Origin of the sequence: Streptomyces flaveolus, from assembly GCF_044765825.1 — a bacterium.
Taxonomy (GTDB): domain Bacteria; phylum Actinomycetota; class Actinomycetes; order Streptomycetales; family Streptomycetaceae; genus Streptomyces; species Streptomyces flaveolus.
Genome location: NZ_JBIWKU010000002.1, coordinates 1 through 57,035, shown reverse-complemented (window position 1 = coordinate 57,035; position 57,035 = coordinate 1). Strand labels below are relative to the sequence as shown.

At 70.9% G+C, this 57,035-nt stretch carries 49 protein-coding genes and 1 pseudogene; 39 read left to right on the top strand and 11 right to left on the bottom strand.

Translation table 11 applies throughout. The features are described from left to right. The first annotated feature begins 48 nt into the window (after positions 1-48). From ACIRG6_RS05300 to ACIRG6_RS05290, 3 genes are all read left to right on the top strand, one after another. Complete coding sequence (locus ACIRG6_RS05300; RefSeq protein WP_403320835.1) at positions 49-615, top strand: TetR/AcrR family transcriptional regulator; 567 nt, start codon at positions 49-51, stop codon at positions 613-615. Positions 616-906: 291 nt separating this feature from the next. Further along, positions 907-1,992, top strand: coding sequence for an alkene reductase (locus ACIRG6_RS05295; protein ID WP_403320833.1), 1,086 nt, complete (start codon positions 907-909; stop codon positions 1,990-1,992). A 185-nt stretch (positions 1,993-2,177) separates the two neighbouring features. Next, positions 2,178-2,684 carry a MarR family winged helix-turn-helix transcriptional regulator gene (locus tag ACIRG6_RS05290; protein WP_403321794.1) on the top strand — a complete coding sequence of 169 codons (507 nt, stop codon included), beginning with the start codon at positions 2,178-2,180 and terminating at the stop codon, positions 2,682-2,684. Between the two features lie 287 nt (positions 2,685-2,971). On the opposite strand, the pseudogene ACIRG6_RS05285 reads toward ACIRG6_RS05290, so the two are convergent. From ACIRG6_RS05285 to ACIRG6_RS05275, 3 genes and pseudogenes are all read right to left on the bottom strand, one after another. Beyond that, positions 2,972-3,201: pseudogene (locus tag ACIRG6_RS05285) on the bottom strand (site-specific integrase); the annotation flags it as partial. Between the two features lie 56 nt (positions 3,202-3,257). Continuing rightward, the gene (locus tag ACIRG6_RS05280; RefSeq protein WP_403320831.1) at positions 3,258-4,001 is read right to left on the bottom strand and encodes an NADPH-dependent F420 reductase; all 744 of its coding nucleotides are present in this window, start codon (positions 3,999-4,001) and stop codon (positions 3,258-3,260) included. Between the two features lie 109 nt (positions 4,002-4,110). Continuing rightward, positions 4,111-4,704, bottom strand: coding sequence for a TetR/AcrR family transcriptional regulator (locus ACIRG6_RS05275; protein WP_403320829.1), 594 nt, complete (start codon positions 4,702-4,704; stop codon positions 4,111-4,113). 263 nt (positions 4,705-4,967) lie between these two features. On the opposite strand from ACIRG6_RS05275, the gene ACIRG6_RS05270 reads away from it, so the two are divergent. The 3 genes from ACIRG6_RS05270 (at position 4,968) to ACIRG6_RS05260 (ending at position 8,336) form a co-directional block, all read left to right on the top strand. After that, a complete protein-coding gene (locus tag ACIRG6_RS05270) occupies positions 4,968-5,573 on the top strand; it encodes an amidohydrolase family protein (protein WP_403320828.1) in 606 nt (201 codons plus the stop codon). A gap of 362 nt (positions 5,574-5,935) precedes the next feature. Continuing rightward, entirely contained in the window at positions 5,936-6,958 is a 1,023-nt protein-coding gene (locus ACIRG6_RS05265) for an isopenicillin N synthase family dioxygenase (RefSeq protein ID WP_403320826.1), read from the top strand. 13 nt (positions 6,959-6,971) lie between these two features. Then, positions 6,972-8,336 carry a nucleobase:cation symporter-2 family protein gene (locus ACIRG6_RS05260; RefSeq protein WP_403320824.1) on the top strand — a complete coding sequence of 455 codons (1,365 nt, stop codon included), beginning with the start codon at positions 6,972-6,974 and terminating at the stop codon, positions 8,334-8,336. Positions 8,337-8,597: 261 nt separating this feature from the next. On the opposite strand, the gene ACIRG6_RS05255 is transcribed toward ACIRG6_RS05260, so the two are convergent. Continuing rightward, on the bottom strand, positions 8,598-9,191 hold the full coding sequence (locus ACIRG6_RS05255; RefSeq protein WP_403320822.1) for a helix-turn-helix domain-containing protein: 594 nt from the start codon (positions 9,189-9,191) through the stop codon (positions 8,598-8,600). 105 nt (positions 9,192-9,296) lie between these two features. On the opposite strand from ACIRG6_RS05255, the gene ACIRG6_RS05250 reads away from it, so the two are divergent. From ACIRG6_RS05250 to ACIRG6_RS05185, 14 genes are all read left to right on the top strand, one after another. Continuing rightward, complete coding sequence (locus ACIRG6_RS05250) at positions 9,297-9,800, top strand: flavin reductase family protein (RefSeq protein ID WP_403320821.1); 504 nt, start codon at positions 9,297-9,299, stop codon at positions 9,798-9,800. Continuing rightward, a complete protein-coding gene (locus ACIRG6_RS05245; protein ID WP_403320818.1) occupies positions 9,797-10,684 on the top strand; it encodes an MBL fold metallo-hydrolase in 888 nt (295 codons plus the stop codon). The genes ACIRG6_RS05250 and ACIRG6_RS05245 overlap by 4 nt, the downstream gene beginning before the upstream one ends. Then, the gene (locus ACIRG6_RS05240; protein WP_403320815.1) at positions 10,681-11,883 is read left to right on the top strand and encodes an amidohydrolase family protein; all 1,203 of its coding nucleotides are present in this window, start codon (positions 10,681-10,683) and stop codon (positions 11,881-11,883) included. The genes ACIRG6_RS05245 and ACIRG6_RS05240 overlap by 4 nt, the downstream gene beginning before the upstream one ends. Positions 11,884-11,984: 101 nt before the next feature. Further along, positions 11,985-12,731 carry an ABC transporter ATP-binding protein gene (locus tag ACIRG6_RS05235; RefSeq protein ID WP_403320813.1) on the top strand — a complete coding sequence of 249 codons (747 nt, stop codon included), beginning with the start codon at positions 11,985-11,987 and terminating at the stop codon, positions 12,729-12,731. Next, positions 12,728-13,738, top strand: a complete 1,011-nt coding sequence (locus ACIRG6_RS05230) for an ABC transporter permease (RefSeq protein ID WP_403320810.1) — start codon at positions 12,728-12,730, stop codon at positions 13,736-13,738. The genes ACIRG6_RS05235 and ACIRG6_RS05230 overlap by 4 nt, the downstream gene beginning before the upstream one ends. 54 nt (positions 13,739-13,792) lie before the next feature. Next, a complete protein-coding gene (locus tag ACIRG6_RS05225) occupies positions 13,793-14,959 on the top strand; it encodes a substrate-binding domain-containing protein (protein WP_403320808.1) in 1,167 nt (388 codons plus the stop codon). Next, complete coding sequence (locus ACIRG6_RS05220; RefSeq protein ID WP_403320807.1) at positions 14,959-16,356, top strand: FAD-binding oxidoreductase; 1,398 nt, start codon at positions 14,959-14,961, stop codon at positions 16,354-16,356. Before ACIRG6_RS05225 ends, ACIRG6_RS05220 begins: the two co-directional genes overlap by 1 nt. 2 nt (positions 16,357-16,358) lie before the next feature. After that, positions 16,359-17,132 (top strand): creatininase family protein, encoded by a 774-nt coding sequence (locus ACIRG6_RS05215; protein WP_403320805.1) that lies wholly within the window; start codon positions 16,359-16,361, stop codon positions 17,130-17,132. Positions 17,133-17,172: 40 nt separating this feature from the next. Continuing rightward, positions 17,173-17,601, top strand: coding sequence for a cupin domain-containing protein (locus ACIRG6_RS05210; protein ID WP_356498838.1), 429 nt, complete (start codon positions 17,173-17,175; stop codon positions 17,599-17,601). Then, entirely contained in the window at positions 17,598-19,214 is a 1,617-nt protein-coding gene (locus ACIRG6_RS05205; protein WP_403320802.1) for an amidase, read from the top strand. The genes ACIRG6_RS05210 and ACIRG6_RS05205 overlap by 4 nt, the downstream gene beginning before the upstream one ends. Next, entirely contained in the window at positions 19,207-19,959 is a 753-nt protein-coding gene (locus ACIRG6_RS05200) for a cysteine hydrolase family protein (protein WP_403320800.1), read from the top strand. The genes ACIRG6_RS05205 and ACIRG6_RS05200 overlap by 8 nt, the downstream gene beginning before the upstream one ends. Then, positions 19,956-21,017, top strand: a complete 1,062-nt coding sequence (locus ACIRG6_RS05195; protein WP_403320798.1) for an acetamidase/formamidase family protein — start codon at positions 19,956-19,958, stop codon at positions 21,015-21,017. The genes ACIRG6_RS05200 and ACIRG6_RS05195 overlap by 4 nt, the downstream gene beginning before the upstream one ends. Positions 21,018-21,242: 225 nt before the next feature. Beyond that, complete coding sequence (locus tag ACIRG6_RS05190) at positions 21,243-22,082, top strand: SDR family oxidoreductase (protein WP_403320796.1); 840 nt, start codon at positions 21,243-21,245, stop codon at positions 22,080-22,082. Between the two features lie 396 nt (positions 22,083-22,478). Beyond that, on the top strand, positions 22,479-22,910 hold the full coding sequence (locus ACIRG6_RS05185) for an ASCH domain-containing protein (protein WP_403320793.1): 432 nt from the start codon (positions 22,479-22,481) through the stop codon (positions 22,908-22,910). A gap of 336 nt (positions 22,911-23,246) precedes the next feature. Here ACIRG6_RS05185 and ACIRG6_RS05180 read toward each other — a convergent pair whose 3' ends face one another. Both ACIRG6_RS05180 and ACIRG6_RS05175 read right to left on the bottom strand, forming a co-directional pair. Further along, positions 23,247-24,269 (bottom strand): VOC family protein, encoded by a 1,023-nt coding sequence (locus ACIRG6_RS05180; RefSeq protein WP_365021993.1) that lies wholly within the window; start codon positions 24,267-24,269, stop codon positions 23,247-23,249. Then, positions 24,269-25,162: a ketopantoate reductase family protein gene (locus tag ACIRG6_RS05175; RefSeq protein ID WP_365021995.1), complete on the bottom strand. Its 894-nt coding sequence runs from the start codon at positions 25,160-25,162 to the stop codon at positions 24,269-24,271. The genes ACIRG6_RS05180 and ACIRG6_RS05175 overlap by 1 nt, the downstream gene beginning before the upstream one ends. A gap of 258 nt (positions 25,163-25,420) precedes the next feature. On the opposite strand from ACIRG6_RS05175, the gene ACIRG6_RS05170 reads away from it, so the two are divergent. The 5 genes from ACIRG6_RS05170 (at position 25,421) to ACIRG6_RS05150 (ending at position 29,851) form a co-directional block, all read left to right on the top strand. Continuing rightward, positions 25,421-26,323 carry a LysR family transcriptional regulator gene (locus ACIRG6_RS05170; RefSeq protein ID WP_364825466.1) on the top strand — a complete coding sequence of 301 codons (903 nt, stop codon included), beginning with the start codon at positions 25,421-25,423 and terminating at the stop codon, positions 26,321-26,323. A 623-nt stretch (positions 26,324-26,946) separates the two neighbouring features. Further along, positions 26,947-28,533 (top strand): acyl-CoA mutase large subunit family protein, encoded by a 1,587-nt coding sequence (locus ACIRG6_RS05165; protein ID WP_364825463.1) that lies wholly within the window; start codon positions 26,947-26,949, stop codon positions 28,531-28,533. Between the two features lie 40 nt (positions 28,534-28,573). Beyond that, a complete protein-coding gene (locus tag ACIRG6_RS05160; protein ID WP_364683943.1) occupies positions 28,574-28,996 on the top strand; it encodes a cobalamin B12-binding domain-containing protein in 423 nt (140 codons plus the stop codon). Between the two features lie 88 nt (positions 28,997-29,084). Continuing rightward, complete coding sequence (locus ACIRG6_RS05155) at positions 29,085-29,300, top strand: DUF6009 family protein (protein ID WP_403321792.1); 216 nt, start codon at positions 29,085-29,087, stop codon at positions 29,298-29,300. Next, positions 29,270-29,851 carry a dihydrofolate reductase family protein gene (locus ACIRG6_RS05150; protein ID WP_364683945.1) on the top strand — a complete coding sequence of 194 codons (582 nt, stop codon included), beginning with the start codon at positions 29,270-29,272 and terminating at the stop codon, positions 29,849-29,851. Before ACIRG6_RS05155 ends, ACIRG6_RS05150 begins: the two co-directional genes overlap by 31 nt. 71 nt (positions 29,852-29,922) lie before the next feature. On the opposite strand, the gene ACIRG6_RS05145 is transcribed toward ACIRG6_RS05150, so the two are convergent. Further along, positions 29,923-31,848 carry an acyl-CoA dehydrogenase family protein gene (locus ACIRG6_RS05145; RefSeq protein WP_364683947.1) on the bottom strand — a complete coding sequence of 642 codons (1,926 nt, stop codon included), beginning with the start codon at positions 31,846-31,848 and terminating at the stop codon, positions 29,923-29,925. Between the two features lie 289 nt (positions 31,849-32,137). On the opposite strand from ACIRG6_RS05145, the gene ACIRG6_RS05140 reads away from it, so the two are divergent. From ACIRG6_RS05140 to ACIRG6_RS05075, 14 genes are all read left to right on the top strand, one after another. Further along, entirely contained in the window at positions 32,138-32,839 is a 702-nt protein-coding gene (locus ACIRG6_RS05140) for a ScbR family autoregulator-binding transcription factor (protein WP_364683949.1), read from the top strand. 91 nt (positions 32,840-32,930) lie between these two features. Further along, positions 32,931-34,181 (top strand): cytochrome P450 family protein, encoded by a 1,251-nt coding sequence (locus ACIRG6_RS05135; RefSeq protein WP_403320790.1) that lies wholly within the window; start codon positions 32,931-32,933, stop codon positions 34,179-34,181. A 139-nt stretch (positions 34,182-34,320) separates the two neighbouring features. Beyond that, a complete protein-coding gene (locus ACIRG6_RS05130; RefSeq protein ID WP_364683953.1) occupies positions 34,321-35,094 on the top strand; it encodes a thioesterase II family protein in 774 nt (257 codons plus the stop codon). A gap of 162 nt (positions 35,095-35,256) precedes the next feature. After that, entirely contained in the window at positions 35,257-37,032 is a 1,776-nt protein-coding gene (locus ACIRG6_RS05125; RefSeq protein ID WP_403320788.1) for an acyl-CoA dehydrogenase, read from the top strand. Then, positions 37,029-37,976 carry a 4'-phosphopantetheinyl transferase family protein gene (locus tag ACIRG6_RS05120; RefSeq protein WP_365022002.1) on the top strand — a complete coding sequence of 316 codons (948 nt, stop codon included), beginning with the start codon at positions 37,029-37,031 and terminating at the stop codon, positions 37,974-37,976. The genes ACIRG6_RS05125 and ACIRG6_RS05120 overlap by 4 nt, the downstream gene beginning before the upstream one ends. Further along, complete coding sequence (metK, locus tag ACIRG6_RS05115) at positions 37,915-39,144, top strand: methionine adenosyltransferase (RefSeq protein ID WP_403320786.1); 1,230 nt, start codon at positions 37,915-37,917, stop codon at positions 39,142-39,144. Before ACIRG6_RS05120 ends, metK begins: the two co-directional genes overlap by 62 nt. Beyond that, positions 39,141-40,019: a thioesterase II family protein gene (locus tag ACIRG6_RS05110; protein WP_403320783.1), complete on the top strand. Its 879-nt coding sequence runs from the start codon at positions 39,141-39,143 to the stop codon at positions 40,017-40,019. Before metK ends, ACIRG6_RS05110 begins: the two co-directional genes overlap by 4 nt. Beyond that, a complete protein-coding gene (locus tag ACIRG6_RS05105; protein WP_403320782.1) occupies positions 40,016-42,502 on the top strand; it encodes an FkbM family methyltransferase in 2,487 nt (828 codons plus the stop codon). Before ACIRG6_RS05110 ends, ACIRG6_RS05105 begins: the two co-directional genes overlap by 4 nt. A gap of 16 nt (positions 42,503-42,518) precedes the next feature. Further along, complete coding sequence (locus ACIRG6_RS05100; RefSeq protein WP_364683965.1) at positions 42,519-43,370, top strand: 3-hydroxyacyl-CoA dehydrogenase family protein; 852 nt, start codon at positions 42,519-42,521, stop codon at positions 43,368-43,370. A gap of 56 nt (positions 43,371-43,426) precedes the next feature. Beyond that, on the top strand, positions 43,427-43,681 hold the full coding sequence (locus ACIRG6_RS05095) for an acyl carrier protein (RefSeq protein ID WP_364683967.1): 255 nt from the start codon (positions 43,427-43,429) through the stop codon (positions 43,679-43,681). Between the two features lie 22 nt (positions 43,682-43,703). Beyond that, entirely contained in the window at positions 43,704-44,888 is a 1,185-nt protein-coding gene (locus ACIRG6_RS05090; RefSeq protein ID WP_364825444.1) for an acyl-CoA dehydrogenase family protein, read from the top strand. Next, complete coding sequence (locus ACIRG6_RS05085) at positions 44,885-45,913, top strand: HAD-IIIC family phosphatase (protein ID WP_403320779.1); 1,029 nt, start codon at positions 44,885-44,887, stop codon at positions 45,911-45,913. Before ACIRG6_RS05090 ends, ACIRG6_RS05085 begins: the two co-directional genes overlap by 4 nt. Positions 45,914-46,024: 111 nt before the next feature. After that, positions 46,025-46,651 carry a hypothetical protein gene (locus ACIRG6_RS05080; protein ID WP_403320778.1) on the top strand — a complete coding sequence of 209 codons (627 nt, stop codon included), beginning with the start codon at positions 46,025-46,027 and terminating at the stop codon, positions 46,649-46,651. Positions 46,652-46,709: 58 nt separating this feature from the next. Beyond that, positions 46,710-46,916 (top strand): hypothetical protein, encoded by a 207-nt coding sequence (locus ACIRG6_RS05075; RefSeq protein WP_364683975.1) that lies wholly within the window; start codon positions 46,710-46,712, stop codon positions 46,914-46,916. Positions 46,917-47,008: 92 nt separating this feature from the next. Here the strand turns inward: ACIRG6_RS05075 and ACIRG6_RS05070 are convergent, their stop codons facing one another. From ACIRG6_RS05070 to ACIRG6_RS05055, 4 genes are all read right to left on the bottom strand, one after another. Further along, entirely contained in the window at positions 47,009-48,229 is a 1,221-nt protein-coding gene (locus ACIRG6_RS05070) for a cytochrome P450 (protein WP_403320775.1), read from the bottom strand. Positions 48,230-48,357: 128 nt separating this feature from the next. After that, entirely contained in the window at positions 48,358-48,555 is a 198-nt protein-coding gene (locus ACIRG6_RS05065) for a ferredoxin (protein WP_364683979.1), read from the bottom strand. A gap of 45 nt (positions 48,556-48,600) precedes the next feature. Then, entirely contained in the window at positions 48,601-49,977 is a 1,377-nt protein-coding gene (locus ACIRG6_RS05060; RefSeq protein ID WP_364683981.1) for an NAD(P)/FAD-dependent oxidoreductase, read from the bottom strand. Positions 49,978-50,009: 32 nt separating this feature from the next. Then, on the bottom strand, positions 50,010-57,035 hold a 7,026-nt coding region (locus ACIRG6_RS05055; RefSeq protein ID WP_403320773.1), incomplete at its 5' end, for an SDR family NAD(P)-dependent oxidoreductase.

Here is a 57,035-nt window from a genome sequence, read left to right as displayed (position 1 = left end):
ACTTCACCGTAGCACGAAGCGGATGAGCTATCCATTTATGCTGTTCGCATGACCAGTGCATCGATGCGCAAGGACGCTGCCCGCAACCGGCAGCTCATCGTCGACGTGGCCCGCCGGCTCGTCGACGAGGGCACCCCGCTTCAGCTCAACGACGTCGCCCGTCTCGCGGGCCTGGGGGTGGCTACCGTCTACCGGCGCTTCCCGACACCGGAAGCCCTGATGGAGACCGTTGCAGCCCCCGGCCTGGAAGCACTGATCACCCGTGCGGAACAGGCGCTGACCGAGGAAGATCCCTGGGCGGCCCTGACCGGCTTCCTCGACGTCACCCTGGAGGCGCAGCTGACCGACCCCTCGCTCACCATCGTCCGCGCGGCGCCGGAGAGCGTTCTGCCCCGCACCGAGGAGCTGACCGCCACGCTGGACTCACTGGCCGGCCGGCTGCTCGACCGTGCGCGCACGGCAGGCCTCGTCCAGGGCGTCGTCACCTGGGACGACCTGCTGCCGCTCATGTGTGGCATCGCCTTCGCCGCCAACGTCCACAGCGAAGACCGGCCGGCACGCCTGGACTCCGGCCGCCGCTACTTGGGCGTAATGCTGCAGGGGATACGCGGCTGAGCCCCTCTCCGGGGCCGGGGAGGATCCGTGCCGACCTCGAGCCGGATGCGGAGTCGAAGCCACTTGATCCCGCAAACAGTTGTTCAGGCAAGTAATGGCCTTGACTCACCTTCTAGACAACTCCTGCGCCCACGGGCAACAGTACATCTGCGATGTTGCGCGGCACTTGCCACCCGCGTGATGCGGCTCACATGTACTTCCGGGAAGATCGGTTCGGGATTTAATTGTTCGGGCAAGTAATGGGGTCGCGGGAAGCCGCGCCCCCGTCTGCTCCCCCGAAGAGAGATGACGATGTCGAAGGCATTCGAGCCCTATGAGCTGGGCGGCAAGCGCCTGGCCAACCGCCTGGTGATGGCACCGATGACCCGAAGCCGCGCCTACGGCCCCGGCCAGAGCCCCATGCCGTTGATGGCCGACTACTACGCGCAGCGCGCCTCCGCCGGGCTGATCGTCACCGAAGGCGTCCAGCCCTCCAGGGCCGGTCAGGGCTACCCCGACACCCCCGGCATCCACACCGCACAGCAGGTCGCTGCCTGGCGAAAGGTGACCGACGCCGTACACGCCCAGGGCGGCGTGATCTATCTGCAGATCATGCACACCGGACGGGTCGGACACCCGGCACTCATGGGCCTGCAGCCCGTCGGCCCCTCCGCCGTCCCGGCCGCCGGGCAGGTATACACCCACGAAGGCCCCCAGGACTTCGTCACCCCGCACGAACTCACCGACGCAGAAGTCCGCGCCACCATCGCGGACCACGCCGCCGCCGCGCGCAACGCCGTCGAGGCGGGTTTCGACGGCGTCGAGCTGCACGGCGCCAACGGCTACCTCATCCACCAGTTCCTCGCCCCGAACAGCAACCAGCGCACCGACGAATGGGGCGGCAGCCCCGAGAAGCGCATCCGCTTCGCCGTGGAGACCGCCAAGGCCGTCGCCGAGGCAGTCGGCGCGGACAAGGTCGGCTTCCGCATGTCTCCGGGCAACCGCTACAACGACATCGACGAGTCCGACACCGCAGACGCCGAGACCACCTACACCGCCCTGGTCGAAGCCCTCGCCCCGCTGAACCTCGCCTACCTGCACCAGCTGGAAGCCCCCGGCGCGCGCGACCTGACACGCCGGCTGCGCAAGGCCTGGCCCACGACCTTCATCCTCAACCCCTTCACCGGCCAGGAGCCCACCGGACCAGCCGAGTTGGAGCTCATCGAGGACGGCACCGCCGACCTGGTCGCCTACGGAGCCCTCTTCCTCGCCAACCCGGATCTGCCCGCCCGACTGGCCCAGGGCGGCCCGTTCAACGCGCCCGATCCGGCCACCTTCTATGGGGGAGACGAGAAGGGGTTCACCGACTACCCCACGCTGGAGGAAGCCCGCGCCTGACGCTTCGGCGACAGACCCAAGGCCCACCGGACATGCCGCGCCTGAGCAGCACATACCCTGCCCTCAGGGATGCGGACCTGAGGGCTGTCTGCGGCGGTCGGCGCAGCGCCGGCTGCCGCAGACATGCGCTGCAAGCACGGCCGCACGTTGAGAAGGCAGAGGGAAGCACCGTGGAATCCGAGGCAATGCCCCAGGCCCCCGCGACCGGGGAACTCCCCGAGGCCGCACGCCGCGGACCGATCAGCCATGCGATCTTCCGGGTGGCCCGCCTGCACCGCATGCTCGCCGGCCAGCTGCTGCGCGAGGTCGGCCTGCACCCCGCCCAGGAACTCGTCATGATGCAGCTGTGGGACCGCGGCCGGATGCGACAGACCGACCTGGCCCAGCACGTCGGCGCCGACGCTGCCACCATGACCCGCACCATCCAGCGCCTGGAGAAGGCCGGATTCGTGCGCCGCGTGCGCTCCACCAGCGACAAGCGTTCCGTCCTGGTCGAACCCACTGCCGCCAGCCAAGCTCTGCGCCAACAGGTCGAAGACCTCTGGGCCCGCCTGGAGGACTGCGTGGCCGGCGATCTCGCCGGTGCTGAACTCAGCGAGACCCTCGCCGTCCTCGAACGCCTCGAAGCCAACCTCGCCACCCACATCAACGACGCCGAACCGCCCTCGCCTGCCTCTGCACCCGACGCCTGACCGGGCGATCGATGGCGGGGCCCAGCGGGAGCCCCTGGAAAGTCGGCGGTGTGGCGTCACAGGATGTGACGCCGGCTGCACGGTGCCGAGGGCCGAGACCTTCATCTTCATCTATCGACCGTTGGACAGACGCACGGACGCCTGCACCGAACACAGCCCTCAGCCCACTACGACGAGAACCGGTCCGAGCCTCCTCACGGGCCCATTCATGAGCAAGGCAAGCCAGCGACGGTCACCCCATGTCTCATGAGACGCGTCAAAGTCTGGAGAAGGACGGCTACCGCGCCCAGCTCGCCGCCCTTGGCCTTGACGGGGCAGCGGCGGGCGGCGAGGTCCAGGTCCTCGATGTCACCCCGAGGATCTCCTCCGCTCGGGCGCGGGTCTCGTAGAGCATCCGCCACAGCGTCTTCTCCCGCAGATGGACCTCGCGGCGGGCGATGAGCCGGTCCACGGCCATCTTCGAGCGGGCCGGGGTCTCGGAGTCCGGCACCGCCAGCCGCTTGGTCCAGGCGGGAACCTGCGCCTGCGGTCCCGTGTCCCCGCGCGAGCGCTCCCCAAGAAGGGGGGGAGGCGTCAGCGGTGCGCGGCGCGGTTCATTTCGACGACGTCGTCCAGGGTGGGGTTGTCGGGGAGGGCGGCGAAGCGCTCGAGCATGCTGTCGCGCACAGCGGCGTCCTTGACGCGGTCGGCCGCGGCCAGCGCGGCGGGCAGCTCGTCGAGGGTCAGCTCGGTGCAGTAGGCGGGCCCCATCGGCTGCTGGCGCCACGAGTCGGCCAGCGCGCCGGCGTCGTAGGGGTCGAAGCCGGTGTCGTCGATCAGGCTCATGGCCACCTTCTTCGCCTCCGCAGAGTCCCCGGCCACCGGGATGGCGATGCGGCCGGGGGTACCCGCCGGAAGGCCTCGGGTGCGCTGGGTCTCGGCCAGGGCGGCGTTCCACGCCTTGACCACGGGCCGGCCGAGAAGCCCGGAGGCGTAGACGCTCTCCACCTGACCGCCGCCGTCCGCCTCGACCTCCTCGATCCGCCCGTTGAGGTGCGGGTAGTAGTTCGAGGTGTCGATCACCACGGTCGTGTCGGGGACGGTGGCGAACAGCTCGGCCAGCTGCCCCTGCACCCCGAACGGGATCGCCAGGATGATCGCGTCCCGGTCCTCGACCGACGCGTCCAGGACCACCGCGCGGGCGCCGGCCTCGCGCACCTCGGCCGTGACGGCCTCGGGCCCGCGGGCATCCGCGACCTGGACGTTGTGACCGGCCAGGCTCAGCTTGCGGGCCAGGTTTCCACCGATCGCTCCGGATCCGATAACAGTTATTTTCATGATTTGTCCCTTCAAAGGTTGTGCCACCCCGTGGGCGGCTCGATGTGTGACGGCATGGTGGGATCGCCGGACCCCCGCCGCGGACCGGCTGTGCGTGAGGCGACGGCCGCTAGGCGCGGTCGCCGGGCTCGCGGTACCCGTGGGCGATGAGTGAGCGCAGCCGCTCGACCGCTTCCTCGGCGGTGCCGGTGCCCTTGATCCAAGCGACCGAGCACGCGCCGAGGAACAGGTCGTGGCCGGTCACCGACGGGCGCAGATATCCCGCGCGCTGCGCGGTGCGCGCATGCGTCTCGGTCGTGGCGATGAGTTCGCCGCAGGGCACGGTGAGCGGATTGTCCGGGTCCTGTGCCCGGGCCGCGGCCATGAGGGGTTCGGGCAGGCCGCTGTAGGCGCTGAGGTAGTCCTCCATCGCCCGCAGCCACTGTGCCAGCGCCTCACCGACGTCACTGATGCCCGCGATGGCCTCGCGGCGAGCCTCCAGTTCCGCGGTGCGGGACTGGAGGACGGCTGCCAGCAGGGCCTCGCGGGTGGGGAAGTGCCGGTACAGCGTCCCCGGCCCGACGCCCGCATCCTTGGCGACCGCCTCCAGTGACGTGCCGACCCCGTCGCGCAGGAAGTGGCGCTGGGCGGCCTCCAGGAGGGCCGTGCGGTTGCGCTGGACGTCGGCGCGCGGCTTGCGCCCCTGCTGCCCCTTGGCGTTCATTGACCCTCCTGTACGTGTCGGGTCCGGCGACCCGATCGAAAGCGGAGGCTAGCTCCGTATTGCTCTCACGGTAAACCGGAGGCACCCTCCGGTCAAAATGGGCGCCGACGGCCCGCTGGCGAGTGCCCTCGGGGCGCCCGCCGCCTCAGCTCCTTGATCGGTGGCGGCGATGGGTATGAGGCCTTCGGTGGTTTTGAAGCTGAGCTGGGGAAGTTGGCAAAAGACGCGAGGATCGTCGTCTGGCCCAGTGATGTAGGAATCCCATGTGCTGTCGGCCCAGACTTCTGATGCCGAGCGGATCTCCTCGCCCAGGTTCCACCAGTCCGAAGTGGGGTGGGACAGGGTCAGGTGTCCGTGCCGTGCCGTGCGGCGCTCGCCCGGCACGGAGTCGGCGTCTCCTGCAACCCGCTCAGCAATATGCGGCTGGGCAGCGGCATCGCCCCCGTGATCTCCATGCGGGGGCGGGACTTCGGGTAGGGCTCGGGGTGGAGGGGGCCGCCGGCAACGACACCCAGGACATTCTGGAAGCCATGCGGATCGGGGCGTATCTGCAGCGCGCCGCGCACCGGCAGGCCGATCTGCTCGGTTTCGCGGAAATGCCGGCCATCGCTGCCGGCGGCGCCAACGAGGTGTTCGGTCTCGATTCCCGCGCGGACGGTGTGGTGGCCGGTGCCAGGGCCGACCTCGTGCTGCACCGCTTCGAGCGGGACTACGCGTGCCTTCCGGCGCGCGATCCGGGCGCAACGCTGCTGACCTGCGCGAGCAGCCGGACCGTGGACACGGTCCTGGTGGCGGGAGAGGCGGTGGTGTGGGACGGGCGCAGTGCGCGTCTTCCCGAGGCGTTCCTGGTCGACCTGTTGTCGCGATAGAGGCCACCCTCTGGTGATCGCCCTTCGAATACGGTGGGCGGCGCGAGCGCACAGCATCGGGAGAACGGTCCCGATTTCGGCCGTACCGCCACCCCATCGACGTCGTCGTTCGTCGTGGACGTGCTGTCGCAGTAACAGACCTGGTTCCCGGACGAAACATGATGCCGCCAGGCTGGCTTCATCGCGCATGGCCCCTGTCGACGGGGCGTATGCCAGCCCACGGCGCCGGGCCCACGGACGGGTCCGAGGCCGACCGTGCCCGCGGACCTCTGTGTGTCCGCGGTGGGGGTGCAGGGGCGGTGACTGCACCTCGTAGGACTTCGGAGGACACCACTCCGACGTACTCAGGAGTACTTGCCGCGATGACTGACATCACGACGCGTGCCGTGCCGCACACGACGCCTCGATCGGCGTACGGCCTCGCCGAACTCGACAAGGAAACGCGCATGGGCGGGGCCGGAACCGAGACCACGGCGCGGGAGATCCGCCGCATCGACCTCTCCGATTTCGAGGCCCGCAAGGCCGAGATCACCGAGGAGTTGTGGGCGGCGGCCACGGACATCGGGTTCTTCCAGCTGGTCAACCACGGCATCGAACAGGCCTTGGTGGACGAGGCGTTCACGAACGCCGAGGGATTTTTCGCGCTGCCCGAGGCCCACAAGGCCCGGCATGGGCTGAAGAAGGGCCTCAACTCCGGGTGGGAGTCCATGACCCAGGTCAGGCCGTCCTGCGGGACACCGGACCAGAAGGAGTCGTTCCAGGTCACCCGCCCTCACATGGAGGGGCTCTGGCCCGACGACGTCCTGCCCGAATTCCGGCAGCGTGCCCTCGACTTCGAGACGCGCTGCCGCGAGCTGGCGATGCGGGTCCTGTCCTGCTTCGCCGACAAGCTGGGCTTCGCCGGCGACTTCTTCACCCGCGCCCACGACCCTCAGAGCATGCACTACCAGTCCACCCTGCGGATGCTGCACTACTTCGCGATCCCCGAGGACGCCGAGCCCGCCCCGAACGTGTGGCGGGCCGGTGCGCACACCGACTTCGACTGCCTGACGCTGCTCTTCCAGCGGGACGGGCAGGGCGGGCTGCAGGTGTGTCCGGGAAAGGAGGCCGAGGCTCAGGAGTGGACTCCCGTGGTGCCCTCGGACGACGCCATCACCTGCAACATCGGCGACATGCTGATGCGGTGGAGCGACGACCGGCTTCCGTCCAACTTCCACCGGGTCAAGTCCCCGGGCCCCGGCGAGGACCGGGGCGCCCGCTACAGCATCGCCTTCTTCGCCCAGGCCGACCGTGACGTGGTGATCGAGGGGCCGGACGGCCGGTATCCGCCGATCACGGCGGAGCAGTACATCCAGCAGCGCATCGCCGCCAACTTCGCACGATAGAGGTGCTGTGGTGATGATGTCCGCGAAGAAGCGGGCGCCGTTCGGGCGGCTCGCGGTGCTGGGTCTCCAGCACGTTCTGGTGATGTACACGGGCTGTGTCACGGTGCCGCTCGTCTTCGGTGCGACCGCCGGGCTCGATGCCTCGACCATCGCTCTGCTCATCAACGCGGACCTGCTGGTCGCGGGCGTCGTCACGATGATCCAGGGCGCGGGCGTCGGGCGGGTGCTCGGCGTCCGCATGCCCGTGATGGCCGGCGCGGCCTTCACTGCCGTGACGCCGATGATCCTGATCGCCGGTGAGTACGGGATCCAGGCCGTATACGGTTCGATGCTCGCCGCCGGGATCTTCGGCCTGCTCGTCGCCCGGCCGTTCGCCAAGGCAGCGCGCTTCTTGCCGCCGCTGGTGAGCGGTGTGGTGATCACCGTGGTCGGCCTGGCGCTGATCGGTGTCGGCGTCAACCTTGTCGTCGGCAGCGACCCCAAGGCGGCGGACTACGCGGCGCCGTCGCGCCTCGCCCTCGCCGCCCTCGTCGTCACCGTGATCCTGCTGGTGGCGAGGTTCGGCCGGGGCTTTCTGGCCCAGACCGGCGTCCTGCTCGGGCTGCTGGCCGGTACCGCGGTCGCGGTACCGCTGGGTCTGGTGGACCTGTCCGCCGCCCGTGGCGCTGACTGGATCGGGGTGAGCGCTCCGTTCCACTTCGGCGCGCCCGAGTTCCGGCCCGTCGCGGTCATCTCCATGTGTGTCGTGATGCTGGTCCTGTTCGCCGAGTCGACCGCCGACCTGATCGCGGTCGCCGAACTCACCGGCAAGGAGCTGACGACCGGGGACATGGCCCGCGGGCTGGCCGCCGACGGACTGTCCGGGGTGCTCGGCGGAGTGATGAACGCCTTCATCGACACCGTCTTCGCCCAGAACGTGGGCCTGGTGTCGATGACCCGGGTGCGCAGCCGCCATGTGGCCACCGTCGCGGGCGCCATCCTGGTCGCCCTGGGCCTGGTTCCCAAGCTGGGGGCGGTGGTGGCCGGGCTGCCCGGACCGGTCGTGGGCGCGGCGGGACTGGTCATGTTCGCCACGGTCGCTGCCGTCGGCATCAGCACACTGCGGAAGGTCGAGTTCGAGGGAACGCACAACCTGCTGATTGTCGCCGTGTCGATCGGCGTGGGCATGGCGCCCGACGTGGCACCGGGCCTCTACTCCCGTTTCCCGGACGGTGTGCGCATCGTGCTGGGCTCACCGGTGACGAGCGCGGCCCTGCTCGCGGTCGGGCTGAACCTGGCCTTCAACCGGACCCGCCCGGCACGCAGGGCGGACGACGAGGCAGAGGCAGAGAAGCAGGCTCGGCCGACGTCCACCACCCCGGCGGAATACGTACCATAGCGCGGGTGCCAGGGCGACCGCGCACGTCATCAGCGCGGGCCCGAGTCGGCGGGGTGCTGGTCGTCGGTGCCGGGTGCGTTCTGGACCGCGAGGATACGGACGCGGTCGCGGTCACCGAACAGATGAGGCTGTCGCCCGGGCCCAGGCGTTCGAGACGCGGGCCGGACGGAGTCTGCAGCTCGACTTCTCGCTCGCCGTCCACCACCTGGCCGAACCCGTCACCGGGGTGCCCTCTACCCCTGTCTCCCTTTGTTCGGCGTTCTAACGAGGGGCGTTCTGTACGGTGAGGACGTGGACCCCGGAAATGTCCTGATTGCCCGTCAGGACTCGCCAGCGGTGAGGGGTTCCGCCCGGGTAGAGCAGGCTGTCACCGGAGTGGAGGCGGTGCAGTTCGCGGCCGCCGCGGCCCAGTAGGTCGACCTCGATCGCGCCGTTCACCACGTAGAGGAACTCATCGCCCGGGTGGTCGTAGTACTCCTCGAAGCCGGTGGGTCCTCCCGTGTATTCGACCGGATGGACGGCGAATTGGGGTGCCCCGAGCATCCGGGCCGAGCCGCCGCTGTTGGCGACGGGAGTGCCGGTCCCTTCCCGTACGACATGGATGTCGGCGGAGGAGGTTGCCGAGTACGCCAGCAGGGCCTGTTGGGTGGTGCCGAGCGCCTGGGCGATCCGGTGCAGCGAGGGCATGCTCGGGCGGGTCAGCCCGCGCTCCAGCTGGCTGAGGAAGGGGTGCGAAAGGTCTGCGCTGCCCGCGAGTTGGACAAGGGTGAGGCCGCGCTTCTTGCGTAGCCGGCGGATGGCGTCACCGAGCTGCTGGTCCGGATCGGCGGGGGTTTCGGTGGGTCGGTCTGCCATGGCGGAAATCCTAAGCGGTCACTTCGGAGTGGGATTTACTCCCGCGAAACACATGTCTCCTACGCTCAATGTTGATGTGACGAACATTCTAGGCGAGGAGCCCGAATGACCGCGACCACCGCCGACCGGCCCGCCACGGCCGGATACCTCGATGCCATGGCAGCCCTCGCAGGTGGCGTCTGCGTGGTGACCGCTGCCGCAGCCGATGGCAAACTTGCCGGATTCACCAGCACCGCCGTGATGAGCCTCAGCCGTACGCCGCAGCTGGTAGCGATCGGCGTCCAGCGCAGCAGCCGCACCCTGCCGCTGCTCCAGGACGGCGGCAGGCTCGCCCTCAACATCCTTTCCGCGGACGGCGAATCCGTCTCGCGGCGGTTCGCCGATCCGGCCGCCGACCGGTTCGCCGGCCTGGAGTGGACGAGGGGAGAGGGAGGTGTGCCGCTGCTGCTCGCGCAGAGCACGTACGCCGCTGTGTGCCGCGTACGGGGAGAGGTGGCGGCCGGGGACCACCTGCTGCTGATAGCCGACATCGAGGAGATCGTCCCCGGCCAGGGCGGGGCCGGCGCTCTCGTCCACCACGCCCGCCGCTACCACGGCATCGGCGCGTGAGCGGGCGCGACTGGTTCTCCGTACAGGAGACCGGACCTGGGACCTTCCTCATAGCCGAGCCCGGGCACGTCAACAGCTATCTCGTCGTGGGCGACGACCTCGCCCTGCTGTACGACACCGGAATGGGCATCGGGGACATCGGGCGCGAGGTGCGCGCGCTGACCTCACTGCCGCTGCTCGTCGTCAACTCCCACCACCACTACGACCACCGGGGCGGCAACGCCTCGCTTGTGGGCGAGGCCAAGGACTTCGCCGTCCACGAAGCGGGAGCGGACCTGCACGGCGAGCCCGCACCGCGCGAGTGGCTCGAGACGTACGAGCACATCGCCCAGGACATGCGACAGCGCTACATCGAGCTGAGCGCACTCTCCGCCGAGGGCTTCTTCCTCACCGACTCGCGGACCGAGGTGCGGCCCGTCCCCGAGCTGACTCAGTGGCGTATCGACGGGGTGCGACCGACCCGGCTGCTCCGGGAAGGGGAGCAGGTCGATCTGGGCGGGCGCAGGCTGCATGTCCTGCACACCCCCGGTCACTCGCCCGACGGCATCTGTCTCTGGGAACCGGAGACCGGTCTGCTCCTCGCCGGCGACACCCTGATCAGCGGCACCTTCTTCGCCCATGTCCCGGGCGCGGATGTGCCTGCCTTCGCCGCGTCGACCCGGCGCCTCGCCGAACTCCCGGTCGAAAAAGCCCTGTTGGGGCACAACCTCCGCCACTGTGAGGGCCATTACTTCGTGGGGCGGGTCGCCGAAGCTTTCGACCAGGTGGTACGCGGACGGACCCGCCCGGTCCCCCGCCAGGACATGTTCGGCGCGCCCGCGATGTGGCATGCCTTCGACGGCTTCGCGGTACTCACGGCACCGGGAAACGGGGACATGCGATGACGGCGACGGCACTGCTGCTGCGCGGGGCGCGGCTGCCCGAAGGGCAGGTCCGGGACGTACTGATCGAGGGCGGGCGGGTGTCGGCCGTTGCGCAGGCCGGTCGACTGGCCTCCGCATGTGCGGAGATGGACCTCTCCGGCTACATGCTGTTGCCCGCCCTCGCCGAACCCCACGCCCACCTCGACAAGGCCCTCACCTGGGATTTGGCCGGTGCGCCGCCCTGCGACCTGCCAGGGGCGGTCGCCGCCTGGCGCGGCTACGCCGAGCAGGTGACGGAGGAGGACGTTCTGGTCAGGGCCCGCCGTGCCCTGGACGAGCTGGTCGCCAATGGTGCGACCGCCGTCCGCACCCACGCCGACGTCCTGCCCGGCCGCGATCCGCTCCGGGGGCTGCGGGCGCTGTTGCGGCTGCGCGAGGAGCTGAGCGAGCGGGTTGCACTGCAGATCGCCGTACTGCACATCGAGGCTCCCGACGAAGTTCTCGACGAGGCACTGGAGTTGGGCGCCGACCTGCTCGGGGGCTGCCCGCACCTCTCCGATGACCCGCAGGCCGCTGTCGCCCGCGCCCTGGCCATCGCCGAGCGGCACGGCGTAGGCGTCGATCTGCATGCGGACGAGCATCTCCGTCCGGACCCGAAGGATCTGCTGCTGCTCGCCCAGGCTGTCCGGGAGCGGGGCTTCGCCCACGGTGCGACCGCCAGCCACTGCGTGGGACTGGGCGGGCTGGACCCGGCCGAGGCCGCCCGCATCGCCAAGGAGGCGGCGGCATCCCGGATCGGGATCGTCGCGCTGCCGCTCACCAACCTCTACCTTCAGGGCCGCGATATGCCTGCCCGCACCCCGCGCGGTCTGACCGCCGTACGCGCCCTCCTGGACGCGGGCGTGCCCCTGGCCGGGGGCGGCGACAACATCCGCGACCCCTTCAACCCGGTAGGCAGGGCCGACCCCCTGGAGACCGCCGGACTCCTCGTCACGGCAGGTCACTTGACGCTGACCGAGGCCGTCCACGCGGTGACCGCCGGCGCCCGCACGGTCCTCGGGCTACCCGCCGCAGGGCCGTACGAGGGTGCCGTCGCCGACCTCCTCGCCGTACGGGCCGACTCGCTCTCCGGGGCTGTCGGGGCCTCGTACCCGGACCGGATCGTCTTCAAGGGCGGGCGAGCGGTGAGCCGTACCACGGTGATCCGCGAAGCGCTCTGACTGGTCCCGGGCGTAAACGCCCGGGACATCCCCCCGAAACAATGAATGTTGATGCTACGAACATCGGTGAACGCACCACAGGCCCACAGGAAGGAGTCGACGTGGCGACAGCAGTGCAGACGGCGCTGAGCTTCGTAGCCGTCGACAAGCGTTTCGACAGCGGGACCACCGCGCTCTCGGGAGTGGAACTTGGCGTCGGCGCGGGCGAGTTCGTCGTAGTCGTCGGCCCCTCCGGTTGCGGCAAGTCCACCCTGCTGCGGCTCGCCTCCGGGCTCGATGCCCCCAGCGCGGGCGAGATCAGCACCCCGGGCGGGAACATCGGTTACGTCTTCCAGGACGCCACCCTGCTGCCCTGGCGCAGCGTCCTCGCCAATGTGGCGCTGCCGGCCGAACTGGCCGGCTGTCCCAAGACCGAACGGCACGAGCGCGCCATGGACGCCATCCGTCTCGTTGGCCTCAGCGGCTTTGAGGGGCAGTTGCCGGGACAGCTCTCGGGCGGGATGCGGATGCGGGTCTCGCTGGCCCGCGCGCTGATGATGCGCCCCGCGCTCTTCCTCTTCGACGAACCTTTCGGCGCGCTGGACGAGATGACCCGGCTTCGTATGCAGGAAGAGCTCCAGCGGATCTTCGGCGAGACAGGGTTCGCGGGTCTCTTCATCACGCACTCGGTGACCGAGGCGGTCTTCCTGGCCAACCGGGTCGTGGTGATGTCGGACCGACCTGGACGCATCGTCGCCGAATTCGACGTCCCGTTCGCCCACCCCAGGCCCGCATCGCTGCGTTACGAACCGGAGTTCGCCGCGATCGCGGGCGCGGTCTCCGGGGCCCTGCGAGGAGACGCCCAGTGACCACGAACACCCCGGCCGCCGGCGCGCCGACTGCCCACGCAACCACGGCCGCCTCGGTCACCGTCGGCCCGAGCAGCGAACCGTCTGCCGCGTCCGAACCGGCCGTCACCGGTTCGAGCGCTGCCGCTCCGGCCCACGAGGGGAAGACCCCCGTGCACCAGTCCGACGCTGCCGCCGACTCCACGGTCGAGACCTTCACGGCCACCGAGGCGTCCGTCCGTACACGCCGCAGCCCTGTCGCGCTGCTCGCTCCCATCGGCTCGCTCGCCGTCGCCATCGGTTTCTGGTACGCGGTGAGTTACCTGCTCCTCGCCCCCGCCCGCCGCTTCCTCGTACCGCCCCCGCACCAGGTCCTCCAGGTCGCCGTCCTCGACTGGACCCACCTCCAGCCTATGCTCCAGGCCCTCGCCCGCACCGCGCAGGTCGCCCTCGCCGGGCTCGTCATCGCCGCCGTCCTCGGCATCACCGGGGCCGTCGTGATGAGCCGCGCCCGATGGCTGGAGCGCTCCCTCTATCCGTATGCCGTCATCCTGCAGACCGTCCCGATCCTCGCCATCGTCCCCCTCATCGGCCTCTGGTTCGGCTTCGGCTTCACCAGCCGGGTCATCGTCTGCGTCCTCATCGCCCTGTTCCCGCTGATCGCCAACACCCTCTTCGGACTGCAGTCCGTGGACCGCGCCCACCACGACCTCTTCACCCTCCAGAAGGCGGGCCGCTGGAACCGCCTGCGCAAGCTCGAACTGCCCGCGGCGCTCCCCGCCATCTTCACCGGGCTGCGTACCTCCTCCGGGCTCTCCGTCATCGGCGCGATCGTCGGCGACATGTTCTTCAAGCAGGGCGCACCCGGTATCGGCACCCTCCTGGACGTCTACCGCTCACGGCTTCAGTCCGAGGACCTCTTCGCCGCGATCATTCTCGCCTCCCTCTTCGGGGTCGCCGTCTTCGCGCTCTTCACGTTCCTGTCCCGCCTCGCCGTCGGTTCCTGGCACGCGTCCGGCCGCAGCTGAGCCGGCCCACCCCCCTCTCCGCCTCCTCGTCAGAGCCCCTCCCGGGAGACTGCCATGCCATTTTCCTCCAGAAGATGCCTTGTCGCGGGACTGAGTACCTCGCTCCTCCTCGCCGCCACCGGCTGCGGCGCCGGCGCCACCACAGCCGGGTCCTCTGCCGACCTCAAGCCCGCCCCCGCTGCCCAGCGCCTCGACAAGGTCTGTCCCGCCACCGTCGTCGTCCAGGCCGACTGGGAGCCCGAGGCCGAACACGGTCCGATCTACAACCTCGTCGGCCCCGGCTACACCGTCGACACCGACAAGAAGCGGGTCACCGGCCCCCTCGTCATCGGCGGCAAGGACACCGGCATCAAGATCCAGGTACGTGCGGGTGGTTCGGCTGTCGGATACCAGACCCCCGCCTCGGAGATGTACATCGACCAGTCCATCACTCTCGGCATGGTCACCACCGACAGCGCCATCCAGACAGCGGGCAAGCAGCCCGTCACCGCGGTCGCCGCGCTGATGAAGAAGAGTCCGCAGGTCCTGATGTGGGACCCCAAGACCCACCCGGGCTGGAAGACCGTCGCCGACATCGGCAAGAGCGGCGCCAAGGTCGTCTACCGGGACGGCGAGGTCTTCGCCCCCATGCTGGTGACGAAGGGGCTCATCAAGAAGAGCCAGCTGGACGGGAGTTACGACAGCTCACCGTCCCGTTTCGTCGCCGACCCCTCCATCGCGCAGCAGGGCTTCGCGACCGCGGAACCGTACCTCTACGAGCACGAGATCGCCGCCTGGAAGAAGCCGGTCAAGTTCCAGCTGCTGGCCGATGTCGGCTACACCGTCTACCCGCAGGCACTCTCCGTCCGCTCCGGCGCACTGAAGAAGCTCAGCCCCTGCCTGAAGAAGCTGGTCCCCGTCATCCAGCAGTCGGCCGCCGACTTCGCCGCCGCACCGGACACAGCGATCACGCTCATCGACGACATCGTGAAGCAGTACGGCACAAGCTGGGTCTACTCCAAGGGCACCGGCCAGTACGCCGCCAAGGAGATGGTCAGGCTCGGCATCCTCGGCAACGAGGCTGACGGATCGATCGCGAGCTTCGACGAGAAGCGCGTCGCCGACTCCCTGAAGACCTTCGGACCGATCTTCACCAAGGGCGGCGTCAAGATACCGGCCGGACTGAGTGCCGACGACCTGGCGACCAACGAATTCATCGACACCAAGATCGGAATGAAGTGATGGCCGTCGACCCCAAGGGCACGACCCTGTCCGCCGCCGAACTGCGCCGGATGACCGAACTTGTCGTAGACGACGCGCTGCTGGGCGTCTGCTCAGGTGCCACGCACCGCACCCGCGGCATCGACGCATTCTGTGCAGAGGCTGCCGCATTGCTGGGCGAGGATGCCGTCGTACGCGAGGACTCCGCCCTCGACAAGGCGTCCCGCGACTGGGCGCACATGTCGCCGATCCTCGCCGCCAAGCTCCCCGCCGGTCGCGCCGAGGTGGTGCTGCGCCCGTCGTCGTACGAGCAGATCCAGCCGCTCGTCGCCCTCGCCCACCGCCTGCGCATCCCGCTCACCCCGCGCGGCAAAGGCACCGGCAACTACGGCCAGGCGATCCCGCTCCACGGCGGCGCAGTACTCGACCTCACCGGATGCGGACGCATCCTGGGCGCGGGCGACGGGTGGATCAGGGCCGAGGCGGGCGCAAAGATGTCCGACCTGGAGGCGCATGCGCGCACGCTGGGCCAGGAACTGTGGATGTTCCCCTCCACATTCGGGACATCGCTCGGCGGCTTCCTCTCCGGTGGGAACGGCGGCACGGGATCGCTTGCCAACGGCACCAACGGGGAGGGCTTCGTCAGGGAGCTGACCGTCGTCCCGTGCACAGCGGAGGCCGAGCCCTTCACCGTACGCGGCGAGGAAGCACTCCCGTACATCCACGCCTACGGCACCACTGGCATCACCACGACCGCGACCGTCGCACTTCAGCCGGCCCGCGTCTGGACCGGTCTCTTCGCCTCCTTCGGCACTTGGACCTCCGCCACCGCCGCGCTCGGCGACCTCGTACGCCTGGAGCCCGCCCCGCGCCTGGTCTCCCTCGACGAGCCCGGCCTCGTCGAGACCTTCGAGGCCGACCCGGCCCTCGACCCGGCCGCGCTGAGCGTCCGCGCGATCATCGAGGAGCAGGCCGGGGACGATGCCCGGGCGATCATCGAGAGCCGCGGCGGCCGGGTGACGGAGGTACGTCCCGCCCCGCACGGCCCCGCCCTCATCTCCTCGCTCTCCTTCAACCACCCCACGTACCACCTGATGAAGGCCAAGGACGGCTACTTCCACCTGGAGATCGGCGGCGACGTACTGCTCGGCGACCCGGCGGCGGTCAAGGCCGTCTTCCCCGGCACGGTGCTGCACCTGGAGGGGATGCGCTCGGGTCCCGTCGGCATGCTGATGGCGCACTACCAGGACGAAGCCACTGTGTACGAGGGGATCGCCGCCCTGGAGGCACTGGGCGTAGGAGTCCATGACGTCCACAACTGGTACGTCGACCGGCGCCTCGACCTCGTCCGTGCCACCGCCCGCACCGCCGATCCGCTGGGGCTGCTCAACCCCGGCCACCTCCTGGGAGCGCGCTGACCGTGGCGTTCAACCGCTTCACCGACCTCAGCGGACCGTCGGTCACCGACCTGTCCGCCGACACTGTGGCCGTCCTTCCGGTAGGCGCGATCGAACAGCACGGTCCCCATCTTCCCGTCGCCACCGACTACTTCATGGCGGAGGCGATAGCAGGGGGCGCAGCGCTGGCCGCATCCGAAAGCTGTGACATCACGCTGCTGCCGGGCCTCGCGTACACCAAGTCCGACGAACACGCCTGGTCGCCCGGTACGCTGTGGCTCAGCGCCTCGACACTCTTCGCGGTCCTGGACGACCTGGGACGTTCTCTCGCCATGGGGCCCGTCCGGCGGCTCGCATTCCTCAACGCGCACGGCGGCAACAGCGCGCTGCTGGGAGTCGCCCTGCGAGAACTCCGCACCAGATACGGTTTGTTCACCTTTCTGCTGCACGCCACGCTCCCTGCGGACCAGGGCGGCGCGTCCCCGTCCGGCGAGCTGGGTCTGGGGGTGCACGGCGGGCTGAACGAGACCGCGGCGATGCTCCACCTCCGCCCGGAGACGGTGGACATGTCGCTGGCCGAGCGAAGTGTCCCCGCGCACCTGACCGCCTACGAGCACATCGGCTTCGGCAAGTCCGTCTCCTTCGGCTGGACGAGCGACGACTTCGGCACAGGCAACGGCGTTATCGGCGACCCCACCGGAGCCACGCCCGAACTCGGCCGCAAGCTCGTCGACACCGCCATCGCCAACAACGCGGCCGCACTGCGCGAATGCGCCCGCTTCCTGCCTTCCGCCTGACCGCCTTCTTCCTGAACGCCTGACGCCGAGGACACCCGCCATGGCCATACCCCCGCTCCACAAACCGCTCCGTGAGATCACCGCCCACCACATCACCGAAGGCGACACGGTCAAGCTCGCCGTCCTCACCGGACCGACCGACGGCTCACCGACCACCGTCGTCTTCGAGGTGTGGGAGCCGGGCGGCGCCCAGCCGCTCAACTGGCACCCCGAGTCCGTGGAGACCTTCGTGGTGCTCGCGGGCGAGGGCCGCGCGGTCAGCGATGAGCACGAACGCGACCTCGCACCGGGTGATGTCCTCGTCCTGCCCCTCGGCTCCAAGCACCGGATCACCAACACCTCGGCCACCGAGCGTCTCTACACCCTCACGGTCATGTCCCCCGACGAGGGCTTCGCCGATCTGATCCAGCGCGGCCCCTTCGCGGTGCTCGACGACGCGGACCTGGCCGTCCTCGGAGCCGCCCGATGAGCACTGTGCCTTCCCGAGGGGCAACCCCCGGACCCCCGGCCGGACAAGCAGGCCGGCCCACCACGCCCCACCGCCCTCGCGGGGCGAACCGCAGCGAACTCCTCGACGCCTTCTGGTCGTACGAACAGGCCCTCGGGGCCAATGACGTGGCGGGCCTCGACCACTGGTTCCTGGACGCTCCGGACACGGTGCGCGCCGAGGGTTCCATGGTGCTGAGCGGGCACGCGGCCATCTCGGACTTCCGTCGCGGCCGCAGCGGGGGAGCCCCGGCCCGTACGGTCGAGCGCGTCCACGAGGTGCGGATCGCCGAGGACGTCGCCGTCCTGTCCGCCGAAACGCTGCGGGCCTGCGGGGCGCGTGGGATGCAGACTCAGGTGTGGCGGCTGACGGCGGAGGGCTGGCGGATCGCGGCCGCGCACGTCAGCGCGGTGCCGGAGCCGGTGGCCGAGGATGCTCCGGACCCCGCGGTGTGGCGGGTCGTGGGCGAGCCGCTGGTCGCCGGGGCGGAGGCGGGGCCGCTCGCAGGTGTACGTACTGCCATCAAGGACCTCTTCGCCGTTGCCGGACAGCGGATCGGCGGGGGCAACCCGCAGTGGCTGGCCGATGCGCCGATGGAGTCCCAACACGCTGACGCAGTAGGGGAGTTGATCAGCGCGGGCGCTGATCTCACCGGGATCGCCCAAACCGACGAACTCGCCTACAGCCTCGCCGGGACCAACATCCACTACGGCACCCCCGTCAACCCCGCTGCCCCCGGCCGGATCACCGGCGGTTCCAGCAGCGGCCCGGCGGCGGCGGTCGCCCGCGGTTGGGCGGATCTGGGGCTGGCCACGGACACCGCGGGCTCGATCCGGGTCCCCGCCTCCTACTGCGGCCTCTACGGCTGGCGCCCCACCCACGGAGCCGTCCCCACCGGCGGCCTGCTCCCGCTGGCCCCGTCCTTCGACACGGCGGGACTGCTTGCTCGGGACCCCCACCTGCTGCATACAGCGGCGAAGGTGCTCCTGCCCCGGGACGACGAAGCCCCGATGACGACGCTTCTGGTCGACGACGTCCTCACCGCGCTCGCCGAACCCGAGGTCCAGGCATCCTTCGAGGCGGCATGCCGGGCGCTCTCCCTCCGTATCGGCCTGGATCTCGTACGGACCGACACCGGCATGGCCCCACACCTGGAGGAGTGGCTGCACGCCTTCCGTACCGTCCAGGCGGCCGAGGCGTGGGCCGCGCACGGGGAGTGGATCGAGAAGCACCCAGGCGCGCTGGGGGCCGACATCGAGGCCCGGTTCGCCGGGGGGAGCCAGGTCACGGAGGGTGAAGTGCGTGACGCCACCTCCGGGCTCCTGTCCGCCCGTTCGGTCATCGTCGAAGCCCTCCCGCCCGGTACCACGATCCTTCTCCCCGCCACGAGCAGCCCAGCCCCCCGCGCCGATGCGACATCGGCCGAGGTCGAGACCGTACGAGCCGCAACCATCCGCCTCACCTGCCTTGCCTCGCTCGCCGGGCTGCCCGCCGTCACCATGCCCCGGCTGCGGGTCCGCGACCTCCCGGTCGGCCTCTGCGCGATCGGCGCACCGGGCACGGACCACGCCCTCCTGGACCTCACCCATGCCTGAGATCGGCCCCAACTCCCGCAACGCCTGGAGCGCGGACGCCACACACGTCGACCTTCGCCGCCCGCAGCGCCCGGCCCGCCCCGTGACCGTGGAGGCTCAGCCCCAAATCCTGACGCTCGACCTGGCCTCAACGGCGATCGTCGTCGTCGACATGCAGAACGACTTCTGCTCGCCCGACGGCTGGCTGGCCTCGATCGGCGTTGACGTGTCCCCGGCCCGCACCCCCATCCCCGTACTCCAGCGGCTCCTCCCCGCCCTCCGGGCGGCCGACGTCCCCGTCGTCTGGCTCAACTGGGGCAACCGCCCCGACCGCGCGAACCTCCCGCCCGGCGTCCTCCACGTCTACGACCGGGAGGGAACCGGAGGCGGCCTCGGCTCCCAACTACCCACCGGGGCAAGGGTCCTGGAACGCGAGAGCACATCCGCCGACATCACCGCACCCCTCTTTGCGGCACCCGGCGACCTGAACATCGCCAAGTACCGCATGAGCGGCTTCCAGGACACCGAACTCGACAGCGTCCTGCGCAATCTCCGCGCCGACACGCTCCTCTTCGCCGGAGTCAACGCCGACCAGTGCGTCCTCGCCACCCTCATGGACGCAGCGAGCCTCGGCTACGACGTGCTGATGCTGGAGGACGCGGTGGCCACCACCTCACCCCCGTACTGCATGGACGCCACCGTCTACAACGTCCGCCAGTGCTTCGGCTTCACCCTCACCGCCGCCGACCTCCAGGAAGCCCTGTGACCCTCCTCCAGCCCCACCGGGGTCCCGTCGACGGCGACCACTACCTCCCCGCCGACCCGGCCGCGGTCCACTGGGGCCTGCTTCCCAACGCCCTTTCCAAGCCGTCCCTTTCGGTGCCTTCAGGCGCGAGCGTCACCCTCGACACGATCAGCCACGAGGGCATCCTCGCCGACCAGGGCCGCGACCCGGCCGCCTTCTTCGCCGTCGCCGGCATCCACGGCGTCCTCCACGAGACCGCCGAACTCGCCGCTTCCACCCGCCTTCACGACCCCGCCGCCCACGGCCCGCACGTTGTCACAGGACCCGTCCACATCCAGGGGGCCGAGCCCGGCGACGTACTCGAAGTGGAAGTCCTCAGCCTGCGCCGCCGAGCCCCCTACGGCGTGATCAGCAACCGCCACGGCAAGGGCGCACTCCCCGGCGAATACCCCCAGGGCCCCGGACCCGACCCGGTCAGCCTGGTCGCCACCGTCGACGACGACGGCCGTGGCCGCCTCCCCGTGGGCGACGGTCGCGACATCCGCTTCCCGCTCCGTCCCTTCCTCGGCATCATGGGCACCGCCCCCGACACCGAAGCCCCGGTCCACTCGGTGCCTCCCGGCCCGCACGGAGGCAATCTCGACGTACGCCACCTCGGCGTCGGCGCTCGCCTCTTCCTCCCCGTTGCCGTCGAGGGCGCCCTCTTCTACGCCGGCGACCCGCACTTCTCCCAGGGCGACGGCGAAGTGGCCCTCACCGCCTTCGAAGCCCCTCTGCGCGCGACCCTCCGCCTCACCGTCCTCCGCGACCCCGCCCTGCGGCGACTCGCATCCCGCCTGCGCGCCCCCTTCGCCGAGACCGACACCGAGCACATCGTCATGGGCCTGGACACCGACCTCGACGAGGCGATGCGCCATGCCGTACGCGACGCCCTCACCCTCCTCGACGAGCGCTTCTCCGTCCCTGGCCCGATTGCCCTCGCCTACCTCAGCGCGGCCGCCGACTTCCAGGTCTCCCAGGTGGTCGACATCGTCAAGGGTGTCCACTGCCGCATTTCCAAGGCGGACCTGACCTTCTGACGGCAACCCGCAGCCGTCCACGGTGGGTGGCTGCCCCTGCACGGCGGATATGCAGGGCAGCCGAGCGATACCCGCAGTGCACGGCGAAACTGGGCTGCTGCAACGGTCAAAACACTGCATCCCGCCTCGCCCGTCTACTGCCTCTCACGCCTTCTTGACTGGCCGGCCGGTGATTTCTGTGGAAGTGTCCCTGAGCGGTGGCACTCGCCCGTAGCGTGAGGCGCCATGACTGTGCTGATCATCGGCGGCAGCGGCTTCCTGGGGGCCGAGCTCGTGCGCCAGGCGGTATCCGCGGGCCAGAGCCCGGCCGCCACGTTCCATTCCCGCCCCGGCAGCGACGGAGCGGCATGGCATCACCTCGACCTTCGCGACTCCGCCCGCTTGGAGGAGCTCCTAGACACGGAGGCTCCGGCCGTGGTGATCAACGTGACGAGCGGTGGAGCAGACTGGTCGGTCACCGCCGAAGGCGGTATCCGACTTGCCCTGGCTGCAGCCGGCCGCGGCATCCGCCTGGTGCATGTGTCCAGCGACGCGGTCTTCTCCGGCACTGGCCGCGGCCGGTACGACGAATCCTGCCTTCCGGACCCGCTCACGCCGTACGGGGCTGCGAAGGCGGCTGCTGAGACTGCCGTACGTCTCCTGTGCCCCGACGCGGCCGTCGCCCGTACCTCGCTGATCATCGGCAAGGGCCGGTCGGAGCACGAGCAGCTGGTGCACGCGCTGGCTACCGGCAACCGGCAGGGTGCCCTGTTCACCGACGACATCCGCTGCCCCGTACACGTGACCGACCTGGCCGCCGCCCTGTGGGAGATCACCCGATCCGCCGCTGCCGGTGTCTTCCACCTCGCCGGCCCGGATGCCCTGAGCCGCTACGAGTTGGGCGAGCTCATCGCCCGTCGTGACGGACTCGATTCCGCCCGGCTGCCCTCCGCACGCCGCTCCGGTACGGGACTGCCCGGCGGGCTCGACGTACGACTCGACAGCCGCATCACCCAGCAGAAGCTGAGCACCCGGCTCCGGGGCGCCCGCGAGTTCCTGAGCGGGAACGGCCCGGAGCTGAGCTGACAGGCGTGCTTTCTGATCCTGTGGAAGGGGCACGGGTCCCGCAGGGCGGCCTTCGGGCAGCCGCGGGAGAGGGCGGTCTTGCGGCCGGGCCCTGGAAGCCCGCGCCGGGATACCCAGGACAACGCCCGCGCCTATGGCTGCACGGCGTACACGTACCTGCTGAAGGGCGCTCTGGGGTCGTCCGCACCCACGTCGTTCGCGTACTCTCCGAGTGTCCACAGTGCCCCGGAGCCGCTGCCGTCGTAACTCAGGTCCTCACAGCCGAGGTTCAGCCGGGACCTGTGCCGGCGAACCGTCCGGCTGCCGCCCGATACCGCATGAAAGTGCTTGCTATGGGTGGGAGCGAGCGGAGCGGTGGCCCTTGATCAACGCTGCGGGGCTTCGTACCCTCGCTCGATGGGACATGACGACCTTCCGGCCCTTGAACTCGCTTTCCCCGGTCCGGAACGTGACCGTGGTGTGGCGGCGATCCTGAGCGGTCAGAAGACCGCGCTCACGGGTCTCCTTGAGATCTACGAGCACGCCGGGGAGGCAGTGCCGATGACCGGTCAGCGATTTTCGGTGCTTGATTCCGAGGGTCGCCCGGCCGCCACGATCGAGGTCGTCGACGTGCGCGTCGTTCCCATGAAGGAGATCGACGACGACTTCGCGCGAGCCGAGGGGCGCGGCTACTCCGACGTAGCGCAGTGGAGGGCAGCCCACGAAGAGTTCTTCCGGAGCGATGGCGTGAGCGAGTACCTGGGACGCAGCCCAGTCATTGATGACCACACTCTTGTCGTTGCGGAACGCTTCCGAGTGGTCGAGCCCGAAGGCTCGGGTGGTCCGTGAGCCGAGCTTCTCGCGGCTGCGGACCTGGTCGGACTTCTCCGGAATTGTGCACGCGCTTGTTGTGCGCAGGTAGGCGCGGTTCGCGCCGCGTGCCGTAGGCCTTATCGGCACGGACCCGGTCGGGCTTGGTGCGGGGCCGGCCGGGGCCGACGCGGGGCACCCGGTGCCCTTCAATACAGGCTGGAACTGCGGGCTGTCGCTCCTCGGGCCGCGGTGTCGAGCAGGGGCAGAGGCTTCTGTCCCTGCTCGACAGCGAGGTGCAGCGTGGTGGTCAGTCCGCCGCGCGAGGGTCCGAGGCCGTGGCCGTCGGGCTCAGTGTCAACGCCACCAGGAGGCTCACGAGTTCGATTCGGCCGCCGGACGGGGGTTGTAGGTGCTGATCTCGATGAGGTTGCCGTCCGGGTCGCGTAGGTAGGTACTGGTGATGGGTCCTTGGGCGCCGGTTCGCGGCACAGTGCCTTCCAGTACGGGCACTCCGCAGGCGGTCAGATGGGCCAGGACCTGTTCCTGCGGGATGTCGGTGGCCAGGCACAGGTCTGCGCTGCCAGGGGTGGGGTGCGTGGCGTGCGGGAGAAGCTCGCCGCCGGCCTGATGGAGGTTGATCTTGCTGGCGCCGAAGGTCAGTGCGCGGCGACCCTCCCCGAAGGTGACCGGGCGCATGCCCAGTACGCGTTCGTAGAAGTCGACGGTGCGTTCGATGTCGGCGACGGTCATCACCAGGTGGTCCAGGCCGGTGATCCGGATCCTCGGCCCCGGTCCGAGGGAATCCCGGCCCAACTGCCGTTCGCAGGCGTCCCGTGCCGCGGTGGAGAGCAGATCCTGTGAGCGGGTGAACAGCCGGTGCAGGGCGGGGCCGTGGCGCTCGGCGAGGTCGGGATTGTGCGCGAGTACGTCGAGTTCGTTGGCCGCGGTGATCTCGACGAAGGCGCGCACGTCCGACGGCGAGGGGGTGTGCTCGCGGTCGGTGAAGCGGTCGCGGAAGACCACCGGTCGCCCGCTCGCCAACCGGGGATACACGACCGCGCGGTCACAGCCGGCGTAGAGGAAGACCAGTGCCTCGGCCCGTTCTCCGATCAGCTCGGCGAGAAGCGCGCGCTCGTCGGTGCCCATCAGGGCGTGGTCGAACCCGTCGGTTCCGTACATCGCGTGACACAGGCCGGCGGCCTGCAGGTCCGGATCGGCGCCCCACTTCGCCAGCAGGCGTGCGACGCGGTTCAGGTGGTCCAGGAGCGTACCGCCGGGATGCTCTGTCTCGCCGGCGCCTCGGGCGCGCAGGAAGGCCTGGACAGCGGGCCAGGCCGCCGCAGGGTCACGGTCGCTTCCTGGTGAGCCGCCATCGGATGGGACAGATCGCCGCATCAGGCCTCCTGGGTCGTCAGGCGTGCGACCTCTGCCACCAGTCGGGCCGTGATCGGGGTCTCGACGTGGTGGGCGGCGCCGGCGCGGAGGACCGCTCCGCCGATGGCATCGACTTCGAGGGGGCGTCCTGCCTCGGCGTCGCGCTGCATGGAGGACTTCATGGTGTCCGGGACGCGATCGAAGAAGGAGAGTACGGTCTCGGTCGTTACCGGTGCGCCGGCGGCCCGGGCCACGGCGGTGATCTCGTCGAGCACGGCGAGCAGTTCCGGGCGCAGGTCGCCGCGGACGGTTCCGACGTCCGCGCGGTGTCGGGTGGTCAGCAGGGCGAGCGGGGCGAGGAAGGCGAGCTTGTCCCAGAGCATCGCCGTCTCGTCGCTTCGCAGGGTCACGCCGAGACCGGCGTGCCGCAGTTGCTCCGCGAGCTCGCTGAGGGGAGAGGCAAGTTCGAGGTTGGCGAAGGGGCTGGTGTGGTGGATGCGCCCTGGTGCGGTGCGTGTGGCTTCGACCCTGATCGTGCCGGCGACGACCTCGGCCGCGGGGTAGCGATCGCGCAGCAGGCCGAGGTGGTCGAGGCCGTTGAGCAACGGGATCACAACCGCGTTGCCGAGGGCGGGGGCCGGGACGCGGTCGAGTGCCTCGTCCAGGGAGGTCTGTTTGACCGTCACGAAGACGGCGTCCACCGCCTCTCGCAACCGTGTGTCCGCCTCGACCGCTGCGGTGAAGTCCCCGTACCGGGAGCTTTCGACGTGCAGGCCGCCCTGGCTCAGTGCGACGGCGGTCGGCTCGCCGGCCAGGCAGATGACGCGGTGCCCGTCACGGGCGAGGAGGGCACCGATCAGGCCTCCGACACCACCCGGTCCGAGGACGGCCACCGTCAGCGGGGTTGTGTTCATCTGAGCTCCTGTCGTCCTTGGGGGACCCGTTCAGCCGGGCTGAGGCCGACGGGAGCCAACGGGAGGAGTGGCGCGTGGACCACGGCGTCTCCCTTCGGCGTGAAACGGGTCGACACCCGCCGGCCGCTCACCGCACCGCGTCCGGAACGGGTGAGCGACGGGCGGGTTGCCGCCCTGGGCAGCAATGATCAAGCGCCCCGCAACCCAAGTCAATCAACGGATTTACTGGCATCACTCCAAGCGATACCTTGGGTCATCGTGACTCTCGACGATCTCCGCGTCTTCGCCGCGGCCTGCCGAGCCGGCTCGCTGAGCGCGGCGGCCCGTGACCTTTCCTGCACGCAGTCCGCGGTCAGCCAGCACGTGAAGCGGCTGGAGCGGGAGTTGGGCCTGAGCCTCCTGGAACGGCACACGCGAGGCGTGGTGCCCACGCCGGCCGGACACACGCTGAACGCGGCGGTCACCGAGGGCCTGGGCAGCATCGACCACGCACTGCGCCGGCTCGACGAGGCCGCGCGCGCGGAAGGCGGATCGGTACGGGTCACGACGGGGGCAACGACTGTCCGGCACTTCATGGCCGCCGCCGTCGTCGACTTCCGGCGGCGCTTTCCCCGGACCAGCCTGGAGTTCCAGACCGAGACCTCCAGCCGCGGCTGCTTCGACGCGCTCGCAGCCGGCCGCGTCGACCTCGCCTGGATCACCCTGGGGCCCACAGATCGCGCCATTGAGCAACGCCCCGTCGTCGAAATCCCCTGGGCGCTCGCCGTCTCGGCGTCCGACCCGCTCGCGGACAAGGCCCGTGTCGAACCGGCCGACCTGCAGGACGCCCGGCTCATCGGGCTTCCGCAGAACTCCACCTCCCGCCTGCAACTCGGCGCCTGGCTCGCGGAAGCCGGGATCCGGCCGGTCTTCGACACCAGCGTCACCGACTGGGACACCGCGATCCTGCTGGCCGAACTGGGACTGGGCCTCGCCGTCGTCCCGGCACTGCCCGCCTGGAGCGGCCCCGGACACCCTGACCTGCGACTGATCCCCATCCCCGCGCTCCCCGCCCTCACCGCGGGCTGGGCGGTACGCCGCTGGGACGCCCTCTCCCCGCTGGCCCGCGGGTTCGCCGAGGCCGTCGCGCACCACTGCGGCAAGCAGACCGTTCGAAAATAGCCGCCGGCCACGACGGGCCGGCAGTTCCTTTCGTCAGGGATGCGCGCGCCCCCCGCCCGGTTCCGGCGGGGGCGGCCACGTCGGCGGTGGCCGGCGAGCCAGGCGAGGAGCGCATGGCCGGGGCCGGTCGCTTCGGCCTCTGCGGACTCCGCCGGGAGCTTCCTCGCGAGACCCAGACTCAGCGTTTCGAGCTCATCGCCGACCTGCGCGGCAGCCTGGACCGACTGCTCGACACGGCAACACGAGGCCGCCAGGCCTCCTCTGCATGCTCTCCGGCAGAGCGCTGACGACGTAGTGGAGTGCGTCCAGGCGCTGGGGGCCGACGCGCCATCCGACCTTGCCGTGGCGGTACGGCACCTCAGTACCTGGCTGAAAGACTCACGGCGGGAACGTCGAGGCGTTCAGCGAAGGGACCGGCCATCAGGCTGACTACCGAGACAACCGCGGCACACAACCGCTGGGGCCGGGTCATGCCAGAAGTATGCACACCCCGCTACAGCGCGTCGGCGTCGCGGCTCGTGTTCAGGCGCCTCAGTGGCGCGCTAGCGGTGCTCGAGAGATGTCTCCAAGGCTGTACGGGCGCGGCGCGACGACCGCCATGACGTACCCGGGGGCAATGACCGATGCGCGAAGTCAGAACATCCGAGTCCGGACTGCCCATCGAGCCGGTCTACGGGCCGGAGGCTCTTGAGGGCTGGGATCCGGCGGAGCGGCTGGGGGAGCCGGGGGCGTTCCCGTATACCCGTGGCGTGTATCGGTCGATGTACACCGGTCGACCCTGGACGATGCGGCAGTACGCCGGCTTCGGTACGGCGACGGAGTCCAACGCCCGTTACCGGCAGCTGATCGCGCACGGCACGACGGGCCTGTCGGTCGCCTTCGACCTGCCCACCCAGATGGGTCACGACTCGGATGCCGCCATCGCCCACGGCGAGGTCGGCAAGGTGGGGGTGGCGATCGACTCGATCGACGACATGCGGGTGCTGTTCGGCGGCATCCCGCTGGACAAGGTGTCGACGTCGATGACGATCAACGCCCCGGCGGCGTTGCTGCTGCTCCTGTACCAGCTGGTCGCCGAGGAACAGGGGGTGGCCGCGGACCGGCTCACCGGCACGATCCAGAACGACGTGCTGAAGGAGTACATCGCCCGGGGCACCTACATCTTCCCGCCCAAGCCGTCGCTGCGGCTGATCGCGGACATCTTCCGGTACTGCCGGGCGGAGATGCCGCGGTGGAACACCATCTCCATCTCCGGCTACCACATGGCCGAGGCGGGGGCCTCGCCCGCGCAGGAGATCGCCTTCACCCTGGCCGACGGCATCGCGTACGTGCGCACCGCCGTCGCCGCGGGCATGGACGTCGACGACTTCGCACCCCGCCTGTCGTTCTTCTTCGTGGCCCGCACCACCCTGCTGGAGGAGGTGGCGAAGTTCCGTGCCGCGCGGCGGATCTGGGCGCGGGTGATGCGCGAGGAGTTCGGCGCGCGCGACCCCAAGTCGCTGATGCTGCGCTTCCACACCCAGACCGCCGGGGTGCAGCTGACCGCCCAGCAGCCCGAGGTGAACCTGGTGCGGGTCGCCGTGCAGGGCCTGGCGGCAGTGCTGGGCGGCACCCAGTCGCTGCACACCAACTCCTTCGACGAGGCCATCGCCCTGCCCACGGACAAATCCGCCCGCCTCGCCCTGCGCACCCAACAGGTCCTCGCCTACGAAACCGACGTCACCGCCACCGTCGACCCGTTCGCCGGGTCCTACGTCATCGAGAAACTCACCGACGACGTCGAAACCGCGGCCGTGGAACTGATGGACAAGATCGAGGAACTGGGCGGCGCCGTCGAGGCCATCGAACGCGGCTTCCAGAAGAACGAGATCGAACGCAACGCCTACCGCATCGCCCAGGAGACCGACTCCGGCGAGCGGGTCGTCGTCGGCGTCAACCGCTTCCAGCTCGACGAGGAAGAGCCCTACGAACCCCTGCGCGTCGACCCCGCCATCGAAGCCCGCCAGGCCGAACGCCTGGCCGCACTGCGCGCCGAACGCGACCAGCCGGCCGTCGACGCGGCCCTGACCGCCCTGCAGAAGGCCGCCCAGGGCGACGACAACCTCCTCTACCCCATGAAGGAGGCGCTCAAGGCCCGCGCCACCGTCGGCGAGGTCTGCAACGCGCTGCGCGAGATCTGGGGCACCCATGTCCCCGGTGACGCGTACTGAGCTCATGTCCCGTACCCCGTCGATGCTTTCGAGGAGTCCGATGCCGACCGACACTTCCGGCGTACCGATCCGTGTGGTGGTCGCCAAGCCGGGCCTGGACGGTCACGATCGTGGCGCCAAGGTCATCGCCCGGGCGTTGCGGGACGCGGGGGTGGAGGTCATCTACACCGGTCTTCACCAGACGCCGCGGCAGATCGTGGACACCGCCGTGCAGGAGGACGTCGACGCCATCGGTCTCTCGGTGCTGTCCGGTGCCCACATGACGCTGTTCGCCGATGTGTTGACGCTGCTGCGGGAGGAAGGTGCGGGGGACATCACGGTGTTCGGCGGCGGCATCATCCCCGAGGCCGATGTCGAGGCGCTGCGGCGGCTGGGGGTGGCTGCCCTCTTCACGCCCGGCACGCCGACTCATGCGGTCACCGACTGGGTGCGGGAGAGCGTGCGGGTCGAGAGCCGTTCGTAAGCCGCTTGAGTCTCTTCGGTCGCTGTTCCAGGAGCGGCTGGTGAGTGTCTGACGGCGGGGCGGCTGGACAGCGACTGAGGAAGAGTGACTGCCCGAGGGCCTGTACGCCAAGGGGGCCCCGGCCGAGTCGATCGACCCGGGCACGCTCGCCGCACGGGTGAAGGGCTGCAAGATGCAGCGTTCCGAAGGCGGTCAGGCCTCAACTGCCCGGCGGGCGGTGTCACGCTGCCGCTGCGACAGGCGGTCGTCACGCTTGCGATATGGTTGGTCACTATGCGCAAGCTCACCTACTTCGTCGCTGTGACCCTGGACGGCTTCATCGCCTCTCCCGATGCGGACCACGGCATGTTCCTCGAGGGCCAGGATCACGGGGCGTGGGTGCTCGAGCATCTGCCGGAGACCGTCCCGACCGCGGTGCGGCAGCAGGTCCCCGGTCTCGACGGGAGCGGCAACCGGCGGTTCGACACCGTCCTGATGGGCCGCGGCACCTACGAGCGCGGTATGCGTGACGGAGTCACCAGCCCTTATCGGCACCTTCGGCAGTACGTCGTCTCGGCGAGTCTGGACAGCACCCCCGACTCCGCGGTGGAGGTGGTCCCGGGAGACCCGCTGGACTTCGTCCGGATGCTGAAGAAGGAGGACGGGCTCGACATCTGGCTGTGCGGCGGCGGGAAGGCCGCCGCGGCGCTGCGGGACGAGATCGACGAACTCATCGTCAAGATCAACCCGGTCGTGATCGGTTCGGGCGTCCCGCTTTTCGACTCCGGCTATTCGCCGCAGCGTTACGAGGTCGTCTCGGGCCGGGTCTTCGACAGCGGCGTCACGATCATGACCTACGCCAAGGGCCGGCCGTGAGGCACGTCGGCCCGCGACCGGGGTGGTCCGTGCCCGGGCGGTGTGCCGGACACGGACCGTGTGGACGGCTGTCAGGAGCGGCCTGCTCCTGAGCCGGGCTGTTCGCAGTGCTCCTGGCCGATGCGCCCCCCGCCGGCGATCGGAACAGTGGCAAGGAACTCCGCCGGCAGGTCGAAGGCGTCGGCGAGTGCCATGGTGTGGGGGGCCAGCCGGGCGACCAGGTCGTTGACGGTGGACCAGAGCGAGCGGACGTGCTCGGCTGTCATGTGGTTGTCGGCGAGCAGGAGTCCGCTGTGGGCACTGAGCTGCTGGAGCAGGAAGAGGCGGCACAACTCCTCCAGTACCCGGCGGGCTTCGGGGTCCTCTGCCCGGGCCGCGGCGGCCGTGAAGGCGTCAGCCGCCTGGAGGCAGGCGTAGGCGGAGACCATCTCCAGCGCGGGTGCCGACGCCTCGTTCCAGCGGCCGAGCGGGTCGCCCTTGGGGCCTGACCGCAGGGCGTCGCGTGCCCGGGTCTGCCAGCCGGTGACGACCTCGGCCAGCAGCTCGCGCAGGAACGACAGGTCGGTCAGCGGTCGGTCGCCCGGCGCGTCCCCGGCCGCGGGCCGGTCGTCGCCCTGGCGGTCGAAGAGCATCTCGGAGGCCGCCTTCAGCCAGATCACCAGGTTGTCGCCCTCGGCGGTGATGCCGCCCTCCACGTTCGACGGCAGGTCGGATATGCCGTTGACGGGGAAGAAGCCCTGGGCGCCGCACCGCTCGCGGGACTCGGTGGTGATGGCGCGGGCCTGCCAGGTGATCCAGCCCTTGGCGACGGCTACCAGGCGCGCGGTGTCCTCGCGGTCCTCGGGGGAGTGCCCGACCCAGCGGGTGAGTACGGACCGGTGCAGGAAGCTCATGGCGTAGGCCTGGGCCAGGGAGTGCAGGAGCCGGCCGTGGTGGCTGCGGTGGGCCATCAGCGGCACGCGCAGTCCTCGTCTGGGGCCGCTGATCTGACGTGAGTGGGCGTGCCGGACCGCGATGACCAGGGAGGCGCGGGCCATGCCGAGGGTTCCGGCGCTCATGCAGAGCTTGCCGGTGGTGACGCGGTCGATGGACTGCAGGAACCGCTTGCGCGGGCTGCCCATGGTGCTGGTGAAGGTGCCGTGGGCGTCGAGGCGGCCGTGGTCGGCCTGGAGCAGGGCCTCGTGGGGGAGCCGGACGTGGTCGAACGACGTGAGGCAGTGGTCGACCGGGGTGCCGGTGCGGTCGGGCAGCCGTCGTACGTGGACGCCGGGCAGGTGGCCGTTGTCATCGCTCAGCGGTGTGAGGAAGAGGTAGACCCCCTGGTCCTCGCCGTCGATCAGCAGCCGTGCGGCCACGACGGCGGTCTTGGGGCCGCCGGTGAGGCTGGTGTTCGGCATGAACTTCTGGGCTCCGGGTGTGGGCGTGTTCAGGACGAACTCGCCTGTCTCCCGGTCGAGTTCGGCTGTGGTCTGCAGGGCCGGTGCGTCGTTGCCGTGATCCAGTTCCGTGCACAGGAAGGTGCCCGTGCGGCGCATGGAGGTGAAGTCGGACAGGTCCCGGCCGGCGCTCTCGTGGTCGAGGAGGCTGCCGAGGAACAGGTTGTAGTGGATGCTCGCCAGCGTGCACAGGCCCCCGTCGACGACGCCGGTCCATTCGTGCAGCGCGGCGAGCCGCTCGGGATCGCGGGCCAGTTGCTCGGGCGAGTCGATCACCTCGTTGACCTGGCGGAGCCGGTCGTAGGAGAGCGCGACCCGCTGCTCGGGCGTCAGGCCCGGCCGGTGGTGAAACCTTTCGTCGGTGAGCAGGCCGCGCCAGGCTGCGTGGACGGGCGTCCGGCTGTCCCCGTCGAAGAGGAGCCGGGCGAGTTCCCCGCTGAGGATTCTGTGCGGCGGCTGCTGCGGTGTCCGGGCGGTCCGCTCGCTCCGGCAGGAGTCCTCGGCGAGCGGGAACACGACGGTCCCGGAGGGAAGATGGCCAGGAAGAAGCGCAGTTGTCATGAAACCCCCGTAGAAGCGCGGTGCGCGACTGATGGAAGCCGGGGGGAGCCCCCGCTTCCGTGCCGTTGGTCATCGGCGCGGCCCATCCTCCCCTTCTCAACCCAATTGGGGAAGTCTTGAAAAACCGATTGATCGGTTTTAAAGTGAGGACTCGCTTGCGCCACCGTCCGTGCAGACACAGGAATCTTCGCGGTTCACCAGGCTCTTCCCATCCACGGGGACGGGAGTGGTGAGGTCAGTCTGCATGCGGAACAATACCGACTGGTCTTTTCTGATAGGAGGAAGAACGGTGGCGCTGCAGGAACGGGCGATCCGGACACGCAGGGCAATCCTCGTGGCCGCGGCCGAAGTGTTCGACGAGGTCGGATACGAGGCTGCGACCATCACCGAGATCCTGAAGCGGTCCGGTCTGACGAGGGGCGCCCTGTACTTTCACTTCGGTTCCAAGGAGGAACTGGCCCAGGGGGTTCTGGCCGTACAGGTCGACGCTCTCCCGCCGGTCCCCAAGCAGGAGCTCAAGCTGCAGGAGTCTCTGGACGAGGCCCTGCTGCTGGCCTATCTGCTCAGGCGGGAGACCGGCGACCCGATTGTCCGCGGCAGTGTGCGGCTGACCATCGACCAGGGGGCGGCCCAGGGAGGGCTCGACGCGCGGATTCCGATGCAGGCGTGGGTCGAGCACACCCATGCCCTGCTGAACGAGGCGAAGACGAACGGCGAGCTGTTGCCGCACGTCGACACGCTGAGCCTCGCCAAGCTCGCCGTCGGGGCGTTCACCGGAGTGCAGGTGCTGTCCAACATCATGACCGACCGCGAGGACATGCCGGAGCGGGTGACCGACCTCTACCGGAACCTGATGGCGGCCGCCGCGGTGCCCGCGGTGCTCTCCCGTCTGGACTTCGGGTCCGGCCGGGGCCCGCGGATCTACGAAGAGGCCGTGAAACTCCGTCAGGCCGACGCGGAGCCGGAGGTCGCCCAGGGCGCCGTGCGGTGATGCGTCCGGGGGGCCGGGTACGACGCGTTCCTGCTGTGTGATCGGTGTGCCCGACGGGCACGAAGCAGCCAGTTATGAGGGGGAAACACAGATGGAAGCGACTGCCTGCCCATATGCGCTCGACGTGCAGGGGCGCGACCTGCCCGGCGAGGCCGCGATGCTGCAACGCACCGGCCCCGCCGTCGAGGTCGAACTGCCCGGGGGGGTGCGGGCCTGGGCGATCACCCGGCAGCGGTACATCAAGCAGCTGCTCACGGATCCGAGGGTGTCCAAGGACGCCCGGCAGCACTGGCCGGCGTTCGTCGAGGGGCACATCTCCGACGAGTGGCCGCTGTATCCGTGGGTGGCCAACGAGAACATGCTCTTCGCCTACGGCGAGAAGCACACCCGGCTGCGCCGGCTGATCGCCAGCGCCTTCACGGTGCGGCGCACGGAGGCCCTGCGGCCCCGCGTCGAGGCGATCACCGCCGAGCTCCTCGACGACCTGGCGCTCCTGCCGGCCGGAGAGCCTGTGGACCTGCGCGCCCACTACGCCAAGCTGCTGCCCCTGCGGGTCATATGCGAGCTCTTCGGCGTCGCGGAGGACCTCAGGCAGCCGCTGTGCACCGCGCTGGAGATGGTGTTCAGCACCTCGGCGGCCGCGTCGGAGATGGCCGCGGCGCAGCTGGAGGTCTTCGGGATGCTGGGCGAGCTGGTCCGGCAGAAGCAGGACCGGCACGGCGACGACCTGACGTCCGCCCTGATCGCCGCCCGGGACGAGGACGGGGCGCTCAGCGAGGAGGAACTGCTCGGCACCCTCTACCTGATGATCGCGGCCGGCCAGGAGACGACCTGCACGCTGATCGGCAACGCGGTGGGCGCGCTGCTGGCCGACCCCGGGCAGCTGGACCATGTGCGGGCCGGGCGTGCCGACTGGGGCGACGTCATCGCCGAGACCCTGCGCAGCCGCAACCCGGCGGCCTACTCGCCCATGCGTTTCGCGGTGGACGACATCGACCTGGACGGGGTGCTGATCGGCAAGGGGGATCCGATCATCGTCTCCTTCGCCGCCGCGGGCATCGACTCCGGACAGCACGGGCCGGACGCCACCCGCTTCGAGCTGATGCGGCCCGGGCGCCGTGACCACATCGGCTTCGGGCACGGCGTCCACTTCTGCATGGGGGCTCCGCTGGCCAGGCTGGAAACCGTCAGCGCTCTGACCGGGCTCTTCGAGCGTTTTCCGCGGATGGAGCTCGCCGTACCGGCGGACGAGATCGATCCCGTGCCGTCCTTCATCGTCAACGGGTACAGCTCGCTGCCCGTGCTGCTGGGCAGCCCGGCGGGGAGCGACCCGGAGAAGTAAACCAACTGTCCGGTTTATCGGAGGGCGGGGTAGGGCGGCCGACGGCCGTTCGAGCCGCCCTCCACGGATGCTCCGGCGCCGCGAGACCGCCACATGACTGGATACGGGTCGACCCGAACCAGCAATGGGGGAGAAAGACATGGCGGCAAGCCCCGGAACACGCAGCCCCTACTTCACCGTCTATCGCCCGTCCCCGGACGCCTCCGTCCGTCTGGTCTGTCTGCCGCACGCGGGCGGTGCAGCCAGCTTCTACGTCCCCGTGGCCCAGGCTCTCGCCCCCCGGGTCGAGGTCCTGTCCGTGCAGTACCCGGGCCGGCACGAGCGGCACAACCACCCGCTCGTCCCGGACATCGGCACCCTCGCCGACCGGATCGCCGACGCCCTCATGGGGTGCACCGACCGCCCCTACGCGCTGTTCGGCCACAGCATGGGCGCCATCGTCGGTTTCGAAGTGGCACGCCGGATGGAGGACGCGGGCCGCGGCCCCGTCGAACTCTTCGCCTCCGGCAGCCGTGCGCCCTCCGTGGAGCGGCGCGGCGAGGTGTGGCACCGCAGCTCCGACGCCGAGTTCGTCGCCCGGGTGCAGTCCATGGGCGGTGCCGGATCCGAGCTGCTCGACGACCCCGACATCCGGCGGATGCTGCTGCCCGCCCTGCGCAACGACTACCGCGCCATCGAGCAGTACGAGTACCGGAGTCAGCCTCCGCTGGTCTGCCCGGTCACGGCCTTCGCCGGTGCCGACGACCCGCGGGTCACCGTCGCCGAGGTGCGCTCCTGGGCACACCACACCACCGGACCGTTCAGCGTCGAGGTCCATCCCGGAGGGCACTTCTTCCTCGCCGACCACCGCGAAGCCGTCCTGGACACGGTCACCGGCCACCTGGGGGACCGGGCGCTGCGCCCGTGCCCTTGAGAAACGCTAGGAGTCCGTCGAGTCCGGGCCGATCGGCGTTCGAGTGGTCGTCGAGTCGTCGTCGGCACAGTCGTCAACAGCCGAGGCGCGCGTCCGGCAGGCCGGCGCGCGGCTCGTCGCCGTAGGTCCGCAGGAGCCGAAGGGGGGCTGATCCGCGTCACCATGGCCGTCGCAGCCGCCACCGCAGGGGATCTGGCCGTCGCCGGCGATCCCGTCCGTCCGGCCGCCCCGTCCGCCGCCGACGCCGACCGGCGTGCCGCGCGGCTGGAAGTGCTCCTCGGTGATCCCTACGCCCCCGACAACCCGCACGGCCTGACCGCCCTGTTCGAGGCCGACGCCCGGGGACGGCCGCCCGAGCAGACGGAACTGCTGCTCGAACGGTTCGGGCTGAGCGCCGAATGCGTGCCCGTCGCGGACGGCGGGCGACTGACCAGGGCCGACCTGCTCGCCAGGGTGCTGCGGCCGGTCTTCCGCCGCGACGTGGCACTCGGAACCGCGGTGGGCACCGCCCCGGTGCTGGCCGCGGGGCCGGTGTGGGCCGCCGGCAACACGCACCGGCGTGCGCAGACCGCCGCGTTGCTGCTGGGCGGCGGCCGGGTCGGGCTGGTGCCGCACGAGCGCGGGCAGACCGCCGGCAGCACGCCGGGCGGCATCACCGCTCGCCCCGCGCCGGACGGCGGCCTGCTGCTGGACGGCCGGGCCGAGGCCGCCCCGGACGCGATCGGCGCCCGCCTGTACGTCGTACAGGCCCGCACCGGACCGGCCCGCTCCCCGCACAGCCATACCGCCGTGCTCCTGGACGGCGACCGTCTCCCCCCGCCGGCGGTGCGCGAGACGGGCGGGGCCGCGGCCCGCGGGCGGGTTGGTGCCTCGCGTGCCGAGATCGAGCTGCACGAGCACGCCGTACCCCACGACGCGGTCCTCGGAACCGTGGGCGAGGGTGTGCCGCTGACCCTGCGTACACAGCAGGTCGGCCACGCTCTGGTGCCCGCGCTGCTGGTCGCCGCCGCGGACACCGCGCTGCGCTCCGCCGTGCGGGCGGCCGAAGGCGGGGCGTCGCCCGCCCGCCCGAACCGGCGACTGGCCGGGGTCTTCGCCGACATCCTGACCTGCGCCAGCTTCGCCGATGTCGCCCTGCGTGCGCTGAGCCTGCTGCCTGCCCAGGCCCAGGTGCCGGCCGCCGCCGTGCACTACCTGGTCCCCGCGCTGCTCCAGGAGAACCTCGAGGCTCTCGCCTGCGTGCTCGGTGCGCGCCGCCACGACCGCGGCAGCGCCCACCACGGCGCCCTCGGCAGGCTGATGCGGGCCCTGCCGCTCGCAGCCTCCGGACCCGCACGCACCGGCGCCGCCGACGGCCAGGCGGTGATCGCCCCTCATCTGCGGCCGCTCGCCGAGCACTCCTGGTTCGCCGAGCCGGAGCCGCCGCTGACGCTGTTCCGGGGCGGATCCGGCCTGCCCGTCCTCGACTTCGCCTCCCTCGCGGCGGCGGGTCACGGGGACCTCCTGGCCGCCTCGCTGTGCGGATCGGCGGCGCGGTTCGCCGAGGTCCGCGGCGTCGGCGGCCACACGGCCGTCCTCGCGGAACTCGTCCAGAGCCTCGTCACCGAACTGCACGCGCTGCGCGCCCGGTGCCGTGCGCTGCCCGGTCCCGGGGACGGACCGCTGCCCGTGGCCGCCGTGTGCGCGCTCGTCGACCGTTACGCCCTGGTGCTCGCCGCCGCGGCGGTCCTCGGCGTGTGGGAGAGCCAGGACGGCGCCGACCCCTTTCTCGCCGCACCCGCCTGGCCGGTGCTCGCCCTGTCCCGGATCGCCCGGCGCCTCGGCGCGCCCGTTCCGCCCCTGCCGGACGGGGTGGAGGAACTGGTGCACCGCGAACTCGTGCGCCGCTGTCACGAGCACCTCAGCTATGACCTGGACGCCACGGAGCTCGCGCCGTGACGGCGCACGCGGTGCACATCGCACCGCCGTTCAAGGCCAGTGGCAGCCGCGGCCCCTGGCAGGAGGTGCGCGAGAGCATGCGGCTGACCGGCAACGCCACGGTCCTCACCACCTGGGGGGAGTGGCTCAACGCCGCGTTGGCCGGAGGCGGTCTGCGCGAGATGCTCGGCCCGGACTGGCAGCGCTACCGGCGGACCCCGGACCCGGCCGTCCGCTACCGGTTCGCCGCATCCCGGCTTGCCGTCAAGTACACGGCGGCCGCCGCCCTCGGCACCGAGCCCGTCGAGCTCGACCTCGCCTACACGCCCGGCGGCCGCCCGTACCTGCGTGGCTTCGGGCAGCTCGACATGAGCCTGACCCACTCCGAGGATCTGATCGCCGTGGGCATCAGCCGCACCGGCAGGATCGGCGTCGACGCCGAACCGGCCCACACGCGGCCGCCCGCCGAGGGGTTCCTCGGCCATGTGTGCACCCCCGCCGAGCGCGCCGAGCTCGGTCTGCTGCCCGAGGCGGAGCAGCACCGGGCGCGCCTGCGCCTGTGGACGCTGAAGGAGGCGTACTCCAAGGCCCTCGGCCAGGGACTGCCCCTCGGTTTCACCGAGTTCGGCTTCACCGCGTGCGCGAGCTGCCGCGCCGGCGCGGACGCGGGCCGCTGCGCGCTGCTGTGCGCGCCCGACGGCACGCCCGTGGAGAGCGACACATGGACCTTCGCCACCTACCGCGCCCTGGGCGGCCGCTATCTGGTCAGCGTGGCCTGCCAGGACACCGGGGTGGTCACCGTGCCCGGCCCGGCGGTCACCGCACCGCTGGACGAGACCGTCCTGAGCACGCTCGCGGACCGTCTGTCCCGTCAACACGCCCTTCCCGATTCTCTGGAGACCCATGTCCCGTCGTCTGTTCACCTCGGAGTCCGTGACCGAGGGTCACCCCGACAAGATCGCTGACCAGATCAGCGACACCATTCTCGACGCGCTCCTGCGCGAGGACCCGTCCTCCCGGGTCGCCGTCGAGACCTTGATCACGACCGGCCTGGTGCACGTGGCCGGCGAAGTCTCCACCACCGCGTACGCACCGATCGCGCAGCTGGTCCGGAACAAGATCCTCGAGATCGGCTACGACTCCTCGAAGAAGGGCTTCGACGGCGCCTCCTGCGGCGTGTCGGTATCCATCGGCGCGCAGTCCCCGGACATCGCCCAGGGTGTGGACACGGCGTACGAGTCCCGGGTCGAGGGTGCCGCCGCGGGCGGAGAATCGGACGAGCTGGACAAGCAGGGTGCGGGCGACCAGGGCCTGATGTTCGGCTACGCGACGGACGAGACGCCGACGCTGATGCCGCTGCCGGTCTTCCTGGCCCACCGGCTGTCGAAGCGGCTGTCGGACGTGCGCAAGAACGGCACGATCGCCTACCTGCGTCCGGACGGCAAGACGCAGGTCACCATCGAGTACGACGGTGACAAGGCGGTCCGGCTGGACACCGTCGTGGTCTCCTCGCAGCACGCCTCGGACATCGACCTGGACTCGCTGCTGGCTCCGGACATCAAGGAGTTCGTCGTCGAGCCGGAGCTGAAGGCGCTGCTGGACGAGGGCATCAAGATCGACACGGAGAACTACCGTCTCCTGGTCAACCCCACCGGCCGCTTCGAGATCGGCGGCCCGATGGGTGACGCCGGTCTGACCGGCCGCAAGATCATCATCGACACCTACGGCGGCATGGCCCGTCATGGTGGCGGTGCCTTCTCCGGCAAGGACCCGTCCAAGGTCGACCGTTCCGCGGCGTACGCGATGCGCTGGGTTGCGAAGAACGTGGTCGCCGCCGGTCTCGCCGCCCGCTGCGAGGTCCAGGTCGCCTACGCGATCGGCAAGGCCGAGCCGGTGGGTCTGTTCGTCGAGACCTTCGGCACCGAACGGGTCCCCGTGGCCCGCCTGCAGCAGGCGATCACCGAGGTCTTCGACCTCCGCCCGGCCGCCATCATCCGCGACCTCGACCTGCTCCGCCCGATCTACTCCCAGACCGCCGCCTACGGTCACTTCGGCCGCGAGCTCCCCGACTTCACCTGGGAGCGCGCCGACCGGGCCGAGGCCCTCGCGGTGGCCGCAGGCCTCGTGACATGACAGCCGGACAGCGCGGCACCCGGCCGGTGCGCCTGTACTGCTTCGCCCACGCCGGCGCGGGCACCTCCTCGTTCGAGGGCTGGGCCGGCCGGGCCGGGCCGGACGTCGAGGTCGTACCGCTGCCGCTGCCCGGCCGGGGCGGCCGCGCCAAAGAGCCGGCCATCACCGGGCGCGAGGCTCTCCTCGCCGACCTGATGGGCCACTTCACCGCGGCAGCGCGTCCCGAGCCGTTCGCGCTGTACGGGCACAGCCTGGGCGCGATGGTCGCCTACACGGTGACCCGCGCGCTGCACGAGGCCGGCCTGCCCGGGCCCGTGCTGCTCGCCGTCGGGGCCTGCCCCCCTCCGACGGTGCCCTCCCCGCTGTCCGACGCCTGGGCGGCACCGGAAGCCGAACTCGTGCGCCTGCTCACCGAGATGGGCGCCGTACCGGACAGGGCGGCACCCGGCGGATTCTGGTACCGCACCGTCCTGCCGGTGCTGCGCGACGACCTGGCCCTGGGGCACCGGCTGCGCGTCGCCGCCCGGGAACCGGCCCCGGGCGGGCTGCCGGACGTGCCGCTGCTGGCGGTCTCCGGTGATCGCGATCGCCTGGGCCGTCCCGGCGACATGGCGGGCTGGCGGGAGTGGACCACCGGCCCCGTCACGCTGCACACCGTGCCGGGCGACCACTACTTCGCGGGCGGCCCGGATCTTCCCGTCCTGCTCGGCCGGGCCTGCCGCACCGCGGCCGACCGTGCGCCCGACTGCTGCTCCGGTCTCGCTCAAGTCGGTGCCGCCAAGGTCGGGATGACAGCGGACACCTCGGAGGGAACGGGGCGGCAGTGGGCGCGCTCACACCTTCGGGCCGGCCGTCATCTCCAAGGAGAGGCATGAGCCCCTACACGATCACAGCCGAAGAAGAGCGCGCGGCGGCCACACCGGCCGCCGCGCAGCACCGGTGGCATCTGGCGCTTGCCGAAGCCGCGAACGGTGCATTGCTGGACGCCGGCCTCGCCGCGCTGCGCACCCGGGCAGGCGACGCCGTCGGGTCAGCCGAACCGGTCGGCGTGGTACGCGTCGGCGGCCGGACCGGGGGGCACCGCGCGGCGGTCCTCTCGGGCCCCGACGGCGCGGTGGAACTGGGGTCGGCCCAGACCGCGGACAGCGGCGCCGCGGTGGCCTTCATGTTCCCCGGCCTGGGCGACCACTACCTCGACATGGGGCGCGACCTGTACCGCGACTTCCCCGTGTTCAAGACCACCGTCGACCGCTGCGCCGAGGCGCTCACCGCGGAGCTCGGCCTGGACATCCGGGACGTGATCTTCACCGCCGCCGGACGTCCCGAGCCGACCGAGACGGGCAACGCCCTCGCCATGGACCTGCGCCGCATGCTGGGCCTCGACACGCGTGAGCAGAGCACCGAGGAGCGGCGTCTCAACGCCACGCGCATAGCCCAGCCCGCGCTCTTCGTGGTCGAGTACGCCCTGGCGGCCCTGTGGGAATCGTGGGGCGTCAGGCCGACCGCGATGATCGGCTACAGCCTCGGCGAGTACGTCGCGGCCACCCTCGCCGGCGTCCTCTCGCTGGAGGACGCGCTGGTCCTGGTGGCGCGCCGGGCCGCGCTCATCGACGAGCTGCCCGAGGGCACGATGCTCGCCGTGATGCTGCCGGAGGAGCAGGTGCGGCCGCTGACGGGCGGGAACATCTCCCTGTCCGCCGTCAACGGCCCCGAGTTCTGCGTGGTGGGCGGCCCGGTGGCCGACATCTTCGAGCTGGAGCGGACCCTCGCCGGCCGCGGTGTGATCACCCGCAGGGTGACCACCACGCACGCGTTCCACTCCTCGATGATGGAGCCGATCGCCGACCAGGTCACCGACATCGCCCGCGGTCTGACGCTCAACCCGCCGCGTATCCCCTACATCTCGAACGTCACCGGCCGGCCCATCACCGACGAGCAGGCCACCGACCCGGCGTACTGGGCCCGCCACCTGCTCAGCCCGGTCCGTTTCGCCGACGGCCTGCGCCACCTCGGCCAGGAGCGCCTGCTGCTGGAGTGCGGGCCGGGTCAGACGCTGAGCAGCCTGGCGACCGTGGTCCGGGGCGGCGACACCGGCAACATCGTCGCTTCCATGCGCCACTCCCTTGAGCCGCACGCCGACACGTCCGTCGCTCTGAAGGCCCTGGGCCGGCTGTGGCTCGCGGACGCCGACGCGGCCTGGCACGACCTGCCCTGCGGCGACCTGGCCACCACCGAGGAGACCCCCGTGGCACAGACCGACGCAACGGACGCGGACGGCGCACCGGAGGCGACCGAGACGGAGACCGCGCTGCTGGCCGTGTGGGCCAGGATCCTGAAGAACGACGACTTCCCGCGCGATGTCAGCTTCTTCGAACTGGGCGGCAACTCCCTGCTCGCCACGCGGCTGATGCTGCGCATCAGCCGGGCCTTCGACGTCGAGCTGACGCTGCGCCAGGTGTACGAGTTCGCCACCCTCACGCGCATGGCCGCGGCCATCGACGTACTGCGCGGCGGCGGCGACCCGGAGACGGCGGGGGAGAAGGCGGGCTCTTCGCACACCGGCAGCTGCCAGGCCCGATTTCGGCTGCCCAACGGCCTGACGGTCCACCACCAGAACGAGTCGGAGACCCGTCACTTCTACGAGGACATCTTCGACCACCGCGTCTACGCCAAGAACGGCATCTCGCTGCGCAGCGGCGACACCGTCGTGGACGTCGGCGGCAACATCGGCCTGTTCACCCTGTTCGCGCACTACGAGGCGCAGAACGTGCGGGTCTTCACCTTCGAGCCGGCCCCGCCGCTGTTCGAACTGCTGAGCAGGAACGTCGCGGAGCACGGTGTGGACGCGAAGCTGTTCAACATCGGCATCTCCGACGCCGAGACCGAAGCGAGCTTCACCTTCTACCCCCGCAGCTCCGGGATGTCCTCGTTCCACCCGGACGAGGAGGAGGAGAAGCACAATCTGCGCACGATCATCGCCAACCAGCAGAACACGGACGCGGAGGCCCGCCGGCTCACCGACTACGCCGAGGAGCTGATGGACGTCCGCTTCGAGGCCATCGAGTACACGGCCCGGCTGCGTCCGCTGAGCGCTGTCATCCGCGAGCAGGGAATCGAGCGGATCGACCTCATCAAGATCGACGTGCAGAAGAGCGAACGCCAGGTCATCGACGGCATCGCCGACGAGGACTGGCCGAAGATCCGGCAAATGGTCCTCGAAGCGCACGACGCCGACGGTGAGGTGGAACGCCTCACGAAGCTGCTGGAGGACCGGGGCTTCACCGTCATGGCCGAGCAGGACGAGCTGTACGTCGGGACGGACATCTACAACATCTTCGCCGTACGCGGCGCACGGTAACGGAGCCGGACGAGTCATGGAATTCACCACGGTAGGAGTCGTCGGCGCCGGCGTCATGGGCGTCGGCGTGGCACAGAACCTCGCGCAGACCGGGCACCAGGTGATCCTGGTCGACGTCTCGGAGGAGGTGCTCGACAACGCGAGGCGCGAACTGCGCACCAGCCTGCGCGCCTTCGCCCTCTTCAATCGCGCCGCGGCCGTCGACCCGGCGGCGGTGATCGAGAAAATAGAGTTCACCACCGACTACGAGCTGCTGGCCAAAGCCGATTTCGTCGTCGAGAACGTCACCGAGGACTGGAGCATCAAGGAGAAGGTCTACGAGCGGCTGGACCGCATCTGCCGCCCTGAGGTGCGGTTCGCCGTGAACACCTCGGCGATCTCCATCACCCGCGTCGGCTCGGTCACCGACCGCCCGCAGAACATCGTCGGCATGCACTTCATGAACCCGGTGCCGATGAAGCCGATGGTGGAGGTCATCCGCGGCCACCACACCACCCCGGAGACCATCGACACCGCCCGCAGGTTCCTCGCCGAGATGGGCAAGGAGTGCATCGTCGTCGAGGACGTGCCGGGATTCGTCTCCAACCGCGTCCTGATGCTCACCATCAACGAGGCCGTCTTCCTGGTGCAGGACGGGGTGGCCTCGCCCGCCGACGTCGACCGCATCTTCAAGACGTGCTTCGACCACAAGATGGGGCCGCTGGAGACGGCGGACCTGATCGGTCTCGACACCATCCTGAAGTCCGTCGAGGTGCTCTACGAGAGCTTCAACGACAGCAAGTACCGGCCGGCCCCGCTGCTGAAGAAGATGGTCGCCGCCGGCCTGCTGGGGCGCAAGAGCGGCGAGGGCTTCTTCAACTACCGCTGACCCGGCCGAGGCGCACACCCACTGCCAGGCCGCACACGAACAGGACGGAACACGACATGAGCATGGACAACAAGGCGAAGATCGGGGAGTACCTGTCCCGCTTCTTCCCGGTGCAGGACCTCAAGGACGACGACGACATCTTCCAGCTGGGCTTCGTCAGCTCGATGTTCGCCATCCAGCTCGTCTCCTTCGTGGAGCACGAGTTCGGCCTCACCATCGACAACGACGACCTGGAGCTCGACAACTTCCGTTCCGTCGGAGCTCTCGACGCGTTCGTCACCCGTAAGCTCTCCGCCTCCGTGGCGTCCTGACCCACGAGGAGACGCCACAGCGATGACCAGCACGCTCACGGCGGAGCAGGCCCAGGCCCAGAAGGAGTTCCGGGCCTTCGCCGACCGCCACATCGTTCCGCACGCCGACGCAAACCATCGCGCTCAGCGCACTCCGCCCCGGACCGTCGAACTGCTGGCGACCGAGGGACTGCTCGGTCTGCCGGTCGCGGCCCAGTACGGCGGGGGCGGATGCGACGCGGTGACGCTCGGGCTGCTCGCCGGTGAACTGGGGCGTGCCTGCTCGTCGCTGCGCAGCCTGCTCACCGTTCACACGATGGTGGCGCACGCCGTCGCACGGTGGGGAAGCCGCGAACTCAAGGAGACCTGGCTGCCCCGTCTCGCCCGCGGTGAGAGCATCGGCGCGCTCGCCGTGTCCGAGCCGGGTGCCGGCAGTGACGCCGCCGGCGTCGTCACCCGGCTCACCCCGGACGGGGACTCCTGGCTGCTCGACGGCCACAAGACGTGGACGACGTACGGCGAGACCGCCGACGTCTTCCTCGTCCTGGGCCGTTCCCCCGAAGGTCCCACGGCGGTGCTGGTGGAGCGCGCCACCGCCGGAGTGCGCACCGAGCTGATCGAGGACCTGATCGGCATCCGCGCCTCGATGACGGCGGACGTCCACTTCGACGGCTGCCGCATCCCGGCCGGCCAGGTGCTCGCCCGGCCCGGCCTCGGCCTCTCCCACGTCGTCGGTACGGCGCTCGACCTGGGCCGCTACACCGTCGGCTGGGGCTGCGTCGGCATCGTCGACGCCTGCCTGGAGGCCAGCGTCGACTACGCGGGCAGCCGGGAGACCTTCGGCACGCCCATCAAGGACCACCAGCTCGTACGGCAGATGATCAGCGGCATGTACACCGACGCCCGGGCGGCGCGGCTGCTCTGCCTCGAGGCGGGCCGGCTGCGCGACGAGGGCGATCCCGGTGCGCTCGCCCAGACATCCATGGCGAAGTACTTCGCCTCGACCGCCGCGAGCCGGGCCGCGGCCGGCGCCGTGCAGATCCACGGCGCCAACGGCTGCAGCGCCGGCTACCCGGTGCAGCGCTATCTCGGCGACTCCAGAGTCATGGAGATCATCGAGGGAAGCTCTCAGATCCATCAGATCGGCCTCGCCGAGTACGCGTTCCAGGAGCGCGCCCTCGTCCGCCGGAGGCAGGCCGGTGCGACCCCCAGGAGTGAGGGACGATGACGACGACCGTCAAATGTGTGGTGTGGGACCTCGACAACACCGTCTGGGAGGGGGTGCTCCTCGAGGACGGGGACGTGAAGCTGCGGCCCGGTGTCGTGGACGTCCTCAAGACCCTCGACGAGCGGGGCATCCTCCACTCCGTCGCGAGTCGCAACGACCACGACGCGGCCATGGCCAAGCTGGAGGAGCTGGGCATCGCCGAGTACTTCCTGTATCCGCAGATCAACTGGGGCAACAAGTCGGACTCCGTGAAGGCGGTCGCCGAGGCGATCAACATCGGCATCGACACGCTGGCCTTCGTCGACGACCAGCCCTTCGAGCGCGACGAGGTCCGCTTCACGCACCCGCAGGTGCTGTGCATCGACGCCCTCGACGCCGAGCGCATCCCCGGCCTGCCCGAGATGCACCCGAGGTTCGTCACCGCGGACTCCCGGGAGCGCCGTCACCTGTACCGGGCCGACGCCGAGCGCAACCAGGCCGAGGCCGGCCACGACGGCACGGCCGAGGAGTTCCTCAGCTCCCTGAACATGCGCTTCACCATCACCCCGGCCCAGGAACGCGACCTGCAGCGCGCCGAGGAACTGACCGTCCGCACCAACCAGCTCAACGCGACCGGCTACACCTACTCGTACGAGGAGCTGGACGCGTTCCGCCAGTCGCCCGGCCACGATCTGCTGGTCGCCGGCCTGGAGGACAGGTACGGAACGTACGGCAAGATCGGGCTGGCGCTCGTCGAGCGCGGCGAGGACGCGTGGACGGTCAAGCTCCTGCTGATGTCCTGCCGGGTGATGTCCCGTGGCGTCGGGTCGGTGCTGCTCGCCCATCTCATCCGGGAAGCGGCCGCGGCCGGGATACGGCTGCGCGCGGAGTTCGTGCCGACGAACCGCAACCGGAGCATGTACGTCACCTACAAGTTCGCCGGGTTCCGGGAGATCACCACGAACGGCGAGATCTCCGTGCTGGAACACGACCTCGCCCGCGTTCCTGAGTTCCCGCCGTACATGGAGGTCCTGGTCGAGGGCTGACCTGGGGCTGGACACGAGTTCGAGCCGGGTTTTAGGGCGCTTCGCCATACTGGCCGAGTCTGTCAGCCCCTGCCGGTCTCCGGCAGGAACGGGGAGGGAAGCAGAGAACGGATGGCCATTCAGTCACTGTGCGAAGCAGTCCATTGCCGTCACGCCCGGCAGTCGGGCAAGCCCCAGCCTCGGACGGCCGCCTCGGGGCAGCGGCTCTGCCTGGTGTGCCGCGCCCGGCTGAAGGAGGACCTCGTCAGTCTTCCGGGCCTGTACGACGGCTGTGAGGAAGCGCTCTCGCCGGCGCGGACCGGAATCACCGAGCGGGTCAGCTCGGGCCGTGCCCGGCAGGGCATCCGGCTCAACGAAGCGGCTCTCCAGGCCCGCGGTGACATGGTTGTGGTACTCGCCTCGTGGGCCGGCGCCATCGTCGCGGAGCGGGGGGTGACCGGGCCGTCCCGGCGCGAGGTCGGTACGCTCGCGGCCTTCCTGGCCCGCCATCTCGACTGGCTGGCCGCCCACCCGGCCGCGGGCGAGTGCGCGGCCGAGGTCCGCAGGGTCACCAACGTGGCGCGCTCGGCGCTCGCCCCCAGGCCGGCCGTCCCGCAGGAGCTCGGCTCCTGCCCGGTCACCGACTGCGAGGAACGCGTCCGCACGTCCCGGGGCGCCGATTCGACACACATGGTGCGTTGCGGGGCCGGGCATGTGCTGCCGCCGGACCGCTGGCTGCTGCTGAGCGGCCGCGCGTGAGCCCGGCCGGTCCGCACCCCGCCCAGCTCCGACCTCACGCACTCACGGAAGGCCCCCCATGACCGCCGTCAAGAAGGCCGGCACGCGCACGGTCCCCACCCAGCTCGCCGCCCTCGCCGCGGGAGTGTCCGAGGCCACCATCCGGCAGTGGGCCACCCGCGGCAAACTCACCCGCTACGGCCGGCCCGGCCGTCGTGAGTACTCCCTCCAGGAACTGACCGCCCTGATCGCGAAGAGTGCCGAGCGCGCGAAGAGCGCCGAATAGGCCACCCCGCGGCCAACTCCCGTCCGGACCCCCGCTCCACCGGCCCGAAGGCCCGCGGAGCGGGGAGAGCACACCGGCGGCTCAGGGGGATGTCACCAGGTGACCGGAAGCCGGTGCACGCCGAGGACACCCATGTCCTTGCGCACCGGCACCTCGGAGACCGGGACATCCAGTCGCAGGCCGGGGAACTCGCGCAGCAGCCCGTTGATGCCGATCCGCATCTCGATACGCGCCAACTGCTGCCCCAGGCACTGGTGGATGCCGTGCCCGAAGGCCACGTGCCCGGTGGCCGGCCGGGTGATGTCCAGGTCCTCCGAGGGGCCGAACTTCTCCGGGTCCCGGTTGGCCGCCGCAACGGACACCGTGACCGTGTCGCCCTTCCCGATCACATGACCGGCCAGCTCGACGTCCTCCAGGGCGGCACGCAGCAGGCCCACGTGCATGATGCTCAGGTAGCGCAGCAACTCCTCCACCGCACCGTCGATCAGCGACGGGTCCTCGCGCAGCAGCGCCAGCTGGCCGGGATGGCTCAGCAGCGCGAACGTACCCATCGCGATCATGTTCGCGGTGGTCTCGTGCCCGGCCAGGAGCAACAGCAGAGCCATGCCGATCAGCTCGTCGTCCATGAGATCGCCACCTGCCACCAGGTCGCTCAGGATGTCGTCGGCCGGCTCCTCACGGCGCCGCCGCACCAGATCGAGCAGGTAGGTCCGTAGCCCGGCGTACGCCGCCGCGGCCTCCTCGGGGTCCTGCACCAGCCGGAAGATGGCCACGGCCCTGGACTGGAAGAACTCGTGGTCCTCGTACGGCACTCCGAGCAGCTCGCAGATCATCAGCGACGGGATCGGCAGCGCGAAGTGCTCGACCAGATCCGCGCCCGGCCCCTGGGCGCGCAGACGGGCCAGTTGATGAGCGGTGACCTCCTCGACCCGTGCCTCGAGCCGCCTCATGCGGCGCACGGTGAACTGGCCGGTGAGCAGTTTGCGGTAGCGGGTGTGCTCCGGCGGATCCATGAACAGGAAGCCGCCCGGCATCGCCGGCTCGAACGCGCGGTCCGTCAGCGGTGAACTCATCAGCTCCTGACGGGCGCTGAAACGAGGATCACTGAGCACCTTCCGGGCCAGCGCGTAGTCGGTGACGAGCCAACCGGTGCTGCCGTCCGGGTTCGCGATCCGGCTGAGGGGTTCCCTCCCACGCAGGTCGGTGAGCTCGGTGGGGGGTGTGAAAGGACAGGTCCGGGCCAACGGGAGGGGCCGCGGCTCGTGTGCCGGGCCCCCGGTGGGGCGGGACTCCCGTGTGGTCTCGGTCGTCATACGTTCTCCGATCGTGGGGGGTGGTGGGGGAAGGTGGCCGATCGTGGGCTCAGTGGCTTGCCGCCGCGGGCCGGCACACGTGGGGGGTGGCCGGCCTCGGAGCCGCGCGAGGAGACGTCGCGGAGCGCTCAGTCCTCCGCCGTGGCCAGAGCGCCGGTGGGGCAGGTCGACACCGCGTCGAGGACCGCGTCCACCTCGTCGGCCGGAGCCCTCGCCACCAGCAGCACGACTTCGCCGGTGGCGGGGTCCTGGTCGAAGACGGAGTCGGCGGCCATGACGCACTGGCCGGCTCCGATGCAACGACCGGTATCGGCAATGATCTTCATCCAGGATCCTTCGTTCCTTCGTGTGTCGTGAGGTCGTCGCCGGGTTCAGCGGGAGGACGCGGCCAGCACCTCGACGAGGTCGGACCGGCCCGGCCCGGAGGGGGCCTGCGGACGCCAGCCCGACGCCCACACCTCCTGCAGACGCCGCCGGTTCTCAGGGGTGTCCAGGCTGTCGAGGGGGGCCAGCAGACCGGCCACACGCTGCGCCGCCTGCCACAGATGCCCGTCGTGCTCCCCGGCCTCCATGAGGCTGAACAGGCTCACCGGCGGCATCGCCGCGCCCTGCGGCAGACGGTGCCCGTCCACCGCGGCCTGCCAGAGCCGGGTGCGGGCGATGTCGGCCTGGACCGAGTCGTCGAACCAGGGCCGCACCCACGCCTGGGCTTGCGCGGTCACGTCCCGGACGAGCCCGGGCAGAGAGCCCGGTTCCCCGGCGAACGCCTCGGCGAGCAGCACGGCCTGGTGCATCGCCACCGACGCACCCCGCCCGAAGGCCGGATCGGTCGTGCACAGCGCGTCGCCCACGACGCCGTAGCCCACGGGGGCGTCGGGCGCCAGGCCGCGCAGGGTGTTGCGCAGCCCGGCCATGGGGACGACCTCGGTCAGCACCTCTCCGACATCGGGACGCAGCCACGGCTCGAACTTTGGGAAGAGCGCGGTGACCTGGTCGAAGGCCTCCGCCTCACGCAGCGCCTTGAGGTCGTTGTCGTCGGGGAGGCGGCCGATGCCGATCGCGAACGTGCGGTTGTCGTGGTAGAAGAGCCCGGCGCCGAATCCGTCGCCGGCGACCATCGTCGTCACGCCGCGTTCGAGCGGCGGCCGCCGCACCCCGTCGCGCAGCCGGTAGAACCGCGTGTTGTACACGACCCCGCAGTCCTCGTCCCCCTCCAGGACGGTGAAGTCCTCACGCAGCGGCGAGCGTCGGCCCGCCGCGTCGATGAGCACGTCCGCGTCGACGACGCCGCCGCGCACCCGTACCCCGCTGATCCGGCCGTCCCTCACCTCGGCCCGGCGCACCGACGTCCCGTAGTGGATCTCGACGCCCGGCTCCCGGCGCAGGGCGCGTTCCAGCGCCCACTCCACGGTGGGGCGGCGCGCCGCCAGGACCGCCAGGTCCTCGGCACCGGGCGGGGTGGTGCCGGCCGGCGTGGCGATGCTGACCTCCTCGGCGCCGTTGGCCAGCAGATCCTCGTACACATCGGGCAGATGCGTGAGCAGGTGCTGCCGGAACAGCCCCAGGAAGGTGTGCAGTTGGCGGGTCTGCGGGGCACCGGGGCGGTGCCAGTCGCCGATGGCGGCCAGGTCCCCGGGCGGGGCCTGGTCGCGCTCCAGCACGGTCACCTCGAAGCCCCGTCGCGCCAGCAGCAGCGCCACGGACAGACCTGAGATCCCTCCACCCATCACCACGGTCCGGGCACTCATCACAGTCTTCCTTTCGCGATCATCGGTAGCGGTCAGGCGGCGAAGTCGCCGAGCACGAGGTCCAGGGCCCGGTCGATGTCCGAGTCGCTGAGCGACTCGGCCGCCCGGAGGGCATCGCTCGCACCGCGCTGCTTCGGCAGGTCCATGCCCTGGGCCAGGTCGAGCAGCTGCGCGAGCAGTCCGCTCTCCCGCAGCAGCGTGGCGCCGGCCTTGCCGATGGCCCACTGCGCGGCGGCCATGGGGTCCTGCGGCGGGCCGTCCTGTGCCGCGCTGCCGAGCCGCAGCCTGCCGAGGAGGAACTCCGCGATCGCCCGCGGCGTCGGGTAGTCGAACGCCAGCGTGCTGGGCAGCTCGGCACCGGTCTGGGCGGCGATGCGGTTCTTCAGGTCGACGGACATCAGCGAGTCCAGGCCCAGACCCTGCAACGGCCTCTCCGCGGCCACCGCGTGCGCGCCCGGCAGACCGACGGCCGCCGCCACCTCACCGCGGACGAACTCGGTGAGCGTCTCGAACCGCTCCGCCTCGCCCAGGGCGGCGAGCCGGTCGAGGAAGTCCGAACCCTGCGGCGCGGTGGCCGCCGCCTGCCGCAGCCGCGGCCGCACCAGGGAACGCAGCAGCGGCGCCACGTCCTCCTGCTGCGCCAGCCCAGCCAGGTCCAGCCTGACCGGCGCCAGCTGCGCCTCGGGCCGGCGCAGGGCGGCGTCGAACAGCGCGAGCCCCTCCTCGACACCGAGGGCCCGGGCCCCTCCGCGGCGCATCCGGGCCAGTTCGGCCTCGCCGAGGTGCGCGGTCATGCCCGCTCCGCCCTGGTCCCACAGCCCCCAGGCGAGGCTGAGCCCCGGCAGCCCGCGGGTGCGGCGGTAGGCGGCGAAGGCGTCCAGGAAGGCGTTCGCGGCCGCGTAGTTGACCTGCCCGGGGGACCCGAACGTGCCCGCCACCGACGAGAACAGTGCGAAGACGGCCAGATCCTGACCGGCGGTCAGCTCGTGCAGATGCACCGCCCCGTCGACCTTCGGCGCCAGGACCGCGGCCATCCGGTCCGCGTCCTGGTTGCGCGCGATGCCGTCGTCGAGAACGGCGGCCAGGTGCACCACCGCGGTCAGCGGGTGGTCCGCGGCCACCGCGGAGACGGCGGCGGCGACGTCGTCGCGGCGGCTGACGTCGCAGGCGACGATGCGCACGGTGGCGGCGCCTGCGGCGGTGAGGCGGGTGGTGAGGGCGTCGGCGCCGGGGGTGTCGCGGCCGCGTCGGGAGGTGAGGACGAGGTGGCGTATGCCGTGGGTGCGGATGAGGTGTTCGGCGAGGGCCTGGCCGAGTGCGCCGGTGCCGCCGGTGATGAGGGCGGTGCCCTCGGGGTCCAGCGGACGGGGCAGGGTGAGGACCAGCTTGCCGGTGTGCCGGCCCTGCGCCATGAACCGGAACGCGCTGGGCGCCTCGCGGACGTCGTAGGCGTGCAGGGGCAGCGGACGGATCGTGCCGTCGGCCAGGAGTGCGGTGATCTCCTGGAGCATCTCCTGGATGCGGTCGGCGCCGCTGTCCATGAGGTCGAAGGCCTGGTAGCGCACTCCGGGGTGGTCGGTGGTGACCTGGTGGGGGTCGCGGATGTCGGTCTTGCCCATCTCCAGGAAGCGGCCGCCGTCGGTCAGCATCGTCAGGGTGGTGTCGACGAACTCGCGTGCCAGGGAGTTGAGGACGACGTCGAAGGGCACGTCGTTCCAGGTGTCGGCGAAGGTGGTGTCGCGGGAGGAGGCGATGTGGTCGTCGGCCAGGCCCATGGCGCGCAGGGCGGGCCATTTGGCGGTGCTGGCGGTGCCGTAGACCTCGGCGCGGAAGTGCCGGGCGAGCTGGACGGCGGCCATGCCGACGCCGCCGGCGGCGGCGTGGATGAGGATCTTCTCGCCGGCCTGGAGGCTGCCGAGGTCGACCAGGCCGTGGTAGGCGGTGAGGAAGGTCAGGGGGACGGTTGCCGCTTCGGCGTAGGAGAGGTGGTCGGGGATGGGGGTCATGACCCGGGCGTCGGCGCGGACCTCGGTGCCGAAGGAGCCCACGGCCAGGCCCATCACCCGGTCACCGGCCCGCAGATGCCTCACCTCGGCACCCGCCTCCAGCACGACTCCGGCGCATTCCAGGCCGAACTTCGGGGCGTGCACCATGTCCAGGGCGTTGAGCACGTCACGGAAGTTCAGTCCGGCCGCGCGCACCTGCACCCGGACCTCGCCGGGGCCGAGCGGCTCAGCCGTGTCCAGGGGCACGGCCTCGAACGTGTCGAGCCTGCCCTTCTCCCGCACGTCCAGGGCCCACGCCCCGGTGTCCGGCACCCGCACCGTGCCGCCGGAACCGGCCCGTGCCAGACGCGAGACGAACACCATCTCGCCGCGCAGCGCCAGTTCCGGTTCGCCGGTGACGGACAGGGCCGTCGCGAACAGGTCCGGGACCGCGGCGTCCGCGTCGACGTCGACCAGACGCCACGTCCGCTCCGGGCTCTCCGCCCGCAGCGAGCGGACCAGACCCCACAGGGGAGCGGTGCCGAGCGCGGCGACCGTGTCGTCGGGGCGGGTGCTGACCGCGTCGCCGGTCACCCACACGACCTCGGTGTCGACCAGCGCCGGTGACGCCAGCAACCGCTGGACCAGAGCGAGTTCACCGGACGCGGTGGCGTGTGCCCGCTCGGCCGCGGACGGACCGGCGGTGCCGGACGGCTGCGGTGTGCGGTCGACCACGATGCGCCGGGGCGCCGGGTCCGAGGCGAGGAGCCCGTCGAGGTCCGCGAAGGCCGGGGCGTCCAAGGACCGTGCGACGAACCCGTTGCCGTCGCCGAGGACCAGCGTGCCCGCCGTACCGTCGGCGCCGGGCGCGGGCAGCGCCTCCGCCTCCACCGGCTGGAACTCCACCCGGTACAGATGGTCGGTGCCGCGCCCGCCGGCCCGCAGCTGCTCGGCGCTCGCCCGCTGCAACCGCAGGCCGCTCGCCGATGCCACCGGCCGGCCGGTGCCGTCGGCGAGGAGCACCGACGCGCGGGTCTCGCCGCCCTCGCCCTCGCCGGACGGCTCCAGCTCGACACGCACGCGCAGCTCGGTGGCGCCCGTCGCGTACAGCGTGACGTCCGTCCAGGCGAAGGGGAGCAGCACCGAGTCGCCGTCGGTGTCCCGCTCGCCGCCCGGGGCGGTGCCCGCGAGGGTGTGCAGGGCCGCGTCGAACAGCGCCGGGTGCACCCCGAACCCGTCCCTGCCGGCGGTGTCGCCGTCCGGCAGCACGATGCGCCCGTAGGCGACGCCGTCCCGGCGGGACAGCTCGGTCAGGCCGCGGAAGGCCGGCCCGTATGCGACGCCCTTCGCCGCCATCCCGTCGTAGAAGCCGTCCAGCTCCACGCCGTCCGCACCGGGTACGGGCCAGGCGCTCAGCTCGGCGAACGCCTCGCCGCTCGGAACCCGGACGTCGTCCAGCTCTCCCTCGGCGTGCAGGGTCCACACCTGCTGGTCGACGGCGTCCTCGGGCTGGCTGTAGACGGCGATCGTGCGCCGTCCCTCCTCCGCCGCCTCGCCGACGCGCACCTGGAGCCGCGTCCGCGCGGATCCCTCGAGGACCAGGGGCCGGGCGAGCGTAAGGTGCGCGACGCGTGCGGCGCCCACCGTGTGCGCGGCCGCCCATGCCAGGTCCAGCAGACCGGTGCCGGGCAGCAGCACGGAGTCGAACACGGCGTGGTCGGCCAGCCAGGGGTGCTCGGCCGCGGAGACGGCACCGGACAGCAGATGTCCGTCGCCGCCCGCCAGCACCGCCGTCGCGGGCAGCCAGGGGTGGCTGCCCTGCCCCAGACCCGAACCGCGCACATCCGTGCGCGACGCCGGCTCCTTCCAGTAGCGCGTGCGCTGGAAGGCGTACGTCGGCAGCTCGACGGGGCCGCCCGAGGCGGGCAGCGGGGTGCGGGACCAGTCCACGCGGTGGCCCGCCGTGTGCAGCCGGGCGAGCGCGGCCAGCAGCGTACGGGGCTCGTCCGCCGTGCCCTCGCCCGCCTTGGCCGCGTTGCGCATGCTCGGCGTGAAGTGACCGACGCTCAGCGTCTGCGTGCCCATGTGCGTGAGCGCGGGAGCCGGGCCGCACTCCAGGAAGCGCCGGACGCCGTGCTCCGCGAGCGTGCCGAGGGCATCGGTGAACCGGACCGCCTCACGGACCTGGCGCACCCAGTGCTCCGGCGAGCGGATCCCCTCGCCCTCGGCGGTGCCGGCCGGGTGCCAGGCGCCGGTGCGGGTGTCCACCAGCGGGATCGCGGGCGCCCGGTAGTCGCAGTCGGCGGCCACGGCGGCGTACTCGTCGAGCATCGCGTCCATGTGGGTGCTGTGGAAGGCGTGCGAGACGGTCAGCCGGTGGGTGCGCCGCCCCTGGCCGGCGAAGTGCTCGGCGAGGGCGGTGACGGCGTCGGCGTCGCCGCTGACGACGGTCTGCGCCGGGGTGTTGAGGGCGGCGACGCCGACGCCCGCACGGTCGCCGATCGCGTCGAGCACCTCGGCCTCGCCGGCTTCGACGGAGACCATCGCACCGTCGGTGCGGCAGGCCTGCATGAGACGCCCGCGGGCGACGACCAGCCGAGCCGCGTCCTGAAGGCTCAGCACCCCCGCGACATGGGCCGCGGCGAACTCGCCGACGGAGTGCCCCGCGACGGCCGTCGCGGTGACGCCCCACGACTCCCACAGCCGGTAGAGAGCGACCTCCAGCGCGAACAGCGCGGGCTGGGTGAAGCGGGTCTCGTGGATCAGCGCGCCGGTGCCGTCACCGTCGTCACCACCGGAGAACACCAGCTCGCCCAGGGACCTTCCCAGATGCGGGTCCACGGCCGCGCACACCGCGTCGAACGCGGCACGGTAGGCGGGGAAGGTGTCGTACAACTGCCGCCCCATACCGCCGTACTGGCTGCCCTGCCCGGTGAACAGGACACCGAGCCCGGCGTCACCGGTCACCTCGCCCCGGACGACAGCGGCGTGCGAGGTACCGCCGCCCAGCGCCCGCAGTCCGGCCACGGCCTCGTCGGCCGACGAGGCGAGGACGGCGGCGCGGGTGTCGAAGTGGGTGCGGTGCAGTGCCGCCGTGGCGGCCACGTCCGCCAGCGGGACCTCGTCGTGGCTCTCCAGCCAGTCGGCCCAGCGCTCGGCCTGTGCCCGCAGGGCGGCCTCGTCCCGGCCCGAAAGGAGCACCGGCACCGGGAGCTGCGGCGTGTCCGTGCCCTCCGACGCGACTGCCTCGACGGCGGGTGCTTCCTCGAGGATGAGGTGTGCGTTGGTGCCGCTGAGGCCGAAGGAGGAGATGCCGGCCCGCCGGGTCCGTTCGCCGCGTTCCCAGGGGCGGGCCTCCTGGAGGAGTTGCAGGCCGGAGTCGTCCCACTCGATGTGCGGGCTGGGCTGGTCGGCGTGGAGGGTCTTGGGGAGGGTGTCGTGCTGGAGGGCGAGGATCATCTTGATGACGCCTGCGACACCGGCGGCTGCTTGGGCGTGGCCGATGTTGGACTTGGACGAGCCCAGAAGCAGCGGCCGGTCGGCCGGGCGCGTGGGTCCGAAGACCTCCGCGAGGGCTCCGGCCTCGATCGGGTCGCCGAGGCTGGTGCCGGTGCCGTGGGCTTCGATGGCGTCGATGTCGTCGGGGGTCAGGCGGGCTGCCGTGAGTGCGTCCTGGACGACGCGCTGCTGGGAGGGGCCGTTGGGGGCGGTCAGGCCCTGGCTGCGGCCGTCCTGGTTGACGGCGCTGCCCCGGATGACGGCCAGCACGCGGTCGCCGTCGCGCTCGGCGTCGGAGAGGCGCTTGAGGAGGAGGATGCCTGCGCCTTCGGCCCAGCCCGCGCCGTCGGCGTCGGCGGAGAAACTCCGGCAACGGCCGTCGGCCGACAGACCCTTGAGACGGCTGAACTCGACGAACGTCGCCGGTGTCGACATGACGGTGACACCACCGACCAGGGCCGTCTCGCACTCGCCGTTGCGCAGGGCCGTCACGCCGAGGTGGGTGGCGACCAGCGACGACGAGCACGCCGTATCCACGGTCAGGGCCGGACCCTGAAGACCGATGGTGTACGACACCCGTCCGGACAGGACACTGCTCGCGTTGCCGGTGCTCAGGTAGCCGTCGAGCCCGCCCAGGTCGTGGTTGTACAGGTTCCCGTAATCGGAGCCCATGGTGCCCAGGTAGACGCCGGTGCGGGACTCCGACAGCGTGTCGGGGCGGACACCGGCGCGCTCCAGGGCCTCCCAGACGGTCTCCAGGATGATCCGCTGCTGCGGGTCCATCGACTGCGCCTCACGCGGAGTGATCCCGAAGAACTCCGCGTCGAAGCCATCGATGTCGTCGAGGAAGCCACCCTCACGGGCGTAGCACTTGCCGTCCGCCTCCGGGTCCGGGTCGTAGAGATCGAGGCCGGACCACCGGCTCGGGAACGAGTCGACGGCGTCGGATCCGCTGACCAGCAGCTGCCAGTAGTCCTCGGGGGTGCCGATACCGCCGGGCAGGCGGCAGGCCATCGACACCACCGCGATGGGCTCCTCGGCGGTGCCACGGCGCGCACGACGCGTGGTGGCCGGCTTCGATGCGCCGCCGAGTGCGAGCTTGTCGAGCAGGAGCCCGGCGATGGCGGTGGGGGTGGGGTAGTCGAAGGCGAGGGTCGCCGGCAGCGACACCCCCGTCACGGCCGACAGGCGGCGGCGCAGCTCGACCGCCATCAGCGAATCGATGCCCAGGTCCTTCAGCACCTGGTCCGCCCCGAGCGCCGCACCGTCCGCGATGCCGAGCACCACGGCGGCCTCACCGCACACGAGAGCGGTCAGCTCCCTGCTCCGCTCGTCGTCGGAGAGCGGCGCGAGCCGATCGCGCAGCGTGCCGCCCTCGACGGCGCCGGCGGCCCGCCTGCGCGGAGCACGCAGCAGCGACCGCAGCAACGGCGGCGTCTCCCCGTCACGATCGAAGTCCCGCTGCAACGTGGTGAGTTCCAGCTTCAGCGGGATGGTGTGGGGGTGGTTGGCGGTGAGGGTGGTGTCGAGGAGGTGGAGGGCTTGTTCGGTGGTCAGGGCGGTGACGCCTTGGCG

Coding starts and splice junctions, on each gene's coding strand:
- ACIRG6_RS05300 (WP_403320835.1), top strand. CDS start 49: ATGACCAGTGCATCGATGCGCAAGGACGCTGCCCGCAACCGGCAGCTC.
- ACIRG6_RS05295 (WP_403320833.1), top strand. CDS start 907: ATGTCGAAGGCATTCGAGCCCTATGAGCTGGGCGGCAAGCGCCTGGCC.
- ACIRG6_RS05290 (WP_403321794.1), top strand. CDS start 2,178: ATGCCCCAGGCCCCCGCGACCGGGGAACTCCCCGAGGCCGCACGCCGC.
- ACIRG6_RS05280 (WP_403320831.1), bottom strand. CDS start 4,001: ATGAAAATAACTGTTATCGGATCCGGAGCGATCGGTGGAAACCTGGCC.
- ACIRG6_RS05275 (WP_403320829.1), bottom strand. CDS start 4,704: ATGAACGCCAAGGGGCAGCAGGGGCGCAAGCCGCGCGCCGACGTCCAG.
- ACIRG6_RS05270 (WP_403320828.1), top strand. CDS start 4,968: ATGTGCTGTCGGCCCAGACTTCTGATGCCGAGCGGATCTCCTCGCCCA.
- ACIRG6_RS05265 (WP_403320826.1), top strand. CDS start 5,936: ATGACTGACATCACGACGCGTGCCGTGCCGCACACGACGCCTCGATCG.
- ACIRG6_RS05260 (WP_403320824.1), top strand. CDS start 6,972: ATGATGTCCGCGAAGAAGCGGGCGCCGTTCGGGCGGCTCGCGGTGCTG.
- ACIRG6_RS05255 (WP_403320822.1), bottom strand. CDS start 9,191: ATGGCAGACCGACCCACCGAAACCCCCGCCGATCCGGACCAGCAGCTC.
- ACIRG6_RS05250 (WP_403320821.1), top strand. CDS start 9,297: ATGACCGCGACCACCGCCGACCGGCCCGCCACGGCCGGATACCTCGAT.
- ACIRG6_RS05240 (WP_403320815.1), top strand. CDS start 10,681: ATGACGGCGACGGCACTGCTGCTGCGCGGGGCGCGGCTGCCCGAAGGG.
- ACIRG6_RS05225 (WP_403320808.1), top strand. CDS start 13,793: ATGCCATTTTCCTCCAGAAGATGCCTTGTCGCGGGACTGAGTACCTCG.
- ACIRG6_RS05220 (WP_403320807.1), top strand. CDS start 14,959: ATGGCCGTCGACCCCAAGGGCACGACCCTGTCCGCCGCCGAACTGCGC.
- ACIRG6_RS05210 (WP_356498838.1), top strand. CDS start 17,173: ATGGCCATACCCCCGCTCCACAAACCGCTCCGTGAGATCACCGCCCAC.
- ACIRG6_RS05205 (WP_403320802.1), top strand. CDS start 17,598: ATGAGCACTGTGCCTTCCCGAGGGGCAACCCCCGGACCCCCGGCCGGA.
- ACIRG6_RS05200 (WP_403320800.1), top strand. CDS start 19,207: ATGCCTGAGATCGGCCCCAACTCCCGCAACGCCTGGAGCGCGGACGCC.
- ACIRG6_RS05190 (WP_403320796.1), top strand. CDS start 21,243: ATGACTGTGCTGATCATCGGCGGCAGCGGCTTCCTGGGGGCCGAGCTC.
- ACIRG6_RS05185 (WP_403320793.1), top strand. CDS start 22,479: ATGGGACATGACGACCTTCCGGCCCTTGAACTCGCTTTCCCCGGTCCG.
- ACIRG6_RS05180 (WP_365021993.1), bottom strand. CDS start 24,269: ATGCGGCGATCTGTCCCATCCGATGGCGGCTCACCAGGAAGCGACCGT.
- ACIRG6_RS05175 (WP_365021995.1), bottom strand. CDS start 25,162: ATGAACACAACCCCGCTGACGGTGGCCGTCCTCGGACCGGGTGGTGTC.
- ACIRG6_RS05165 (WP_364825463.1), top strand. CDS start 26,947: ATGCGCGAAGTCAGAACATCCGAGTCCGGACTGCCCATCGAGCCGGTC.
- ACIRG6_RS05160 (WP_364683943.1), top strand. CDS start 28,574: ATGCCGACCGACACTTCCGGCGTACCGATCCGTGTGGTGGTCGCCAAG.
- ACIRG6_RS05150 (WP_364683945.1), top strand. CDS start 29,270: ATGCGCAAGCTCACCTACTTCGTCGCTGTGACCCTGGACGGCTTCATC.
- ACIRG6_RS05145 (WP_364683947.1), bottom strand. CDS start 31,848: ATGACAACTGCGCTTCTTCCTGGCCATCTTCCCTCCGGGACCGTCGTG.
- ACIRG6_RS05135 (WP_403320790.1), top strand. CDS start 32,931: ATGGAAGCGACTGCCTGCCCATATGCGCTCGACGTGCAGGGGCGCGAC.
- ACIRG6_RS05130 (WP_364683953.1), top strand. CDS start 34,321: ATGGCGGCAAGCCCCGGAACACGCAGCCCCTACTTCACCGTCTATCGC.
- ACIRG6_RS05125 (WP_403320788.1), top strand. CDS start 35,257: ATGGCCGTCGCAGCCGCCACCGCAGGGGATCTGGCCGTCGCCGGCGAT.
- metK (WP_403320786.1), top strand. CDS start 37,915: ATGTCCCGTCGTCTGTTCACCTCGGAGTCCGTGACCGAGGGTCACCCC.
- ACIRG6_RS05110 (WP_403320783.1), top strand. CDS start 39,141: ATGACAGCCGGACAGCGCGGCACCCGGCCGGTGCGCCTGTACTGCTTC.
- ACIRG6_RS05105 (WP_403320782.1), top strand. CDS start 40,016: ATGAGCCCCTACACGATCACAGCCGAAGAAGAGCGCGCGGCGGCCACA.
- ACIRG6_RS05100 (WP_364683965.1), top strand. CDS start 42,519: ATGGAATTCACCACGGTAGGAGTCGTCGGCGCCGGCGTCATGGGCGTC.
- ACIRG6_RS05095 (WP_364683967.1), top strand. CDS start 43,427: ATGAGCATGGACAACAAGGCGAAGATCGGGGAGTACCTGTCCCGCTTC.
- ACIRG6_RS05090 (WP_364825444.1), top strand. CDS start 43,704: ATGACCAGCACGCTCACGGCGGAGCAGGCCCAGGCCCAGAAGGAGTTC.
- ACIRG6_RS05085 (WP_403320779.1), top strand. CDS start 44,885: ATGACGACGACCGTCAAATGTGTGGTGTGGGACCTCGACAACACCGTC.
- ACIRG6_RS05080 (WP_403320778.1), top strand. CDS start 46,025: ATGGCCATTCAGTCACTGTGCGAAGCAGTCCATTGCCGTCACGCCCGG.
- ACIRG6_RS05075 (WP_364683975.1), top strand. CDS start 46,710: ATGACCGCCGTCAAGAAGGCCGGCACGCGCACGGTCCCCACCCAGCTC.
- ACIRG6_RS05070 (WP_403320775.1), bottom strand. CDS start 48,229: ATGACGACCGAGACCACACGGGAGTCCCGCCCCACCGGGGGCCCGGCA.
- ACIRG6_RS05065 (WP_364683979.1), bottom strand. CDS start 48,555: ATGAAGATCATTGCCGATACCGGTCGTTGCATCGGAGCCGGCCAGTGC.
- ACIRG6_RS05060 (WP_364683981.1), bottom strand. CDS start 49,977: ATGAGTGCCCGGACCGTGGTGATGGGTGGAGGGATCTCAGGTCTGTCC.